At 59.5% G+C, this 56464-nt stretch carries 58 protein-coding genes and 1 tRNA gene (1 of these 59 cut by a window edge); 28 read left to right on the forward strand and 31 right to left on the reverse strand.

Annotated features, from left to right (window positions below):
- Positions 1-439 precede the first annotated feature (439 nt).
- The gene (locus tag GGE33_RS22165) at positions 440-2377 is read left to right on the forward strand and encodes a M23 family metallopeptidase (RefSeq protein WP_183828140.1); all 1938 of its coding nucleotides are present in this window, start codon (positions 440-442) and stop codon (positions 2375-2377) included.
- Positions 2378-2454: 77 nt separating this feature from the next.
- Here GGE33_RS22165 and clpB read toward each other — a convergent pair whose 3' ends face one another.
- Complete coding sequence (gene clpB / locus GGE33_RS22170) at positions 2455-5055, reverse strand: ATP-dependent chaperone ClpB (protein ID WP_183828143.1); 2601 nt, start codon at positions 5053-5055, stop codon at positions 2455-2457.
- A 342-nt stretch (positions 5056-5397) separates the two neighbouring features.
- On the opposite strand from clpB, the gene GGE33_RS22175 reads away from it, so the two are divergent.
- Positions 5398-5577, forward strand: coding sequence for a hypothetical protein (locus tag GGE33_RS22175; protein ID WP_183828146.1), 180 nt, complete (start codon positions 5398-5400; stop codon positions 5575-5577).
- A gap of 118 nt (positions 5578-5695) precedes the next feature.
- Here GGE33_RS22175 and GGE33_RS22180 read toward each other — a convergent pair whose 3' ends face one another.
- The 9 genes from GGE33_RS22180 to GGE33_RS22220 form a co-directional block, all read right to left on the reverse strand.
- Positions 5696-5911, reverse strand: a complete 216-nt coding sequence (locus tag GGE33_RS22180; protein WP_183828149.1) for a hypothetical protein — start codon at positions 5909-5911, stop codon at positions 5696-5698.
- A gap of 318 nt (positions 5912-6229) precedes the next feature.
- On the reverse strand, positions 6230-6559 hold the full coding sequence (locus GGE33_RS22185) for a FlxA-like family protein (protein WP_183828152.1): 330 nt from the start codon (positions 6557-6559) through the stop codon (positions 6230-6232).
- Positions 6560-6780: 221 nt separating this feature from the next.
- On the reverse strand, positions 6781-7746 hold the full coding sequence (locus tag GGE33_RS22190) for a class 1 fructose-bisphosphatase (protein ID WP_183828155.1): 966 nt from the start codon (positions 7744-7746) through the stop codon (positions 6781-6783).
- Between the two features lie 295 nt (positions 7747-8041).
- Positions 8042-8899 (reverse strand): DUF4167 domain-containing protein, encoded by an 858-nt coding sequence (locus GGE33_RS22195; protein WP_183828158.1) that lies wholly within the window; start codon positions 8897-8899, stop codon positions 8042-8044.
- A gap of 251 nt (positions 8900-9150) precedes the next feature.
- Complete coding sequence (gene prmC, locus GGE33_RS22200; protein ID WP_183828161.1) at positions 9151-10059, reverse strand: peptide chain release factor N(5)-glutamine methyltransferase; 909 nt, start codon at positions 10057-10059, stop codon at positions 9151-9153.
- Between the two features lie 19 nt (positions 10060-10078).
- Positions 10079-11161, reverse strand: coding sequence for a peptide chain release factor 1 (gene prfA, locus GGE33_RS22205; protein ID WP_183828164.1), 1083 nt, complete (start codon positions 11159-11161; stop codon positions 10079-10081).
- Positions 11162-11318: 157 nt separating this feature from the next.
- Entirely contained in the window at positions 11319-13583 is a 2265-nt protein-coding gene (gene ptsP, locus GGE33_RS22210; RefSeq protein ID WP_183828604.1) for a phosphoenolpyruvate--protein phosphotransferase, read from the reverse strand.
- Between the two features lie 81 nt (positions 13584-13664).
- Positions 13665-14942 carry an aspartate kinase gene (locus GGE33_RS22215; RefSeq protein WP_148148264.1) on the reverse strand — a complete coding sequence of 426 codons (1278 nt, stop codon included), beginning with the start codon at positions 14940-14942 and terminating at the stop codon, positions 13665-13667.
- A 258-nt stretch (positions 14943-15200) separates the two neighbouring features.
- A complete protein-coding gene (locus GGE33_RS22220; protein WP_343062612.1) occupies positions 15201-16076 on the reverse strand; it encodes an SH3 domain-containing protein in 876 nt (291 codons plus the stop codon).
- A gap of 392 nt (positions 16077-16468) precedes the next feature.
- On the opposite strand from GGE33_RS22220, the gene ubiG reads away from it, so the two are divergent.
- On the forward strand, positions 16469-17215 hold the full coding sequence (ubiG, locus tag GGE33_RS22225; RefSeq protein ID WP_183828167.1) for a bifunctional 2-polyprenyl-6-hydroxyphenol methylase/3-demethylubiquinol 3-O-methyltransferase UbiG: 747 nt from the start codon (positions 16469-16471) through the stop codon (positions 17213-17215).
- Here ubiG and GGE33_RS22230 read toward each other — a convergent pair whose 3' ends face one another.
- From GGE33_RS22230 to GGE33_RS22250, 5 genes are all read right to left on the reverse strand, one after another.
- Positions 17216-17722, reverse strand: a complete 507-nt coding sequence (locus GGE33_RS22230) for a DUF3291 domain-containing protein (protein WP_343062629.1) — start codon at positions 17720-17722, stop codon at positions 17216-17218.
- A gap of 83 nt (positions 17723-17805) precedes the next feature.
- Positions 17806-18234, reverse strand: a complete 429-nt coding sequence (locus GGE33_RS22235; RefSeq protein ID WP_183828170.1) for a DUF1178 family protein — start codon at positions 18232-18234, stop codon at positions 17806-17808.
- Positions 18231-19097 carry a carbon-nitrogen hydrolase family protein gene (locus tag GGE33_RS22240; RefSeq protein ID WP_183828173.1) on the reverse strand — a complete coding sequence of 289 codons (867 nt, stop codon included), beginning with the start codon at positions 19095-19097 and terminating at the stop codon, positions 18231-18233. The genes GGE33_RS22235 and GGE33_RS22240 overlap by 4 nt, the downstream gene beginning before the upstream one ends.
- A 15-nt stretch (positions 19098-19112) precedes the next feature.
- On the reverse strand, positions 19113-19367 hold the full coding sequence (gene grxC, locus GGE33_RS22245; protein WP_183828176.1) for a glutaredoxin 3: 255 nt from the start codon (positions 19365-19367) through the stop codon (positions 19113-19115).
- A gap of 47 nt (positions 19368-19414) precedes the next feature.
- Positions 19415-20158 carry a ComF family protein gene (locus GGE33_RS22250; protein WP_246436414.1) on the reverse strand — a complete coding sequence of 248 codons (744 nt, stop codon included), beginning with the start codon at positions 20156-20158 and terminating at the stop codon, positions 19415-19417.
- Positions 20159-20247: 89 nt separating this feature from the next.
- Between GGE33_RS22250 and GGE33_RS22255 the strand changes: the two genes are divergently transcribed.
- Entirely contained in the window at positions 20248-21120 is an 873-nt protein-coding gene (locus tag GGE33_RS22255) for a methyltransferase domain-containing protein (protein WP_183828183.1), read from the forward strand.
- A 35-nt stretch (positions 21121-21155) separates the two neighbouring features.
- Here GGE33_RS22255 and GGE33_RS22260 read toward each other — a convergent pair whose 3' ends face one another.
- The 6 genes from GGE33_RS22260 to GGE33_RS22285 all read right to left on the reverse strand — a co-directional run bounded on the left by GGE33_RS22260 (position 21156) and on the right by GGE33_RS22285 (position 25266).
- Positions 21156-21329, reverse strand: a complete 174-nt coding sequence (locus tag GGE33_RS22260) for a Flp family type IVb pilin (RefSeq protein ID WP_148148257.1) — start codon at positions 21327-21329, stop codon at positions 21156-21158.
- 46 nt (positions 21330-21375) lie between these two features.
- Positions 21376-21696, reverse strand: a complete 321-nt coding sequence (locus GGE33_RS22265; protein WP_183828186.1) for a hypothetical protein — start codon at positions 21694-21696, stop codon at positions 21376-21378.
- A gap of 168 nt (positions 21697-21864) precedes the next feature.
- Positions 21865-22275, reverse strand: coding sequence for an 8-oxo-dGTP diphosphatase MutT (gene mutT / locus GGE33_RS22270; protein ID WP_183828187.1), 411 nt, complete (start codon positions 22273-22275; stop codon positions 21865-21867).
- Positions 22272-23042: a GNAT family N-acetyltransferase gene (locus GGE33_RS22275; protein WP_183828190.1), complete on the reverse strand. Its 771-nt coding sequence runs from the start codon at positions 23040-23042 to the stop codon at positions 22272-22274. Before GGE33_RS22275 ends, mutT begins: the two co-directional genes overlap by 4 nt.
- Positions 23043-23050: 8 nt before the next feature.
- Entirely contained in the window at positions 23051-24292 is a 1242-nt protein-coding gene (argJ, locus tag GGE33_RS22280) for a bifunctional glutamate N-acetyltransferase/amino-acid acetyltransferase ArgJ (RefSeq protein WP_183828193.1), read from the reverse strand.
- A gap of 77 nt (positions 24293-24369) precedes the next feature.
- On the reverse strand, positions 24370-25266 hold the full coding sequence (locus GGE33_RS22285; protein ID WP_183828196.1) for a peptidylprolyl isomerase: 897 nt from the start codon (positions 25264-25266) through the stop codon (positions 24370-24372).
- A gap of 243 nt (positions 25267-25509) precedes the next feature.
- Here GGE33_RS22285 and secA point away from each other — a divergent pair, with 243 nt between their 5' ends.
- From secA to GGE33_RS22300, 3 genes are all read left to right on the forward strand, one after another.
- Complete coding sequence (secA, locus tag GGE33_RS22290) at positions 25510-28221, forward strand: preprotein translocase subunit SecA (protein WP_148148251.1); 2712 nt, start codon at positions 25510-25512, stop codon at positions 28219-28221.
- A gap of 155 nt (positions 28222-28376) precedes the next feature.
- Positions 28377-29795 carry a lipopolysaccharide biosynthesis protein gene (locus tag GGE33_RS22295; RefSeq protein WP_210303856.1) on the forward strand — a complete coding sequence of 473 codons (1419 nt, stop codon included), beginning with the start codon at positions 28377-28379 and terminating at the stop codon, positions 29793-29795.
- Positions 29796-29797: 2 nt separating this feature from the next.
- Positions 29798-31063 (forward strand): GNAT family N-acetyltransferase, encoded by a 1266-nt coding sequence (locus GGE33_RS22300; RefSeq protein WP_183828199.1) that lies wholly within the window; start codon positions 29798-29800, stop codon positions 31061-31063.
- A gap of 73 nt (positions 31064-31136) precedes the next feature.
- Here GGE33_RS22300 and GGE33_RS22305 read toward each other — a convergent pair whose 3' ends face one another.
- Complete coding sequence (locus tag GGE33_RS22305) at positions 31137-31907, reverse strand: hypothetical protein (RefSeq protein ID WP_425486665.1); 771 nt, start codon at positions 31905-31907, stop codon at positions 31137-31139.
- Positions 31908-32135: 228 nt separating this feature from the next.
- On the opposite strand from GGE33_RS22305, the gene GGE33_RS22310 reads away from it, so the two are divergent.
- The 4 genes from GGE33_RS22310 to GGE33_RS22325 all read left to right on the forward strand — a co-directional run bounded on the left by GGE33_RS22310 (position 32136) and on the right by GGE33_RS22325 (position 33920).
- A tRNA-Leu gene (locus GGE33_RS22310) sits at positions 32136-32220 on the forward strand.
- A gap of 186 nt (positions 32221-32406) precedes the next feature.
- On the forward strand, positions 32407-32688 hold the full coding sequence (locus GGE33_RS22315) for a hypothetical protein (RefSeq protein WP_148148248.1): 282 nt from the start codon (positions 32407-32409) through the stop codon (positions 32686-32688).
- Between the two features lie 123 nt (positions 32689-32811).
- A complete protein-coding gene (locus GGE33_RS22320) occupies positions 32812-33153 on the forward strand; it encodes a hypothetical protein (protein ID WP_246436399.1) in 342 nt (113 codons plus the stop codon).
- Between the two features lie 251 nt (positions 33154-33404).
- Positions 33405-33920, forward strand: a complete 516-nt coding sequence (locus GGE33_RS22325) for a disulfide bond formation protein B (RefSeq protein WP_148148275.1) — start codon at positions 33405-33407, stop codon at positions 33918-33920.
- Positions 33921-33953: 33 nt separating this feature from the next.
- Here the strand turns inward: GGE33_RS22325 and GGE33_RS22330 are convergent, their stop codons facing one another.
- Both GGE33_RS22330 and GGE33_RS22335 read right to left on the reverse strand, forming a co-directional pair.
- Entirely contained in the window at positions 33954-34511 is a 558-nt protein-coding gene (locus tag GGE33_RS22330) for an HNH endonuclease (RefSeq protein WP_148148246.1), read from the reverse strand.
- A 99-nt stretch (positions 34512-34610) separates the two neighbouring features.
- Positions 34611-35267 (reverse strand): DNA-3-methyladenine glycosylase family protein, encoded by a 657-nt coding sequence (locus GGE33_RS22335; protein ID WP_183828207.1) that lies wholly within the window; start codon positions 35265-35267, stop codon positions 34611-34613.
- A gap of 195 nt (positions 35268-35462) precedes the next feature.
- On the opposite strand from GGE33_RS22335, the gene gluQRS reads away from it, so the two are divergent.
- Entirely contained in the window at positions 35463-36344 is an 882-nt protein-coding gene (gluQRS, locus tag GGE33_RS22340) for a tRNA glutamyl-Q(34) synthetase GluQRS (protein ID WP_183828210.1), read from the forward strand.
- Here gluQRS and GGE33_RS22345 read toward each other — a convergent pair.
- On the reverse strand, positions 36273-37235 hold the full coding sequence (locus tag GGE33_RS22345) for a YihY/virulence factor BrkB family protein (protein WP_246436416.1): 963 nt from the start codon (positions 37233-37235) through the stop codon (positions 36273-36275). The genes gluQRS and GGE33_RS22345 overlap by 72 nt on opposite strands.
- 94 nt (positions 37236-37329) lie before the next feature.
- On the opposite strand from GGE33_RS22345, the gene GGE33_RS22350 reads away from it, so the two are divergent.
- The 7 genes from GGE33_RS22350 to GGE33_RS22380 all read left to right on the forward strand — a co-directional run bounded on the left by GGE33_RS22350 (position 37330) and on the right by GGE33_RS22380 (position 42625).
- On the forward strand, positions 37330-38163 hold the full coding sequence (locus tag GGE33_RS22350; protein ID WP_183828213.1) for an SDR family oxidoreductase: 834 nt from the start codon (positions 37330-37332) through the stop codon (positions 38161-38163).
- 20 nt (positions 38164-38183) lie between these two features.
- Positions 38184-38387 (forward strand): twin transmembrane helix small protein, encoded by a 204-nt coding sequence (locus GGE33_RS22355; RefSeq protein ID WP_183828216.1) that lies wholly within the window; start codon positions 38184-38186, stop codon positions 38385-38387.
- 12 nt (positions 38388-38399) lie between these two features.
- A complete protein-coding gene (locus tag GGE33_RS22360; protein WP_148148240.1) occupies positions 38400-38972 on the forward strand; it encodes a cob(I)yrinic acid a,c-diamide adenosyltransferase in 573 nt (190 codons plus the stop codon).
- Between the two features lie 22 nt (positions 38973-38994).
- Positions 38995-39741 (forward strand): rhomboid family intramembrane serine protease, encoded by a 747-nt coding sequence (locus tag GGE33_RS22365; protein WP_183828219.1) that lies wholly within the window; start codon positions 38995-38997, stop codon positions 39739-39741.
- A gap of 139 nt (positions 39742-39880) precedes the next feature.
- The gene (locus GGE33_RS22370) at positions 39881-40627 is read left to right on the forward strand and encodes an electron transfer flavoprotein subunit beta/FixA family protein (RefSeq protein ID WP_183828222.1); all 747 of its coding nucleotides are present in this window, start codon (positions 39881-39883) and stop codon (positions 40625-40627) included.
- A 26-nt stretch (positions 40628-40653) separates the two neighbouring features.
- Entirely contained in the window at positions 40654-41583 is a 930-nt protein-coding gene (locus GGE33_RS22375) for an electron transfer flavoprotein subunit alpha/FixB family protein (protein ID WP_183828225.1), read from the forward strand.
- Positions 41584-41749: 166 nt separating this feature from the next.
- The gene (locus GGE33_RS22380; RefSeq protein ID WP_183828228.1) at positions 41750-42625 is read left to right on the forward strand and encodes a 3-hydroxybutyryl-CoA dehydrogenase; all 876 of its coding nucleotides are present in this window, start codon (positions 41750-41752) and stop codon (positions 42623-42625) included.
- Positions 42626-42655: 30 nt separating this feature from the next.
- Here GGE33_RS22380 and tlpA read toward each other — a convergent pair whose 3' ends face one another.
- On the reverse strand, positions 42656-43324 hold the full coding sequence (tlpA, locus tag GGE33_RS22385) for a thiol:disulfide interchange protein TlpA (RefSeq protein WP_183828231.1): 669 nt from the start codon (positions 43322-43324) through the stop codon (positions 42656-42658).
- A 26-nt stretch (positions 43325-43350) separates the two neighbouring features.
- Between tlpA and argH the strand changes: the two genes are divergently transcribed.
- The 4 genes from argH to GGE33_RS22405 all read left to right on the forward strand — a co-directional run bounded on the left by argH (position 43351) and on the right by GGE33_RS22405 (position 49187).
- Positions 43351-44751 (forward strand): argininosuccinate lyase, encoded by a 1401-nt coding sequence (gene argH / locus GGE33_RS22390; protein ID WP_183828234.1) that lies wholly within the window; start codon positions 43351-43353, stop codon positions 44749-44751.
- A 101-nt stretch (positions 44752-44852) separates the two neighbouring features.
- Positions 44853-45050: a hypothetical protein gene (locus tag GGE33_RS22395; protein WP_148148233.1), complete on the forward strand. Its 198-nt coding sequence runs from the start codon at positions 44853-44855 to the stop codon at positions 45048-45050.
- Between the two features lie 15 nt (positions 45051-45065).
- The gene (gene lysA / locus GGE33_RS22400; protein WP_183828237.1) at positions 45066-46334 is read left to right on the forward strand and encodes a diaminopimelate decarboxylase; all 1269 of its coding nucleotides are present in this window, start codon (positions 45066-45068) and stop codon (positions 46332-46334) included.
- Between the two features lie 156 nt (positions 46335-46490).
- The gene (locus GGE33_RS22405; protein WP_183828240.1) at positions 46491-49187 is read left to right on the forward strand and encodes a TIGR02302 family protein; all 2697 of its coding nucleotides are present in this window, start codon (positions 46491-46493) and stop codon (positions 49185-49187) included.
- Between the two features lie 207 nt (positions 49188-49394).
- On the opposite strand, the gene GGE33_RS22410 is transcribed toward GGE33_RS22405, so the two are convergent.
- The 3 genes from GGE33_RS22410 to GGE33_RS22420 all read right to left on the reverse strand — a co-directional run bounded on the left by GGE33_RS22410 (position 49395) and on the right by GGE33_RS22420 (position 51205).
- Complete coding sequence (locus GGE33_RS22410) at positions 49395-49772, reverse strand: response regulator (protein ID WP_148148230.1); 378 nt, start codon at positions 49770-49772, stop codon at positions 49395-49397.
- Between the two features lie 150 nt (positions 49773-49922).
- Complete coding sequence (gene hpt / locus GGE33_RS22415; protein WP_148148229.1) at positions 49923-50465, reverse strand: hypoxanthine phosphoribosyltransferase; 543 nt, start codon at positions 50463-50465, stop codon at positions 49923-49925.
- A gap of 65 nt (positions 50466-50530) precedes the next feature.
- On the reverse strand, positions 50531-51205 hold the full coding sequence (locus GGE33_RS22420) for a hypothetical protein (protein WP_183686320.1): 675 nt from the start codon (positions 51203-51205) through the stop codon (positions 50531-50533).
- Positions 51206-51427: 222 nt separating this feature from the next.
- On the opposite strand from GGE33_RS22420, the gene ftsE reads away from it, so the two are divergent.
- From ftsE to GGE33_RS22440, 4 genes are all read left to right on the forward strand, one after another.
- Positions 51428-52087 (forward strand): cell division ATP-binding protein FtsE, encoded by a 660-nt coding sequence (gene ftsE, locus GGE33_RS22425; RefSeq protein ID WP_183686322.1) that lies wholly within the window; start codon positions 51428-51430, stop codon positions 52085-52087.
- 85 nt (positions 52088-52172) lie between these two features.
- Positions 52173-53123 (forward strand): cell division protein FtsX, encoded by a 951-nt coding sequence (locus tag GGE33_RS22430; RefSeq protein ID WP_244654445.1) that lies wholly within the window; start codon positions 52173-52175, stop codon positions 53121-53123.
- 70 nt (positions 53124-53193) lie between these two features.
- Positions 53194-53925: a YdcF family protein gene (locus GGE33_RS22435; protein ID WP_148148225.1), complete on the forward strand. Its 732-nt coding sequence runs from the start codon at positions 53194-53196 to the stop codon at positions 53923-53925.
- 72 nt (positions 53926-53997) lie between these two features.
- The gene (locus GGE33_RS22440; RefSeq protein WP_183828243.1) at positions 53998-54789 is read left to right on the forward strand and encodes a lysophospholipid acyltransferase family protein; all 792 of its coding nucleotides are present in this window, start codon (positions 53998-54000) and stop codon (positions 54787-54789) included.
- Here GGE33_RS22440 and GGE33_RS22445 read toward each other — a convergent pair.
- The gene (locus GGE33_RS22445; RefSeq protein ID WP_148148223.1) at positions 54774-55313 is read right to left on the reverse strand and encodes a gamma-glutamylcyclotransferase; all 540 of its coding nucleotides are present in this window, start codon (positions 55311-55313) and stop codon (positions 54774-54776) included. The two genes, GGE33_RS22440 and GGE33_RS22445, sit on opposite strands and share 16 nt — an antisense overlap.
- A gap of 52 nt (positions 55314-55365) precedes the next feature.
- On the opposite strand from GGE33_RS22445, the gene GGE33_RS22450 reads away from it, so the two are divergent.
- Positions 55366-56370 carry a DUF2125 domain-containing protein gene (locus GGE33_RS22450; RefSeq protein ID WP_148148222.1) on the forward strand — a complete coding sequence of 335 codons (1005 nt, stop codon included), beginning with the start codon at positions 55366-55368 and terminating at the stop codon, positions 56368-56370.
- 68 nt (positions 56371-56438) lie between these two features.
- Here the strand turns inward: GGE33_RS22450 and GGE33_RS22455 are convergent, their stop codons facing one another.
- On the reverse strand, positions 56439-56464 hold the 3' end of the coding sequence (locus GGE33_RS22455) for a prephenate/arogenate dehydrogenase family protein (RefSeq protein ID WP_246436404.1). Its footprint extends 904 nt past the window's final position; 26 of the gene's 930 nt are visible here — the last part of the coding sequence; its start codon lies beyond the right edge, outside the window — the gene reads right to left on this strand; its stop codon occupies positions 56439-56441.

Consider the following 56464-nt stretch of genomic DNA (forward strand, 5'->3'; position numbering starts at 1 on the left):
TTTTCTTTAGAACGAGAAGCTTCGTCGCTAGCAGCGCCGCCGCCCTCGTCAGTGAGCGGGTTATAGTCCCACACCCAGGAAAACGTCAACAGGCTCAATTCGAAATTTTACAAAAAAATGACAAACAAATGAATTCATTAAGAAATTTCGATTTTTTCTGAATTCGGCTGATTTTCACCAACCAGTCCTCTTATATAGGCCAGCCAAATTAGCGGGATGGTGACGCCCCGCCTCAAAACCGCCCCGACAAATTCACAATCCCATGGAAAGAGCGTTACAGGGCATTCGCAATCGTCCTGGGACTTCTCGCCATAAGACAGCAGTTCGCGGCGGATTTGACTCATTTCGAGGAAAAGGGCACATGTTTGGCCCAAGGTCCTGCAGGCAGCATCAAGCTGCCTATGGCAATAACGCGTATATAGGGACTGGCTAAGTCGGCATGAACACGGCCCGCAACACGATCCGATCGCTTGGCAACGAACCGCCCATCCTTGCTGATGGTCGCCGCGCGCCGGACAAGCGGGAGATTTCGTTCCGCTGGCTCTCCGGCACGTTCCTGACAGGCATAACCTCTTCTGTATTGATGGGTGTCGCACTTTTTGCCGCACTTGATGGACGCCAGCAGCTCGCCATCCCGGCAGAGGCATCTGCCTCGGTTCCCAGCGACCACGACAATGATTCAGTCCAGCGCGGCAAACGCCTGCTCGGCGGCAAGATCGTCGCGATGCCGACGGATCGCAAGATCATGGAAGTGTCGACGGTGGTCCACGAGGGCAATCGCGAGCTCGTGCGCCGCCGCCCCTTCGCCCATGTGAAGATGAATCTTGCCGCAGACCATATCGCTCCAGAAGCATATCCGAAATTCGATCCTCTTGCGATCTTCGCCTCGAGCGAAGCACCGCCTCAGCCGGGCAATAGAACCGGCCTGATCTACGGGTCAAACGTCGAATCCGAAGTCAGTCTTCAGACGCTTGCTTTCCCGACATCGGGCAGCACCTACGCTTACGCCGCGCCGATGACGCTTGAGGAAGTAGAGGAAAACGTGCGCTCGAACGGCTCGGTTCTGACCGCCGGCGACGCACAGCTTTCCGCACTCTATTATGTCGATCCGCAACGCTTCTCCACATCCGAAGATGTCGATCTGACATCAGGCCTCAGCGCCCGTGTTGTTGAAGAAAATATGTCGGTGACCGCGCCCGAGCCGATAACACCGCATACGCGAGAATATGCAGACGATATCATTCCCGTGCGCCGGCCCATGTCGATCGCAGAAGCGATGACCCAGGTCGGCTATCCGGAAGGCAAGGCGAAGGAACTCTCCGGATATCTTCAGGCGCGCTTGGGCAGTGACAAGGTTTCCCCTGGCGATGTGATCCGCATTGGCGTGATCCAGGAAGGCCAAATGGTCATGGTGGTCAGGGCCAGCCTCTATCAGCGCGGCCAGCACCGCGTCACCATCGGCCTCGATGACCATAGCCGCTTTGTCGATGCCGAAGAGCCGGCAATGCTCGATGCGGTTGCATCGGCCTTCAGCGACCAGCCGCCCCAGATCATGGCGGGCCGCGACCTGCCAAGCGTCTATGACGGCATTTATCGTGCGGCTCTTTCCTATGGCATGAGCACCGACATGACTGCTCTGCTTGTCAAATTGCTTGCCAGCAATGTCGACCTTCAGGCGCAGTTGCGCTCGACCGACAAGATCGAGGCGTTTTTCTCGGTTGCAGACAAAAAGGGACAGGCCTCCAAGGATAGCGAGCTCCTCTATGTCAACGCACATTTCGGCGATACCGACACGCGCTTCTACCGGTTCCAGAATGCCGACGACGACAATTCGGTCGACTATTTCGATCAGGACGGTCGCAGCATCCGGCAGTTCCTGTTGCGCAGCCCTGTTCCGAACGCGCGCATGACATCCGGTTTCGGCATGCGCAGTCACCCGATCCTCGGTCGCGCGCTCATGCATACCGGCACCGACTGGGCAGCGCCCCGCGGAACCCCGATCATCGCCACCGGCAACGGTGTCGTGGAAAAGGCGGGATGGGATAGTGGCGGTTACGGCAACCAGACGCTGATCCGCCACGCCAATGGTTATGTCTCCTCCTATAACCACCAGAGCGCCATCGCCAAGGGCGTTGCCCCCGGCGCCAAGGTGACCCAGGGCCAGGTCATCGGTTATGTCGGCTCGACCGGCCAGTCGACCGGCGCCCATCTGCACTACGAACTGATCGTCAATGGCACCAAGGTCGATGCCATGAAGGTACGTCTTCCCGGCGGCAAATCACTCGAAGGCAAGGCGCTTGCCCGTTTCGAGGACGAACGCAAGCGCATCGACACGCTTCTGAACGCGCAGACATCCAACGAAGTCGCGAGCAAGTAAGCCGCCGAACCGTTTCCGGATAGAAAAATGGCGGCTCCAGGCCGCCATTTCGATTTTACCTGATAAGCAAAGCAGCCTTAAGCTGCTTCGCTCATGCTGCCCTTGATGCGGAACAGCAGCCGATCGGAACCGGATGTCACCTTGACGGTTGAGCCATCCGGGATGTGACCACCGAGAATCTGTTCGGCGAGCGGATCCTGAACGAACTTCTGGATCACCCTCTTCAACGGACGCGCGCCATAGACCGGATCATACCCCTTGTCGGCCAGCCATTCGCGGGCGTCGCCGTCGAGTTCCAGCTCGATCTTGCGATCGGCAAGCAATTTCAGCAGACGCTGCAGCTGGATATCGACGATCGCACCCATCTCGTTCCGCTTCAGGCGGTGGAAGAGAATGATCTCGTCGACGCGATTGAGGAATTCCGGCCGGAACGACGCACGCACGACGCTCATCACCTGCTCGCGCACGCTTTCGGAATCCTCGTCTTCGCGCAGCGCAGTCAGATATTCGGCGCCGAGGTTCGAAGTCATGATGATCATCGTATTCTTGAAGTCGACCGTACGTCCCTGCCCGTCCGTCAGACGCCCGTCATCGAGCACCTGCAGAAGAACGTTGAACACATCCGGATGCGCCTTCTCGATCTCGTCGAACAGCACGATCTGGTAGGGTTTGCGCCGAACAGCTTCGGTCAACGCACCACCTTCCTCATAACCGACATAGCCCGGAGGCGCACCGATCAGACGTGCGACCGAATGCTTCTCCATGTATTCCGACATGTCGAGGCGCACCATCGCTGTCTCGTCGTCGAACATGAAGCGTGCGAGCGACTTGGTCAGTTCCGTCTTGCCGACACCGGTCGGGCCTAAAAAGATGAACGAGCCGATCGGTCGGTTCGGATCCTGCAGACCTGCCCGCGAACGGCGAACGGCACGCGATACGGCCTGAACCGCATCGCCCTGGCCGACAACCGATTTCGCCAACTCGTCTTCCATCCGCAAAAGCTTGTCACGCTCGCCTTCCAGCATCTTGTCGACCGGGATGCCGGTCCAGCGAGAAACCACATGCGCGATCGCATCCGGATTGACGACTTCCTGCACCATTGCATTGGTGGTCGTATCCTGGGCTTCGGCCTCGATCAGCCGCTTTTCGAGATCCGGAATGACGCCATAGGTCAATTCGCCGGCGCGCTGGAACTCGCCCTTTCGCTGAGCGGTCGCCAGCTCGTTGCGGGCCTCGTCAAGCTGCCGCTTCAGATCGGCGGCAAGGCCGAGCTTCTGCTTTTCCGCCTGCCAGCGGGCCGTCAGCGCATCCGCCTCTTCTTCCAGAGACGTCACTTCAGTTTCCAGACGCTGCAACCGGTCGGCGGAAGCCGTATCGGTTTCCTTCTTCAACGCTTCGCGCTCGATCTTCAGCTGCATGATGCGGCGGTCGAGTTCGTCCAGCTCCTCGGGCTTCGAATCCACCTGCATGCGAAGGCGCGAAGCGGCCTCGTCCATCAGGTCGATCGCCTTGTCCGGCAGGAACCGATCGGTAATGTAGCGGTTGGAGAGCGTAGCGGCGGCGACAAGCGCCGAATCCGAGATCCGCACTTTGTGGTGCTGCTCGTATTTTTCCTTCAGACCGCGCAGGATCGAGATCGTGTCCTCGACCGTCGGCTCTTCCACCATGACGGGCTGGAAACGACGGGCAAGTGCGGGATCCTTTTCCACATGCTTGCGATATTCGTCGAGCGTCGTCGCGCCGACGCAGTGAAGCTCGCCGCGCGCAAGCGCCGGCTTCAACAGGTTCGACGCATCCATGGCGCCATCCGACTTGCCCGCGCCGACCAGCGTATGCATCTCGTCGATGAACAGGATGATATTGCCGTTTTCGGCCTGCACTTCGTTGAGCACGCTCTTCAGCCGCTCTTCGAACTCGCCGCGATATTTCGCACCGGCAATCAGCGCGCCCATGTCGAGCGCCATCAACTGCTTGTCCTTCAGGCTTTCCGGCACGTCGCCATTGACGATACGAAGCGCCAGACCTTCCGCGATCGCCGTCTTGCCGACGCCCGGTTCACCGATCAGCACGGGGTTGTTCTTGGTGCGGCGTGATAGAACCTGGATCGTGCGACGGATTTCATCGTCGCGACCGATCACCGGGTCGAGCTTGCCGTCACGCGCATCGGCCGTCAGGTCGCGGGCATATTTCTTCAGCGCGTCAAAACCCTGTTCGGCATTGGCGCTGTCGGCGGTGCGGCCCTTGCGCAGATCATTGATCACCTGGTTCAGCCCCTGCGCCGTCAGCCCCGCCTTCTTCAGGCTGGCCGAGGTCGAAGCAGAGCTTTCGATCAGAAGCGCAAGCAACAGCCGTTCGACGGTGACAAAGCTGTCACCCGCCTTCTTGGCGGCATCTTCGGCAGTGGAAAACACTTTGGCCAGCGGCTGCGAAAGATAGATCTCGCCATTGCCGCCCGAAACCTTGGGCAGCTTGCCGAGAGCAGCGTCGTTGGCTATCCGCGCTTCCTTGGCGTTGCCGCCGGCGCGTTCGATCAGCGAAGAAGCCATGCCCTGGTCGTCGTCGAGCAGCACTTTCAAGACATGTTCGGGCGCGAACTGCTGATGTCCGTCGGATAGAGCCTGGGTCTGGGCCGATTGCAGAAAACCGCGCACCCGCTCGGAATATTTCTCGATATTCATTTCATACCTCCAGAAATCGCCCTGCCCTTTATAAAGGCACAGGCCGATGATTGAGATTGAGCTCCCTCCATGAGGCAAGCCCTGCCGCAGGATGCGCTCTCGCAGCCGTTGGCTTCTGCCAAGATATGGGAGCCTTTTTTCCGGTTTTAAAGGAGCATGTTGAAGCTTTTAGCGCTTGTCGAAACAGACCGGATCGCCGCCGGCCGGCCCGTCTCCGATCACCCCGCCGTGATCTATGGATCAGAAACTCGTGACTGGCCATTTTGTCGCAGGTGGCGCACACCTATCTCGTTATCGAGGCTTTCGGGGGTGAGCTTCGTATTATCATCAGAGGTAAATCCCATGTCGGAAGACAAGAACACCCAGCTTATCGGAATATTCAAAACGCTGATCATGGATCACGGCATGCCGCAGGCCATAGCGGACATTACCGATCCCGATTTCCAGGCACTGGCCGCAGCTCATGTCGATGAATTCGATGAAGCCCGCGACGAATGCGAAAGCGCTCTCACCCTGTTTTGATTTTCACCCGGGCCGGCAGCCAAGTCGGCCTGGGCTTAGGCTCCGAGGCAGAAGCATCGCGATTTTCCATCGCAATCATCCCATCATCGCCTGCAGAACTCGATCATGAGACCGGAGTTCAGATGGATGTGTCTTCTCTGAAGTCCTGCTCTTCTTCTGCAGTCATTGCACGATAGATAGGCTTGCCGCTGACAAAGCGCATCATCAGGCAACCGGCGGCATATTCACCGCTGATCAGGCGCCTTCTGCGCAAGAATACAGCCGGCGCCCAATCTGTTGTTTTGTTGGTTATCGATATTGGCCAAACGATGAGATACTTGATCGCGCAAAACATTTATTCGATCTCGAAGATGATCTTGAGACAATAATCATCAAAGTATCGATTCGTGTAGACGTAATCGAAGAAAAACTGTCGAACAGTCTCTAAAGCATCGCTCCCGAAAGCTGTCGGCTGCTTCCCGATAGAAGTATGTGCAAAAACAAAAATCTACGGCACGGCAAGCGAAATTGGAGGATTGCTCCAGAAGAGGCGGATTTTTCTCCGCCACCCCGCATACCGAAAGTCGCAGAGATCCCGTCGACCTCGAAATTCAACAAAATCTGATTGTGCAACGAGGTCGGCTCGATCCTGCAGTACAAAAGCAATTAGATCTCAGACGTAGAGAACCCGCTCTCCGAACTCTGTTGTCTCGTCGAAATTTCCGGTCCCGAGCCTGCTGCTCTCGCCCGAAAACTTGTCGGCTGGCCGGCTACTTTCGGCATAAGGCTTTTCTGATGAACTGCTGGATTGTTGCGCGGCCTGCAACTGTTGTTCAAGCGCATCGATCTCCGCCTGAATTTCAGCCTTCTCCTCCGCGTCCTTCGCTTCTTCGAGTTCAGCTTCCTTCGCGGTTATCTGTTTTTCGATTGCAGCCGTACTGCTGCTCGTCGATGATGAAGACAGGAGCGTAGAGGTTGTCGAACTTGTTACGGAATTGATCATGATGAATCTCCGAGTTGAACCGGAATGATTATCGCAGCCATCCGTTAATTTTGGGTACTAAAAAGTACCAATAATTTGCCGCGTAGAGCAAGCCTCATTCTCACTCGCTTTTTTTGAATTTTCTTAGCGATATGTGGACCGCTCAATCCCCAGCTTGCAGATAAAAAGCCGGGACATCAGTGGATGTCCCGGCTTTTAAGGTTGAAACGTTCAAGGCACGGTCATTCTGCCGCAGCGGCTTCTACAATACGCTCCCTGTAGGCGGCGCTGATCTTGTCGACCTCGTTCTTTGATCCGAAAATCACCGGCACACGCTGATGCAGTGAAGTGGGTTCGATATCGAGGATCGTGCTTGTTCCGATGATTGCGGCACCGCCGGCAGCTTCGACCAGAAGACCGATCGGGTTGGCTTCATAAAGCAGCCGCAGACGACCGCCGGAGGCCGGCTTGTTACGATCGGCCGGATAGAGAAATACCCCGCCGCGATTGAAGATGCGGTGCGTGTCCGCAACCATGGAACCGACCCAGCGCATGTTGTGGCCAGTATCGATCGCCTCTTCGATATAGGATGCGACAGCGTCATCCCAGGATGACCGGCGTGCCGCATTGATGGCGAATTCCTTCGCTTCCGGCACGATCTTCGCATCGGCGCTAGTCATCAAATATACGCCGTCGGCGTTCAGCGTGAAGATCTGCACACCCTTGCCCACCGTCAGCACCAGTGTCGTCTGCGGTCCATAGGCGGCGTAACCCGCGATCAGCTGGCCACGGCCGTTTTTCAGAATCTCGCCGGAAGTGGAAGCTCTGATCACTGAAAAGATCGTGCCGACGGTGACGTTCACGTCGAGATTGGAGGAACCGTCAAGCGGATCGAAGATCACCGCATATTTGCCATCGCCATGAATGGCGACTTCGCTATCCAGTTCTTCCGATACTGCGAAGGAAACCGAAGGTGACCTGCGGCAGGCCTCCAGCATGATCTCGTTGGACAGGATGTCGAGCGGCTTTTGCGCCTCGCCCTGCACATTGGTGATTTCCGTAGCACCCGTCAGGCCGTCCAGGGACGATGTTCTGAGCTTGTCCGAAATCTCCCGTGTCGCCTCGGCGATGTTGCGGAGAACAACGACGAGATCGTCGTCCAGCACCGTGCCGTTGCGGGTTTCAAGGTAGGTTTCGAATGTCGTCATGAAATCGCTCCCTGCGGATTTTTTGGAAAAATCGCGGCTCTATGCCGTCTAAAAATCTATCTAGAGCGGAATTTTGCGACAACGCAACGAATTTCCGCAGTGCGGTAAGACATTATAATCGTTTGAAAAATCAGGATATGTATAAAAGGTCGGGAACGATCGCACCCTATCGGCGCAAAACTTGCCATTCAATCGTTTCGATGCGGGCCTTATCCATCAAAGAGCGGATTTTTACCTAAAACGAAAAAATCCGGCCAAAGGCCGGATTTTTCCATCTTGTTTCATGGGACCAGGCTTATTCGCCGGCCACATCCGCCATTTCAGGCGCGGTATCATCGCCCTCTGCAGCTTCAGCACTCTTGCGAGGCTGGCGGCGGGGACGCGTGCTGGCAGCACGACGGCGGCGCGGAGCAGCCTCTGCCTGTGCTTCCTCTTCGACGGCGACCTCTGCCGGCGTGCCTTCGATCACCGGCTGCGGGCCCGAACCGTCCTCGACAACCGGTGCTGAAATTTCGGCGGCTTCCGCTACCTGCGATGCAACCGCGGCTTTGGCTTCAACAGCCTTCGGCTCGGCAGAACGTTCGCCGCGCTCTGCGCGCTCGCCACGTTCCTGGCGATCGGGGCGACGCTCACGGCGCTCATTGCGGTCACGGCGGTTTTCGCGCGGCTGCTGGTCCTGGCCACCACTGCCCTGCTGGACATTCTGCTCACGACGTTGCTGCGGTTGCTGATCTTCGATCATCGGCTGCGGAGCATAACCCAGATCGTCGCCGTCACCGCCGTCGAGATCGTCCTGGTCGACAGCATTGCCGTCGCGATCCTGGAATTCGCCGCGATCCTGATGCTGGAAGCGATCCTGCATCTGGGCCTGCGCAGCTGCGATTATGCGATTGTAATGCTCTGCGTGCTGCAAATAGTTTTCTGCAATAACACGGTCGCCGGAGCTTTGCGCGTCACGGGCAAGAGTCGCATATTTTTCTGCGATATGCTGGGCAGTACCGCGGATTTTTACATCCGGCCCGGAACTGTCATAAGTCCGGCTGAGCGGGTTTCCGCCCTTGCGCTGGAAGTTGTTGTTACCACCTCCGCCACCGCCGCCGTTATTGTTGCTACCACGCCCTCGACCACGCTTGTTCTGCTGTCCTGGCCTCATTTATCGTTCACCAACTCTCTGTCTTCGCTGATAAGGGGCCACGCGGCTCGCCGGTCAAAGCCGGTACAAGACTTCGCGTGTTACGTACAGGTCGACCAACGCGGCCTGCCGCTTTCAAAGTCAAATTACCTGATTCACGCATCGAGAGTGCTCAACCTCGTCGGCTCTTCGAAAAGAGCGCAATTAAGGATTGACCCGTAACCCGAACGAATCGCTGTTCATTCCCAGCTGCCCCGATGCGTAGCCGCAAACTATCCCGCTTCCTTTGGAATTCCAAGCTTTTTCTTTTGCTTCGCAGCATCAACCACAGACTTGGCAAATATCAATACGCGATCATTCTCGCTGTAGTCTTTACGTGCCAGCAACAGATTGAAACCCTCTGCTTCGAATAGCTCGATCACCGCATGTTTCTGATCAAAACCGATCTCTAGAGCGACGCAACCATCAGCCGCGAGAAACTCCCCGGCACGGTCTGCAATCTCGCGGTAGGCGGTTAATCCGTCAGCCCCGCCGTCCAATGCTGCCATTGGATCGAAGTCGCGGACCTCAGGATCCAGGTCGGGAATGACATCACTACATATATAGGGCGGATTTGACACGATTATGTCGAAACACCCGTCAATCTTGTCAAACCAGTGGCTTTCCACCGCCTGGAACCGACGATCCAGACCAAGACGTCGCGCATTCTCCGCCGCCGTCTTCAAAGCATCGACGGAAATATCGCTACCGATCCCGGTGGCTGATGGTAGACCATCCAGCAATGCCAGAATGATAGCGCCCGTGCCTGTTCCTACATCGAGAATGCGGATGTCTCTGTCGCCCGCAAACTGCCGGGCCTCATCGAGAACACTGTCCACCAGAACTTCCGTATCCGGTCTTGGTTCCAGAGTTTCTTTCGAAAGAAGGAAATCCAGCCCGTGAAATTCTCGTTTACCTAAGATGCGATGCACCGGCTCCCGTTTCAAGCGGCGGGCGACGGCATCTTCTATTTTGGCAACCGAAGCGGCATCGATCTCGCGATCGCCACCAACGAAGACCTGCGTCGAGGAAAGCTCCAGTAGTCCGCCGATCAGAATCCGCGCCTCGATCGCCGCATCGGCAAAACCGGCTGCCGAAAACCGGGCTCTCGCATCGGCGACGGCTTCGCCCAGTGTGGTCATCGGCCCGACATCCCCTTGGTCACCCCTGCTGCTCGCCAAGCGACGCCAGCTGCCCCGCCTGATAATCGGCGATCAGCGCATCAACCACTTCGTCGATTTCACCCATCATCATCCGGTCGAGCTTGTAGAGCGTCAGGTTGATGCGGTGGTCGGTAACACGACCCTGCGGGAAATTATAGGTGCGGATGCGTTCCGAACGGTCGCCGGAACCGACCTGGCTCTTGCGGTCTGCAGAGCGTTCGCTGTCCACTCTCTGCCGTTCCATATCATAGAGACGCGAGCGCAGGACCTGCATCGCCTTGGCGCGGTTCTGATGCTGCGATTTTTCCGCGCTCACAACGATGATCCCGGTCGGCAGGTGGGTGATACGCACAGCACTATCCGTCGTGTTGACGTGCTGCCCGCCGGCGCCCGATGCACGCATCGTATCGATGCGGATGTCCTCCGGACGGATTTCCACGTCGACCTCTTCTGCCTCGGGAAGGACCGCAACCGTTGCCGCAGACGTGTGGATGCGCCCCTGCGTTTCGGTATCCGGCACACGCTGCACCCGGTGCACGCCGCTTTCGAATTTCAACTTGGAAAACACGCCGCGTCCGGTCACGGTCGCGATGATTTCGCGATAACCGCCCGCCTCGCCTTCGCTGGCCGATAGCACTTCCACCTTCCAGCCATGCGCACTGGCATAACGCTCGTACATGCGAAACAGGTCGCCGGCAAAAAGTGCCGCCTCGTTGCCCCCGGTACCGGCACGAATTTCAAGAATAGCGCTCTTCTCGTCGGCCGCGTCCTTCGGCAGGAGCAGGATTTGCATATCCTTTTCCAGCGCCTCGATCCGCTCCTCCGCGTCCGGAAGCTCCATCTCGGCCAGCTCCCGCATCTCGCGGTCCGTGCCCTTGTCGTAAAGCATCGCCCTCAGATCGGCGATCTCAGCGATGGTCTTCTCATAGTCACGGATCTTGGCAACAACGGGCTGCAGCTCGGAATATTCCGAAGCCAGCTTCACATAGACATCGGCGGCCGGGCCTTCCGACATACGCGCCTCGATCTCGCCAAAACGGCGTTCCAGCTCGCGCATCTTTTCGACAGGAAGCTTAGCCAATTAAAGAACTCCAGATATGCCGCTCGTTATCTTCGCCCTCGGGTTTAACCCGAGGGTGTCCCGAGAATCTATCCACGTCGAGAGGTCAGCAGATCCTCGGGACAAGCCCGAGGATGACGGTGAGCACATAGCTCGACCAATAGGCCCCATTCAAGGCCTACAGTGGAATGTTATTCGCTTCCGCGAACTTCAACAGCAGCTCCCGGATCGGTTCGTGCGAGCGAATGTCGTCCAGCGCCGCATTCATTTCCGCTTCGAGCTGGCCCGCATCGAGACCAAGCAGCATCGCCTTGACCGGACCGATCGAGGTCGCCGCCATCGAGACCGAGCGGAAACCGACGCCGATCAGCGCCATGGCGGAAAGCGGCTTGCCGGCCATTTCGCCGCAAAGCGTCACCAGCGTCCGGTTACGCTCGCCGGCCCGTGCAATATCGCGCAGCATCCTGAGAAACGGTTTGCCGAGAATGTCGAAGCGTTCAGAAACTCGCGCATTGCCGCGGTCGGCCGCCATCGAGAACTGGAAGAGATCGTTCGACCCGACGGAAACGAAATCAACTTCCGCCATAAGCTCGTCGAGCTGCCACATCAGCGCCGGCACTTCCAGCATCGCACCGAACTGCAGCTTGCGCGGCAGCGTGTGGCCAAACTTGGAGAGATACTGCACTTCCTTTTGCAACAGGTCGCGCACCGCACGGATTTCCGAAACCTCGGTCACCATCGGGATCATCATCCGCAGTTCGGCACCGGCAGAAGCCTTCAGAAGCGCGCGGAGTTGGGTGCGCAATAGACCGGGCCGGTCGAGCGCAAGCCGGATCGCCCGCCATCCCAGCGCCGGGTTTTCCTCTTCCTGGGCGCGGAAATAGGAAACGACCTTGTCGCCGCCGATATCAAGCGTTCGGAAAGTCACCGGTCGCCCAGCCGCCTGCTTGATCACACTGCGATAAAAGGCTTCCTGCTCTTCCAGCTTGGGCATGGTCGAGGCGATCATGAACTGGAGCTCGGTGCGGAAAAGCCCGATACCCTGCGCGCCGGATTCGGCCAGCTGCGGCAGATCCACCAGCAGCCCGGCATTCATGTTGAGGCTGATGTGCCGCCCGTCCCGGGTCAGCGACTCGACGGATCTGAGCGCCCGGAACTGCTCCTGCCGCTTGGCGCGCAGGCGAACCTTTTCCTCATAAGCGTTCTGCAGGTCCGGCATCGGCCGCACATGCACCTGCCCGTCGTCTCCATCGATGATGATCGCGTCGCCGTTTTCGGCAAGCGCCACCAAACCCACAGCCTGTCCGACGACAGGAATGCCCATGGCACGCGCGACGATCACCACATGGCTGGTCACCGCACCGTCTTCCAGCACCAGACCGCGAAGATTGGCGCGCGGATAATCCAGTAGCTCAGCCGCACCCATGGCGCGCGCAAGCACGATGGAATCAGACGGCAGCTCGTCCATGCTGCGCCCGGAATAGCCGGTGAGCTGGCGCAGCAGCCGGTTGGCCAGATCGTCAAAATCATGCATCCGCTCGCGCAGATACGAATCCGTCATGCGCATCATCCGCGCCTTGGTGTCGCTCTGCACCTTCTCGACGGCGGCTTCGGCCGTCAGACCGTTATGGATCGCCTCTTCCATGCGGCGAACCCAGCCCTGGTCATGGGCAAACATCCGGTAGGTTTCCAGCACCTCGCGGTGCTCGCCTTCCTGCGCCACGTCACGCCGCGACAGCATGTCGTCGATCGAGATCCTGAGCGAACCGAGCGCTTCCGCAAGCCGGATGATTTCCTTTTCCGAATCTTCGTTCAAAAGATTGGTCACGACGATGCGATGCTCGTGCAGCACCACATGTCCGAGCCCGATACCTTCGTTGTAACCATTGCCCTGGATCGTCACCGCACGGGTGAGATCGAGTTCCAGCCCAGGAGCTGTGATCTTCTTGAGGTCGCCGGTAGCGATCATCTCGGCGATCACCATCGCGGTGGTCTCGAGCGCCTCGACCTCATCCTCGCGGTAGTTGCGACTCGCCTTGTTCTGCACGACCAGCACGCCGAGCGTGCGTCCCGCCCTCAGGATCGGCACGCCGAGGAAGGAATGGTAGATCTCTTCGCCGGTTTCCGGCAGGTAGCGGAACGCCGGATGCGCCTGGGCATCGGAAAGGTTTAACGGCTGGGCGGATGCGGCAATCGTACCGACGAGACCCTGTCCCATCTGCAGCTGAGAAAGGTGGACAGCTTCTTTGTTCAGGCCTTCGGTCGCGTAAAGCTCCAGAACGCCATCGGAGCGCAGGACATAGGCCGAGCAGACTTCGGCCACCATGTTGCTGGCAATCTGGCTGACGATCCGATCAAGGCGTTCCTGCGGATCCAGCGGTTCGGCCATCAGTTCGCGCAGGCGCTTCAACAAAACGCGCGGACCGGCCGACAGGTCTCTAATCGGCATAATGCTCCCCTTGCAGCCCAACCATCGCCGACCCGGCGACGACGCACCGAAAGGAGCATCATGCCGGATTAGACATCATTCGCTTTTATCGAGACCGTAGGAGGAATGCAAAGTCCGAACCGCAAGTTCCGAATATGCACCGTCGATAAGAATGGAAATCTTGATTTCCGAGGTCGTGATCGCCTTGATGTTGATCGATTTTTCGGCAAGTGCCCGGAAAGCCTGCGCCGCGACGCCGGCGTGGCTGCGCATGCCGATACCGATGACCGATACCTTTGCGAGACCTGATTCGGTCTGCACGACATCGAAGCCGATCTTTTCCTTGTTGGCTTCCAGAACGCTCATCGCCTTCTGCACGTCGCCAGAAGGCACGGTGAAGGTCATGTCAGTCTTGGAACCGTCCTCGGAAATGTTCTGGACGATCATGTCGACATTGATATGGGCCTCCGCGAGCGGCCCGAAGATCGCAGCCGATACGCCCGGACGGTCGGACAGACGACGCAACGAAATCTGCGCTTCATCCTTGGCATAAGCGATGCCGGTGACGACTTCCTGTTCCACGATTTCTTCCTCGTCGCAAATCAAAGTACCGGGCGGGTTCAAGAAGTCTCCCATGCCCGGTGCATCGGGATCTTCAAAGCTGGAGCGCACAAAGGTGCGGACCTTGTGGACCATGGCAAGCTCGACCGAGCGCACCTGCAGCACCTTGGAGCCGAGAGACGCCATTTCGAGCATTTCCTCGAACGACACCTTCTTCATCCGGCGAGCCTTGGGCACGATGCGCGGATCGGTCGTGTAGACGCCATCGACGTCCGTATAGATATCGCAGCGATCAGCCTTGACGGCAGCGGCAATCGCCACGGCGGACGTGTCGGAGCCGCCACGGCCGAGCGTCGCGATCCGGTTGTCCGGACCTATCCCCTGGAAACCGGCAACAACAGCCACCTGGCCCTCGCCCATCCGCTTGATGATGTCGGAACCGTCAATCTCCATGATGCGTGCAGCACCGTGTGCGTTGTCGGTGCGGATCGGGATCTGCCAGCCCTGCCAGGAACGTGCATTGACGCCCATCGACTGCAGCGCGATCGCCAGGATACCGGATGTCACCTGCTCGCCGGAAGCAACGACCGCATCATATTCGCGCGCGTCGTAGAATGGTGAATTGGCACCTGCTACTTTCGGCATGTCCTGAACCCAGCCCACCAGTTCGTTGGTCTTGCCGGACATGGCGGAGACGACGACGGCCACTTCGTGCCCTGCATCGACTTCACGTTTCACATGGCGTGCGACATTGTGAATGCGTTCGAGATTGGCGACGGACGTGCCGCCGAACTTCATGACGATGCGAGCCATACGACGAAAACCACCAACTCGCCCTCGGCCAAGCCGGGGCGTCTATTTGCTAACGCTGGATATCCCGGCGGCTGCCTGAATATCGAGTTGGGGTCTCTTAGCGAAAAGGGGGGACGCACGCAATGGCCGGATTATGGGCAAACAGTACGCCTGTCATAAAACTGAAGAAGCGGTCATCATACGCAAATGGCAGTCGATAAGAACAAGGGGCCGCTTGCGCGACCCCCTGCCGATCTGTCGTCGATCTGTTCGAAATCGTCAGTTGCAATTTGGCCCGACGACGCAGTTCTGGTTACGCTGTGGACGCTGCTGTTCCTCGCGCTGCGGGCGTTCACGGTCTCGCTCGCGGGCTCTTTCGCGATCACGATCGCGATCTCTGTCCCGCTCGCGCGCCTGATCCCGATCCCGGGCCTGATCCCGTTCTCTTTCACGGGCACGATCCCTATCCCTGTCACGATCACGCTCTCTCTCGCGGTCGCGATCCCAACCGGGAGGCGGGCGCCGATCGTTGCCGTCAAAGCGCGGCCGGTCACGGTCCCTGTCACGGGCCTGATCTCTGTCACGATTTCGGTCACGTTCCCACCGGTCGCGATCACGGGACTGATCCCAGCGATCCCGATCACGGGATTGGTCCCAGCGATCGCGATCACGGTCGCGATCCCAGCCCGGAGGCGGACGGCGACCATCATCCCAGCGCGGCGGGGGCGGAAGTGGACGCTGTGCACGCCAGTTGTAATCCCGCCAGCGATCACGCTCCCGATAGAAATTGCGGTCGCGGTAATAGGTGCCCCAATAATTGTCCACGTCGAACGTGACGGATGGGATGCCGAGACCGCCGTAGTAATCCGGCGCCACATAAACGCGGTTCGAGCGATAGGATGCCTGCACGTAATTGCCGGACACCCAGCCACGTCCGCCGGCAAAGGAGACATCGCACCAATTGACCGAGCTCATACAGCCGTTGATCGTCACGGGCGCGCCGTAAGGAATAACGGTAACCGCCGGATAACCGGTACTGGGGCCGGACCGCATATTGACGTTTGCGGTGGCGTAACCGCGCACCGCCGCCTCGGCGATCGCGGGCGCCACCAGGAGCGTGCAGAAAGCCGCAGCACTCATCAGGAACTTTTTCACGGGCTTCCTCCTGAGGAAATTATCGAAACGGACATTGTTCCGTATCGAGTTTTTATCGCCATAAAATGTCGACTGGCCCCAATTGTTCCAGCATCCGCCTGAATAGGTCATGAATGACCTATTGGGTATTCATTAAGCGTCATGGACGCTTGCAGCACTTAGGAATAGTAGCCTGCCGCAATGGAGTGAAATCAGTGATCTGGACAGAAGTATACGATATCATGCTCGCCGCGTTGGAAGCGAGCCTCGGCTGTCGACTACACCAACTGGCATAGGTGGCGAGGTCTGCTTCGCAGGGCATTGGCGGTCAACATCGGGAAAGCCCATCAACCTCTTGACTTCATCGTCTCAACGTCCGACTTCAACACGCAAACGCGAAGGATGATGAGACGATGACGGAAGCAGCCAGAACGACGGTCGACAAGGATCAGGTCGAGATGTTCTCGAAAATGGCTGCCGAATGGTGGAGCCCCACCGGAAAATTCCGCCCGCTGCACAAGTTCAATCCGGTTCGCCTTGCCTATATCCGCGAACGCATCTGCCAGAATTTCGGCCGTGATCCTAAGGCGCATCGCCCCCTTGAGGGCCTTCGCATCCTAGATATCGGCTGCGGCGGCGGCCTTCTGTCCGAACCGGTTGCCCGCATGGGCGCAACCGTCATCGGGGCCGACCCATCGGAGAAGAATATCGGCATCGCCTCGACCCACGCGCAGGAAACGGGCACGCAGATCGATTACCGTGCTGTCACCGCCGAGGATCTTGCCCAGGCGGGCGAAACATTCGACGTCATCCTCAACATGGAAGTCGTCGAACATGTTGCCGATGTGAACCTGTTCCTCACCACCTGCGCCTCCATGGTGCGACCCGGCGGCCTGATGTTCATGGCGACGATCAACCGCACGCTGAAGGCCCGCGCACTCGCGATCTTCGCCGCCGAAAACGTCCTGCGCTGGCTGCCCCGCGGCACGCATCAGTATGAAAAGCTGGTCCGCCCGGAAGAGATCGAACGCCCGCTCCAGACCTCCGGTCTGCATATCGTTCACCGCACAGGCGTCTTCTTCAATCCACTTCAGGATCGCTGGAACCTCTCGCCCGACATGGACGTAAACTACATGCTACTGGCAAAGCGCGAGAGCTGATCAGGATTTCTGCACAAGCACGTGTGCCATCAGATCCTTGTGTCTTTCCGCATTGAGCGCAGCCAGTTCGCGCACCCGTGCACGGTCGATGGATATCCGCTTACCATCCGGTCCATAGGGATCTTTGAAGTTGAAACTGTCCGGTCCAGTCCCATGGTCGTGCAGACGCTCGAAACGCTCTACGCCGTCAGACCAATTTGGCCGGCTATCCGTCCACCACAGGACAAGTGCAGGCCAGCGCCGCTCCACCTGCCATTTTCGGCCATGTTTCAACGCGTCGGCATGGACGCCGGAATAGGAAAACGCCGTCAGCGATTCCAGATCCGCCCACATCGACAGAGAGGAGGGCGCGGTCTCAAAACCGCTCCCCTTTATGAAACGCGGAAAAACCTGCTGCCCCCAGCTCTCCGGACCAATCTCGCCATCATAGCCGGAACGCCCGATAAATCCTTCCGCAGTTTCGGCGGCAAGAAAATTGGCAGGCTCCCGCAAGCGAAAACCCTCAATTTCGGGGCTGTCCTAAGGAGCGACGAAAAGGCCGAAATTGTAGATCGCCAGTTTCGCCACGCTGGTCACCTCAGTTGGCCATATCAGTTCGTATCGTCCGTAAAATCGGGTAGCGGCGCGACTTCTATCCCCTCGTCGATCAGGTCACGCACTTCGTCGGCACTCGCTTGTCCGATGATGCCGCGAGCATCCGCCTCGCCATAATGAATCTTGCGCGCCTCTTCGGGAAACTTCTCCCCCACATCCTCGGAATTGGCGCGAATATTGGCAACAGCTTCGCGAAGCTTGACCATCGCCTCCTGCCGGGCGAGATCCATCGCCATCTGCTTCTTGGCTTCCTTTTTCCGTGCAGTGGAAACGGAAGGCGCCATCAGCGACTTGGAAATCGAACCCGAATTGCAGATCGGACAGGTCAGAAAGCGGCTCTCCACCTGCCGGTCGAAATCGGCACTTTCGGAAAACCAGCCCTCAAACGTATGTGCGTTGTCGCAGCACAGCGAATATTTGATCACACTGCCACTCCACCGGCACCCCGGTCGGCATCTGAGACGGTAACATCCTCCAGCACGAACTCGCGTGCATTCTTCAGATTAGGCACCTTTTTGCGAGTAATCACAACGCTGTCCAGGTCGAGATCGGCAACGAGAACCTCCTCACCCGCATCGCCACCTCGTGCGAGGATTTTGCCCCAGGGGTCGATGATGAGAGAATTGCCATAGGTCTCCCGGCCGTCCTCGTGCACCCCGGCCTGCGCTGCCGCAATCAGGAAAGCGCCGTTCTCGATTGCCCGAGCCCGCAGCAGGATCTCCCAATGCGCCTCGCCCGTCTGTCGCGTGAAGGAAGCCGGCACCGTCAGGATCGTCGCTCCGGCGACAGCCTGGGCGCGGAACAGCTGAGGGAACCGCAAATCATAGCAGATCGACATGCCGAGCTTTGCGAAAGGCAGCTCCACCACCTTGGAGACACCGCCCGGCTCATAGGCGGAGCTCTCCCGCCAGCTCTCGCCATTGTCGAGATCCACGTCGAACATGTGGATCTTGTCGTAGGTCGAGATCAGGCGGCCATCCGGCGCAAAGAGAAAACTGCGGTTGGCGATCTTGCCGTCATCACGAGCAATTGCCGTCGAACCGACGTGCAGGAAAATGCCGAGCTCCGCAGCAAGCCCATGCGCCGTCGCCACGATTATGTCATCCGCCTCGCCACGCAAAACCTCGCGGGCAGCCTTGCGGTCCCGCTGCAGCATACCGGTCATCTCCGGCGTCTGGACGTAAGTCGCCCCGCGCGCCGCCGCATCCCGAACCAGCCGGGACATGTCGGCGGCATTTTTCGCCGGATCGACACCGGAACACATCTGGACTGCAGCGACCTTTATCATCGTCTAAACGCCTTGTTACGCAAGCATCGATTCCAGCTTGCCTTGACGATCAAGCGCATGCAGATCATCGCAGCCGCCGACATGTTCGCCATTGATGAAGACCTGCGGAAAGGTCGACCGACCATTCGACTTGGCGATCATTTCGGCGCGAAGCTCCTGGCTATAGGTCGCATCATGCTCGACGAAATCGACGCCCTTGGACTGAAGCAGAGCTTTCGCACGTGAGCAATAACCGCAGTATTCGCGGGTGTAGATGGTAACATCCGTCATGATAATCTCCGGGCGCGCTGGGAGGAATACGCACCGACTGTTGTCTCTCATATAGTTTCGGCCAGTGCCATTGCAAAGGTCAAAACGCTGACTTCGGTGGCACCCGCCTTCTTCAACGCCCGTGTCGCAGCGCTAACTGTGGCCCCGGTCGTGTAGACATCGTCGACAAGCACGATGTGTTTGCCGAACACCTCGGCCTCCCGTCCCTCGGCGACGGCGAAAGCTGCCCGGACATTGTCTTCGCGAGCCCGTGCAGTCAGCCCTACCTGTCGCTTCGTCCTCTTCGTCCGCACAAGCGCCGCCGACAGATAGGGCTTCCCCGTCGATATTGCGAGATGCCGCGCAAGCTCGGCTGACTGGTTGAACTTCCGGAGCGCAAAACGCGTCCGGTGCAAAGGCACCGGCAGGATTGCATCGCAGCAACGGAGGCAATCGCCCCCCGCGCGCTCCATCCATCCCGCCATGATTGGCGCAAGATCGCCTCGGTCCCTATATTTGAGCCCATGAACCATGTTGCGCGCGGTACGATCGAAGACAGTGGCTGCGCGCAGGCGATCGAAAACCGGAGGATGTGCGATGGCTTGTGCCGAGAGCATGCCTGGCCCTGGATCATAGGAGAACGGCAGGCCGAGTATGTCGCAATAGGGCCTCTCGATGAAGCGGACCTCACGCCAACAGGAGGCGCAGACTGCCCCATGACGCCCCGTTAGAACGCCGCAACCGAGGCATACCGGAGGGTACACGACGTCGGCGATCCGCTGCAGACAGGCCGAAGCGGATTGCGAAAGCATTTTCACGAGACTATTGGCCAAATTGCCGGGCATGGACTTGACAATAAGCGACGAAATGCGCCTTAGCGAAGCATAATCGGGTGGTCATGATGGAATTTCTCTTCGACGAAGACCTGCTTGCACGCAGACGCGAACGAGCATTGGCAAATCACACCGGCAATGCGGATTTCCTGCTGGATCTGGCGGCAGGCGAATTGGCCGAGCGTCTTTCCGTTGTGGAGCGGCAGTTTCCTCTTGCCATCGAACTGCACGGAGGAACGGGAATCGCCGCGCGAAAGGCAATCGAAACCGGCAAGATCGAAACAATTCAGCGCGCAGAAACCAGCGAACGCTTCGCCAAGGCAGGAGAGCATATCCTGTCCGCCGGTCTTGATGACGTGCCGATCGAGACGGCATCGGTTAACCTCGTCCTGTCCCCGATGGCGCTGCATGCCGTCAATGACCTGCCAGGCACGCTGGTGCGCATTCGCCGCGGTCTGAAGCCTGATGGCCTGTTCCTCGCAGCCATTCCCGGTGCGGGGACGCTGTCGGAGTTGCGCGATGTCCTGCTTGCGGCCGAGGCCGAGCTGACAGGCGGCGCAAGCCCACGCGTTATCCCATTCGCCGATGTGCGCGATATAGGCGGCCTTCTCCAGCGGGCGGGTTTCGCCCTTCCGGTGGTGGACGCAGAAAACTATACGGTTCGATATGACAGCCTGTTTCCGCTGATGCGCGACTTGCGCGCCATGGGCATGGCCAATCCCTTGAGGGGTCGCAGCCGAAAACCCCTTGGGCGCGCATTTTTCCTGAGGGCAGCGGAAATCTATGCAGAGCGTTATTCCGATCCCGATGGCCGGATCAGGGCCACGTTCTCGATCATCTACACCTCCGGATGGGCGCATCATGAGAGCCAGCAGCAACCGCTGAAACCAGGTTCTGCCAAAGTGCGTCTTGCAGATGCCCTTAAGGGCCTGGACGGCTAAGCTTCAGGCAAAAGAGGAAACGGCTTTAAACCGTCTTATTTGGACGCATTGGTGTAGGTGTTGGTGATGGTGTTGAACATATTGCCCATCGCCTCGTAATAATTGCCGAGCGCAGCGGCAAGCGTGATGCCGAGGACCGCGGCAAGCAAGCCGTACTCCACTGCAGTTGCACCACTGATATCCCTGATAAAGCTGCGGAACAGGCGCATAGGTCGTCCTTGGAATGTAAGCGGTTCGATCATGCGCCGGAGTGGTTCAGCAATCGCCGTCCGCTCCGTAACCCTGAACGATGCAAACCGAACCGGGAGTCTCCTGCAGAACGCTCCTGCGGATCGTGTAGTGCTTCGAACCACCTTCGGCGGGTTTGATCGATCCCGTGGTCAGCATGTCGAAGTCTTCCTGCACATGCGCAAGGCGCTTCTGGTCCGACCGCTCCGCCAGCATCGGCGTTACGATCAGCGACAGGGCAATTACGGCTGTTCCGAAAAGCAGCGCAATATTCAGCGCTCCGGTCTTGCCGGACCTGTACGTCGCCCGCTGGCGATTGCGCACAGTTTTCCAGAACTCGTCGTCCATTGCCCCGAAGCCTCGTCAGATCATTACGTGCCTAGCCACAAAGATGCCAGAATCCGTTGAACGAACTGTTAACGCGAGATAAATCCGACAGCTCTAATTTTAATTAGAGCCTTTTCCCGGTTAAATTGAAGCGTTCTGCCGGAGCAGGTTTTCGCCGGGTCAAATGCTCTAAAGCAGATCCTGAAGCATCGGGATCAGCGGCTCGTCTGCCGGCGGCATCGGGTAATCGCGAAGCGCGTTGGGCCTGACCCACTTGATCTGCTGCCCCTCGCGACCGGTCGGAACGCCCTCGAAGCGACGGCAGACATAGAGCGGCATCAGAAGATGAAAGGTCTCGTAGGTGTGGCTCGCGAAAGTGAGCGGCGCAAGGCAGGCCACTTTCGTCGTGATCCCAAGCTCTTCATGAAGCTCCCGCACCAGCGACTCTTCCGGCGTTTCACCGGCTTCGACCTTGCCGCCCGGAAACTCCCACAGCCCCGCCAGCGATTTTCCCTCCGGCCGCTGCGCAAGCAGGATGCGTCCGTCGGCATCGATCAGCGCGCAGGCGGAAACGAGAAGCAGCTTTTTCGGTTCGCTCATGATTTCCGCCAGTAACGATAGGAATAGGCTTTGGTGAAGCCGAACCTCTGATAGAGCGCGATGGCAGCTTCGTTGGTTGACTCGACCTGCAGCCAGGCGGTGCGCGCACCGCTGATCCGCGCCCAGCGAAGCGCCGAGGACAACATGTCTGTGCCAAGCCGTTCGCGGCGATGGGATGGTGCAACGGCGAGCGAGAGAATGCCGGCCAGATCGTTGTCCTGCACGCACAGCACCGTCGCCACGGCTCCATTGCCGGGATCCTGTTTCATGAAGAAGCCGGATGTGGGCTTGATAGCACTGAGGATCTCGGCAAGCGCCGGCTTCAAAGCCGGATCGTCACCGGCAACCGAAAGGCATGCATCGGCAAAACGGCCGATATCGTGGCTTGGCAGATAATCGAGCGTGTCGGGAAGCTCCAGCCTGGAAAGGTCGACTGTCATGACATCCGCCGTCTCGAAGACCTCCCATCCGCTACGCGCCAAATGCTCAAGCATGACCGGCGGCGCAAGCGGTGTTTCCCTCAGCACAAGCGTCCTGCCGTAATCCGCAAAACGCTTGGCAGCCTTTGTGAGCCTGAGATCAAGATCCCGGTGATCGGAAGGATCAAGCGGAACGACGCAGTTGACCCGTTTCGACGGATGCCCGCCTGTCAGCCGCACCTGCCAGCTTCCGTCATAGACGACGGACGCGGCAGGCCATGCGCGAAACCCGACGGCTTCGAGCCTACGGACCAGCGGCAGATCGGGCTCTACGGATGCTGCTGCCATCACCCGCATCAGCTCCGGTAATCGCCGTTGATGGCGACATATTCCTTGGTCAGGTCGCAGGTCCAGACCGTCGCCTTGCCCGATCCGAGACCGAGTTCGACCTTTACCGGAATGTCCTGGCCCTTCATCACGGCAGAGGCCGCCTCTTCAGAATAACCCGGATCGCGCTCGCCGTTGACGGCAACGCGGATGTCGCCGAACCAGATCGCCAGCTTGTCGCGATCGGCAGCTTCGCCTGCCTTGCCGACGGCCATGACGATACGGCCCCAGTTGGCGTCTTCGCCGGCGGCCGCGGTCTTGACCAGCGGCGAATTGGCGATCGACAGCGCGATCGTCTTGGCGGCCGCATCGCTCTCCGCACCGGTCACGGTGATTTCGAGCATCTTGGTGGCACCCTCGCCATCGCGAGCGACCTGGATCGCTAGGTCCTTCAGGAGCGCGTTCAGCGCCTCGCGAAAGGAGGCGAGCGCCGGATCATTGGCATCGGCAATCTGCTTCTGGCCGTCGGCGGAAGCCGCGCCCGTGGCAAACAGCATCAGTGTGTCGGAGGTCGACGTGTCGCTATCGACCGTCATCGAATTGAAGCTCGGCTCCACACCGGCCGATAGCATCGACTGCAAAACCGAGGAAGAAATGTCCGCATCGGTCACGACGAAGGACAGCATCGTCGCCATGTCGGGCGCGATCATGCCGGCGCCCTTGGCAATCCCGTTGATCGTCACCTTCACACCGCCGATCTTGGCGGTACGGGTCGCAACCTTTGGATAGGTATCCGTCGTCATGATCGCCTTGGCGGCTTCCTGCCAGAAATCGCCGGTAGCGGTCTTGTTCATGTCGCCCAGAACACCAGCAAACTTGGTGGCATCGAGCGGTTCGCCGATGACGCCGGTAGACGCGAGATAAACCTCGTTCTCGCCGCAGCCGACAGCTTCGGATGCAGATTTCGCCGTCAGAGCGGTCGCAGCCTTGCCCTTGATACCCGTGAAAGCGTTCGCATTGCCGGAGTTGACCACCACTGCGCGAGCCACGCCATGGGAGAGGTTCGAGCGGCAGAAATCGACCGGGGCCGAAGGGCATTTGGACTTGGTGAACACGCCGGCAACCGCCGCAGGCTTGTCGAAAACCATCAGCAGCACATCCGTGCGGCCCTTGTACTTGATGCCTGCAGCTGCCGTCGCCATCCGCACACCGCGGACCAGAGGCATTTCAGGATAGGATTTCGGGGCGAGCGGGGAGACGGAAGCGGACATGGTCAATACCTGCGCGAAAAGTTTTCAGTAAGCGATAGAAAAACGGGGGCACGAACGCCCCCGTTGTAATCGATGGATCAGGGCTTCGCAGCCGGGGCAGCTTCCGGGGCAGCCGCATCGCCGGCGCCGTCCTGCATCTTGCCAACTTCTTCATAGCCCTTCTTCAGAGCTTCGTCGGTAATCTCGACCTTCTGCTCGGCCTTGGCCTTTTCAAGGATGGCGACATACTTGTCGCGCATGACGAGCTGCTTCACCTGGTCCTTGACCTGGTCGAAAGCTGGCGGCGGCGCATCGCGCTTGTCTTCGACCTTGATGATGTGGAAGCCGAACTGGGTCTTGACCGGAGCCTTGGTATAGGCGCCCTTTTCGAGACCGAAAGCGGCTTCTTCGAATTCCGGCACCATGCGGCCCGGACCAAACCAGCCGAGATCGCCGCCATCATCCTTGTTGGAATCCTGCGAGTTTTCCTTGGCCAGCGTGGCGAAGTCTTCACCCTTGTCGAGCTTGGCGATGATCGCCTTGGCCTCATCCTCAGTCTTGACCAGGATATGGGCAGCCTTGACTTCTTCCTGCTTCGGAAGGGCTGCGATTTCCTTGTCGTAGCGAGCCTTGACTTCGGCATCGGTCGTTGCTTCGACGACATGCTTGCGGAAGAAAGAGTTATGCAGCTCGCGATCGCCGATATAGGCCATGCGCTTCTTGAAATCTTCCGTCTTGTCTACGCCTTCGGCAAGCGCGCCGCTGGCGAGAAGCTTGACGTCGATCGCACCGGAAAGGGCTGCGACCTTCTTCTGCTCGTCCGGCAGCTGGGCCAGCTGCGGGTCGAGGTTCTGCATCGCAAGATCGAGTTCAGACTGGGTGATCGTGAGCGTGCCGACCTTGGCAACAACCGGATCTTCCTGCGCGAATGCGGGAGCCTGGAACGAGATCGCGGCGACGATGGCCGCCGTGACGAGAAGTTTGTGACGCAACATAAGTTACCTTTCGCATGGATGCCGGTCTCAGGGTTTGGATCCGGCCTGAATCCTTCACAAACACCGGAATGTGGCCATAGTGTATCGGCCGCAACCGTTGACATAATTCGGACCCCCTCTTATCTGTCACGCAACTTGGCGTCCAGAAGAGTTTCCGGGCGTTACGGGACAATTTGCCGGCATTGGAACCAACCTCTTCCGACCTGCAATCCCATGGCACTGAGATCAGAAAGGACCATTCGCATGGTCAGCTTCGGCGGCATCGCCCGCAAACTGTTCGGTTCGGCCAACGAGCGCCGCGTTCGCGGCTACAAGCCGACCCTTGCCAAGATCAATGCCATCGAGGAAGCGACCAAGGCGCTGACCGACGAACAACTGGCCCACAAGACGGTCGAGTTTCGCCAGATGCTGGCCGACGGCAAGACGCTCGAAGACATCATGATCCCGGCCTTTGCCGTGGCGCGCGAGGCTTCCCGCCGCGTGCTCGGAATGCGTCCCTTCGACGTTCAGCTGACCGGCGGCATGATCCTGCATGACGGCGCGATCGCCGAAATGAAGACCGGTGAAGGCAAGACGCTGGTCGGCACCCTGCCGGTCTACCTCAATGCGCTGTCCGGCAAGGGCGTTCATGTCGTTACCGTCAACGACTACCTCGCCCAGCGCGACGCCGGCATCATGAGCCGCCTCTACAGCTTCCTCGGCCTTTCGACCGGCGTCATTGTCCACGGCCTCGACGACGAGCAGCGCCGTGCGGCTTACGCCTGCGACATCACCTACGCGACGAACAACGAACTCGGCTTCGATTATCTGCGCGACAACATGAAATACGAGCGCGGCCAGATGGTTCAGCGCGGCCACAATTACGCGATCGTCGACGAAGTGGACTCGATCCTCGTCGATGAGGCGCGCACGCCGCTGATCATTTCCGGCCCGCTGGACGACCGTTCCGATCTCTACACGACGATCGACACCTACATCCCGCTTCTCTCCGAAGAAGACTACGAGATCGACGAGAAGCAGCGTTCCGCCAACTTCTCCGAAGTCGGCACCGAGAAGCTGGAAAACCTGCTGCGGCAGGCCGGCCTCCTGAAGGGTGAATCGCTCTATGACGTCGAAAACGTCGCGATCGTCCACCACATCAACAACGCGCTGAAGGCCCACAAGCTCTTCACCCGCGACAAGGATTACATCGTCCGTAACGGCGAGATCGTTATCATCGACGAATTCACCGGCCGCATGATGCCGGGTCGCCGTTATTCGGAAGGCCAGCACCAGGCGCTGGAAGCCAAGGAAAAGGTACAGATCCAGCCGGAGAACCAGACGCTCTCCTCGATCACCTTCCAGAATTACTTCCGCATGTATTCCAAGCTCGCCGGCATGACCGGTACGGCGCAGACCGAAGCGGAAGAATTCGGCAACATCTACAAGCTCGAAGTCATCGAAGTTCCAACCAACCTGCCGATCGCCCGTATTGACGAGGACGACGAGGTCTACCGGACCTTCGAGGAAAAGTTCAAGGCGATCATCGTCGAGATCAAGGCTGCCCACGAGCGCAACCAACCGGTTCTCGTCGGTACGACCTCGATCGAAAAATCCGAGCTTCTGGCCACCATGCTGCGCCAGTCCGGCTTCGAAAACTTCAACGTGCTGAACGCCCGTTACCACGAGCAGGAAGCCTATATCGTTTCCCAGGCCGGTGTGCCGGGGGCCGTCACGATCGCCACCAACATGGCCGGTCGCGGTACCGACATCCAGCTCGGCGGCAATGTCGACATGCGTCTTGAGCGCGAGCTTGAAGGCGTGGAGGACGAAGCCGAGCGCAATGCCAGGGAAGCAGCGATCCGCGCTGAAATCAAGGAACTCAAGGCCAAGGCGCTGGAGGCCGGCGGTCTCTACGTCATCGCCACCGAACGCCACGAAAGCCGCCGTATCGACAACCAGCTGCGCGGCCGTTCCGGCCGTCAGGGTGACCCCGGCCGCTCCAAGTTCTTCCTGTCGCTTCAGGACGACCTGATGCGCATCTTCGGCTCCGACCGCATGGACGGCATGCTGCAGAAGCTGGGCCTCAAGGAAGGCGAGGCGATCGTCCATCCATGGATCAACAAGGCCGTGGAACGCGCCCAGAAGAAGGTCGAAGCCCGTAACTTCGACATCCGTAAGAACCTTTTGAAATACGACGACGTCACAAACGACCAGCGCAAGGTGATCTTCGAACAGCGTATTGAAATGATGGATTCGGAAGATGTTTCCGAGACCATCGAGGACATGCGCAACGAAGTCATCGAGGTCATCGTCGCCAAGCATATCCCGGAACGCGCCTACGCCGAACAGTGGGACGCACCCGGCCTGCATCAGGATGTCCAGCGCCTGCTCAACCTCGAACTTCCGATCGAGGACTGGGTCAAGGAAGAAGGCATCGGCGAAGACGATATCCGCGAGCGCATTACCGAGGCAGCCGACGCCGCTGCCAAGGATCGCCGCGAACGCTTCGGCAACGAGGTGATGAATTATGTCGAACGCTCGATCGTGCTGCAGACGCTCGATCACCTGTGGCGCGAGCATATCGTCAATCTCGACCACCTGCGCTCCGTCATCGGCTTCCGCGGTTATGCTCAGCGTGACCCGCTGCAGGAATACAAGGCAGAAGCTTTCGAACTATTCCAGGCGCTGCTGGCTAACCTTCGCGAAGCCGTCACCGCCCAGATGATGCGCGTCGAGCTGATGCAGAATCCGGAGCCGCCGGTTCCGCCACAGACCTATGAGGAACATCATCTCGACCCGATGACCGGCGAAAACCAGATTACCGGCCGCGACGATGAAGACTTCATTGCCGCCCCCGAGGATCGTCACCCGGAAGATCAGTCGACCTGGGGCAAGATCGGCCGCAACGAGGCCTGCCCATGCGGTTCCGGCAAGAAATACAAGCATTGCCACGGCGCCTTCGAACAGGCCTGAGGCATCTGGAAATAGCTGATACAAACGCCGCCCAATGGGCGGCGTTTTGCTTTTGAGGCCAACGGCATCCATCAGTCTATCGTCGCTGCCAACCGTTTCTTAACCGCGACCTGCCATGCTTTTCATCAGTATTTGTGCGGCATAACGAGTATCCCTTGCCCTTCATAGCGGTTATCGAAACAGCGGAAAAACTGCTTCCGCCGGGCTTGCGCGCCCGGATCGTACCGCTGATCGCAAAAATCGGCACCGCACTGACGGACAACAGCGAAACGGCGAAGGCCCAGCGGCAGGCCCTGACGGCTTTCGCTATTCGCATCGCCTCGGCCGCAATCGCTTTTCTCTCCCAAATCGCTCTCGCACGGCTGATGGGGGAGTTCGAATACGGTCTCTACGCCTTCGTCTGGGTGATCGTGATCCTGACCGGCAATCTCTCCTGCCTCGGCTTCCACACCTCGATCATCCGCTTCTACCATCAGCATCTTGCAAGCGGCGAAACCGCGATATTGCGCGGGCTGAACGTGGCATCCTGCCTTGTTGCATTTCTGACGGCAACGCTGGTCGGCACACTGGGCTTTGCCTTCCTGGCCGTGTTCGGCAACGATATCGCCTCCTATTATCTCGTTCCGATCGGCATTGCGCTTTTCATCATCCCGATGATCGCGCTCGGCGATATTCTCGACGGCATGGCAAGGGCGCGCGGCTGGACCGTTTCGGCACTGGCGCCGACCTTCATTCTGAGACCGATCCTCATCCTCGTCTTCATGGCGACTGCGGAATTCATCGACGCACCGCATGATGCGACGACTGCAATGGGAGCGGCACTCGCCGCGACCTATGTCACCACGCTTGCCCATCTCGTGCAGCTCGCCGCGCTGATCCGCAAGGAGAAAAGCGAGGCGCCGCGCCAATATCAGTTGGGCACCTGGATGAGATATTCGCTACCGCTCTTTCTCGTTGACGGGATCAGTTTTCTGCTGACCAATGCCGATGTGGTCGTGGTCGGCCTTTACCTCCCGCCCGATCAGGTCGGCATCTATTTCGCCGCAGCAAAAACGATCGTGCTGGTGCAATTCGTCTATTTCTCGGTCAAGGCTGCAGCCGCACCGCGTTTCTCAGCCATCATTGCCGCCGCAGACCATGATGCGCTTGCCGACTTCGCAGCCCGGTCGACACGCTGGACCTTCTGGCCGTCGCTCATCATCGGCCTTTGCGCCCTCGCCGCCGGCGAGATGCTTCTGTCCCTCTTCGGCCCGAACTTTACCGACGGCTATGGGCTGATGGCCATCCTTTTTGCCGGCATCCTGGCCAAGGCATCCATCGGTCCTGCAGAAGTCCTACTTACTATGGCCGGACACCAGAAACTCTGTGTTGGAGTTTATGCTGCAACCCTGATTGCTGCGGTAATCCTGTATTCTGTGATGATCCCGCTATTCGGCTTGACTGGAGCAGCCGTTGCGGCTGCTACTGCAATCATGATCGAATCCCTGCTGCTTCATCTGACAGTCCGCCGTACGCTCGGCATCACGCTATTTGCCTTCGCACGTAGGCCTCTTGCCGGTTTGGGAGCGAATTGACCATGCAATTCCCACCACCGGGCATCGAAAATGCGAAGGGGCAAGCTGCTCTGGGACAGGATAGACAGGAATTGCCCGAAGCCGATCTCAAACTGCCTGTCGGCCGGGCCGGACGCGAATTCTTGCTCTATCCCGCAACCCTTGGTTATGAGCTGCAGGAAGAGCTGGAGTTTCTGTCGCATCGGGCGATGGAACCCAACATCTTTTTCTCCGCCCGCCTTCTGGCTCCTGCCATGCCGCGTGTGGAAGACAAGCAGGTGCGTTTCGCGCTGATCCGCGATGACAACGGCATGCGCTCGCGCCTGCGCCTGCTGATGCCCTTTACCGTCGAGCGGCCAGGCTTTTCGGTCGGCGCTCCGATCATCCGTACCTGGGCCAATCCCTTTGGGCCGCTTGGAACTCCACTGCTGGACACAGAGGATGCCGCCGAGACGATCGACAACCTGTTCGAAGTTCTGACCCAGCCTCAGACCAAACTGCCATCGGTTCTGGTTCTGCCGGATATTCGCCTTAACGGTCGCTTCGCTCAATTGGCGAAGGCCGTCGCGATCGCCCGCGATCTTTCAGTCGCCACGACCGACACGTTCCGGCGCCCGATGCTGGAAAGCTATCTCGATGGTGAAAGCTACCTGAAGCAATCTGTATCGGCACATCATTATCGCGAGATGCGCCGCCAATGGCGCAACCTGGAAAAGCTTGGCACCCTGACCTACAACGTTGCCCGACAGCCGGAAGAGGTGCGCCTGCGGATGGAGGAATTCCTCGCCCTGGAAGCGAAAGGCTGGAAGGGCAAAAAGCGGTCAGCGCTGATCAACGACCGTTATCGTGCCGCCTTCGCCCGCGAAGCGATAACCAACCTCGCCGAAATCGACGCGGTGCGCATTCACACGGTCGATCTCGATGGCCGCGCGATCGCCTCGATCATCGTTTTCATCATGGCCGGTGAGGCCTATACGTGGAAAACCGCCTATGACGAGAGTTTGGGCCGCCATTCGCCCGGCAAGCTGCTGATCATGAAGCTGACGGACTGGCATCTGGACGATGCCAACATCCTGCGCACCGACAGCTGCGCCGTGCCCGATCATCCGATCATGAGCCGCATGTGGGAACAACGCGATGAGATGGGAAGCCTCGTCATCGGCCTGACACGCAATAGCGACCGTGATGTCCGGCAGGTCGCAACCCAGCTCCATCTCTATAGAAATACCCGCAATATAGCTCGTATCCTGCGCGAAAAGATCTTGCATCTGGCCGGCCGTGATACGTGACAGGAAATCTGTCGTGGATGCAGCACACTCAAGGGGCTGGCGTGTCAGCCGACCCCTTGAGTAACCCGAGCCGCTAACGCGACGCGGTCATGCGCAACATGCGGCAGAGCTGGACGAGCGCCGGATCATAAGCGCCGACCGAGACATCCACGCACCGCTTCAACAGCTTCTGCCTTTCGCTCGGCGACATGGCGTTGAAGGCAGCCCGCTGAGGACCGGTCAATCCGCCTCCGGCTCCACCACCACCCGTTCCCGGACCTGTACCCGGCCCTGTTCCGGGCGTGCCGCCGCCGACCCCGACTCCGACATCCACGCCGACACCAGTCGTGCCTCCGACACCGAGCCCGACAGTCGCGCCGATTCCGCCGGTACCGCCGATCGATGCGGTCGTTCTCGCATTGATGCCGTTCGACGTGCTGGCGCCGACCCGCGCATTCACCCCGTCGCTGCCTCCCACGGATGCGGCAACCCCGGCATTCAGCCCACGTGAACCGTTGACGTTTGCACCGGCATTGACACCACGGCTTCCTCCGACCGAGGCATTGGCGCTCGCCACGCTGGAATTTCGTCCGATGCCCGCACCGGCATTCGCACCATTGCGACCACCGACGGATGCCCCAACACCAACACCGCCGGATCTGCCGCCGACGCTGGCTCCGGCATTCACGCCGTCACGCCCTCCCACCGACGCGCCCACACCGAGCCCGCCATTGCTGCTTCTGCCAACGCTGGCGCTGACGCCCCGATCACCCCCGATGGATAATCCCTGAGCATAGACCGGCGTCAGCCCGGCCGCCGTGATGCATGTGGACATCAATGCCGAAACAAATAGTTTTTTCATGATACTCTCCTCCTTGAGGGTCTGCCTGCAGAACCCACGGATTCGAATTCCAATCGCCGGCATTAGTTTCAGATTATTCTAATATAAGGCCTGTAAATATTAACGGTTTATGATGACGCCGCTTCGCGCCTCGCGTTCTTCCGGGAAGCGGATCGTTGCGGATCATATTTGAAGAACTTGCGCCTTGCATCTTCGTGGCCGCGCATGGTAAGCGCGTTCCACATCTACTGTGCCCCGTTGGCGGAATTGGTAGACGCGCCTGACTCAAAATCAGGTTCCGAGAGGAGTGCTGGTTCGATTCCGGCACGGGGCACCATATTATCCGAAATAGACAGATCAATTGTCAGTTTGCACGATTAAAGCCGTGCAGATATCTCCCCGCATTTGCCTTAGGATGACCTGCCGTGAGACAATATCCGGCATGCATCTTCAAGCTCCCCGTTGCGATGCACGTAAATCTTCCTAAATGACTGGGCATCGAGGAAAAATGGAGAAGAACTAGATGAGCGCCGAATTCGGCCCCTACGTCCAGATGTGCACCCTTGCTCAGCAAATGGCTGTCCAATATCAGAAAGACACCAACCTCGCCTTGGCGCCCTTTCTGAAACATTTCATGGATGAGGTCGAAGTGAACGTGGCTGCCGATAGTTTCAATCATCTCGGATTCATGCAGAAGATCCGCGAGCCGGTCGAATTGGGAGCGGAAAAGGCCTCCGACGCACGACGCAAGGAGTTTCTTCAGGCTCTTGCAACTGCTCTGCATGAGCGCATCCAAAGACACTGAGCAAATGCCAGCCACGACTGAACCGTTCGGGCTGAACAATCAGGCTTACGAGATTTGAACCTGCCCCCCGCCCTGGCACCTCTCGCCAGCCGTTCATGCGATGGTTGCACGCTTTGTTGCCGATTGCCCGATATCGATGACCTCGACAAGCCTGCAGATCAATGGTGCAGGCACTGCATTGCCGGGCGAGGCTGTTCCATCTATGTGGATCGCCCGAAACTCTGTCGTGATTTCCTTTGCCACTGGATGCTCGACAACGGTCTGGGCGATGAGTGGGATCCGTTGAAATCCCACATGATGGTCTACGGGCAGGGGCAGCAGATCACAATCCTGGCCGATCCTGACAGACCCGACCTATGGCGTCGTGAGCCGTATATGTCACAGCTCAAGAACTGGGCGGCAAGCACGGCGCCGACAGGCGGATATGTGATCGTGTTCTGGCGAGACGAAGTGGTGAAGATCTGAAGACACGTCGTCCGGGCCGCTGACACGATGACGCGCGGCCATAGCGAGCCTTTGCAGTTCTCGCGTCTCCCGTTAGCATTCCGAAAGACGAGAAGGCCGATCACGACAATTTGCCGAAGGCAGAGTGTTACGCTGACATGTCCACCGGTTTACAGACTGGCGGATTGTGCTCTACAGCTTCGGCCCAATTTGACCCAATCGGCACAATATCGAACGGCAGCGTTCGATGGCGATTATGAAGGAGATGCGCAATGGCGCTGGCAGGTTCCACCACAAGGTTCAGCACGGGAGTAGCTTATGCCGGCTTCCTGACGCTTGCCATGGCCGCAACAGTCGGCAGCGCTCTGGGCTTCGAACATATCGGCGGCTACATTCCCTGCGCTCTCTGCCTGCTTGAGCGAGACCCTTACTATTTCGGCATTCCGATCGGGATTCTTGCGGTTGGTTCAGCAGCTTTCGGCCTGCCCTCCTGGATTACCCGTTCGCTTCTGATCGTCATCGGCATCATGATGCTGGTCGGTGCCGGCATGGGCGTCTATCACTCGGGCGTCGAATGGGGCTTCTGGCCCGGCCCCACCGCCTGCGGCGGCAGCACGGCCGTGACCACCAATGCCGGCAATCTGCTCGGCGACCTGAACACGGTTCACGGCCCGTCCTGCGCCGACGCTGCCCTTCGCGTGCTCGGCCTGTCCTTTGCCGGCTGGAACGTCGTCGCCAGCATTTTCCTCGCAGCCGTTGCCTTCATCGGCGCAAAAAAGGCCGCTTAAGCGGCCTTCGTGCGATCAGATCGACTGGTGTAATCAGGGCTGTAGCTCAGTATCCCAGTAGAGATAGTCCATCCAGCTTTCATGAAGATAGTTCGGCGGAAACAGCCGGCCGTTGTTATGAAGATCCTGCACGCTCGGTGCATAGGGTTTCTGGTGCGGGATCATGCCGGCCTGTTTCGGCAATTTGCTGCCCTTGCGCAGATTGCAAGGGGAACAGGCCGCTACGACATTCTCCCAGGTCGTCTCGCCGCCATGGGCGCGGGGAATGACGTGATCGAAGGTCAGTTCGTCATCCGCGCCGCAATACTGGCATTCGAACTTGTCGCGCAGGAACACGTTGAACCGCGTAAAGGCCGGGTTACGGGTCGGCTGCACATAGGTCTTGAGGCTGACGACGCTAGGCAGCTTCATCGAGAAGCTGGGCGAGCAGACCGAATGGTCGTATTCGGCGATGATGTTGACACGGTCAAGGAAGACCGCCTTGATCGCGTCCTGCCAGGACCACAACGACAAGGGATAGTAACTCAGCGGCCGGTAGTCAGCGTTCAACACGAGCGCCGGCAAGGCCTGCGGGGAGACTGCAATCGTCAAGTGACGCTCCTACCCGATTCGGCATCTATCTCCTCTATATTAGGTCCGTTGTTACAGGATTGTGAAGCCCTATAAATGCAGCGGGATACTTCCCCGCATTTATACGATGGGCAAAGCCTCGCGACGCATCGTCGCAGCGTAATAGGCCCAGAAAAGTCTGGCTGCGATCGACCGGTAAGGCGCCCATGACCGGGCGATTTCGGCGAGTTCTTTTGCCACCGGCCGCTGCTCCATTGCGAAGGCACGAGCCACGGATGTCTGCAGCGCCACGTCGCCGCCGGGAAAGACATCCGCATGGCCGGCGCAGAATATCAGATAGACTTCCGCCGTCCACGGCCCGATGCCGGGGAGAAGCACAAGCTGCCGAAGCGCCGCCTCGCCCTCAATCACGCAGATCGCATCCAGATCGATCGCACCGGTGAGCACAGCTTCGGAAAGTTTCCGCAGGGTCGAGGCTTTGGCACGCGAAAGGCCGAATGTGGCAATAATCTCGGGATCAAGCGCGGCATAGGCTTGCGCCGTGACCGGCCCCACCGCCTCGATCCGCCGCCAGATCGCATCCGCACTTGCCCGCGACACCATCTGCGAGACGATGATCGAGGCGAGACCGGCAAAGCCGGGCGCAGCAAGCCTGAGCGGCAGCGGGCCGGCGATCTCGGCAATCGGGACAAGGCGAGGGTCGAGTTGCAGGAGCTGGTTGAGCCCGGCTTCGATATCGGCGTCGTTGCGGATGATATTGATCTGGTCTTCGCGCATGACGCTTTCATGCTTGTGTCTGGATCCCCGGGTCAAGCCCGAGGATGACGAACGAAAGGTTTGCATGATAGGTGCCAGGAGACACCTTTCAGCAAGCTCTCAGGGTGCTATGTGGTAAAAACGTCTCCACAGGCTCGTCATCCTCGGGCTTGAACCGAGGATCCAGACGCAAGCAAGCCCGAACGCAAGCAATCAATGCCGAACTCACCGCCAGAAAAACCCGTCTATCGTTTCGCCCCCAGCCCGAATGGCTTTCTCCATCTCGGCCATGCGCTTTCGGCGTTTCTGAACCACGACATGGCGAAGGCGAGTGGTGGGCGGTTTCTGCTGCGCATCGAAGACATAGACCTCACGCGCTGTACAGCCGAATTCGAGGAGATGATCTATCGCGATCTCACCTGGCTCGGTCTCGACTGGGAAATGCCGGTGCGCCGCCAGTCAGAGCATTTCGATGCCTATCGGGACGCGCTCGACAGATTGCGGAGCATGGGCCTCGTCTATCCCACATTCCTCACCCGCGGCGAGGTGAAGGCGCACGTTACGGCATATGAAACAAATGGAAAAAACTGGCCGCGCGATCCCGATGGCTCGCCGCTTTATCCTGATGACGACAGACTGCGCAACGAGGCGGAACGGGCGCATCTTATCGCCAAGGGGATCAAACACGCGTGGCGAATGGATGTGATGAAGGCGATGGCCCTGGTCGGCAAGCAGCTTTCATGGCAGGAAACCGGCACCGGCCACCCCGAGACAATCCCGGCTGATCCGACGATCTGGGGTGATGTGATCCTGTCACGCTCGGATGCGCCGTCGAGCTATCATCTGTCGGTCGTGATCGACGATGCGTTGCAGGGAATTACCCATGTGGTGCGGGGCGAAGATCTCTATACGGCTACCGCCATCCACAGGTTGCTGCAGGAACTGCTCGGCTTGCCTGAGCCGGTCTATCATCACCATCAGTTGATTGTCGGAAGCGACGGGCGAAAACTGTCGAAAAGCGAAGGCTCAACCGGAATTGCGGCTCTTCGTGACGAGGGCCTCCTGCCCGGCGACATTCGCCGCATCGTCGGGCTCTGAGCGGCCGGCGCGCTTTGCCTTGCGCTTCTTGTTCACCTGATTGACCACCGAATAGACCTTGTATTTCAGGATAGCCGCATTGAGTTCGGCCCCGAGCATGAAGATCACGCCGACCATATAGAGGAAGACGAGCACGATCATAATCGAAGCCAGACCCGCATAGGTGGCCGCGTAATTGGCGAAACTCGAGAGATAATAGGCGAAACCGAAACCGAAGATCGTCCATATGACGATGGTCAAAACGACGCCCGGAAGCACATCGATGATCCGACGGTCCCCAGCCGGCAACCATTTGTGCGAAAAGAGCAGGCCAAGCATCAGAAGCAGGCCGGTGCCGACGAGGCCCCAATTGGCAAGCGCGTTGAGATCGCTCATCAGCCAAGGGAATTTCGTCTCGGCAAACCGCTGCGCCACCGGCACTGCCAGAAGCACGATGCTGATCACCGCAAAGATGATCACCGCGACGATGACGTAACCTAGGCTGGCAAGGCGCGTCACATACCATGCCCGCGTTTCGGTCACCCGATAGGCACGGTTGAGCGAGATGCGCAGGGCCTCCACCCCGTTGGAGGCGAAATAGGCGGCTGCAAGCACCGAGACCGTGAGGAGCCCGCCACGCGGCATGTCGATTACCCGCTGGATTTCCGATGCGATCGGATTGGCGATATCGGCCGGCCAGGCATCGAACATCAGATGGATCGCCGTTTCCGAAAATCCGCCCGCACCGAGAAAACCGGCAAGTGCAGTGCCGAAGATCAGGAACGGGAACAGCGCCAGCAGGCCGGAAAGTGCCACATGGCTCGCCATCGCCCAGCCGTCATCCTCCGTGAAATGCCAATAGGCATCCCACAAGACCTTGAAGGCCAATCGGTGCCATCGCGGCCGGCGCATCTCTTCCTGCAAGGTCAACTCCGTTGTGACTTCTCGCGAAATATGGGAGGAACACTCCCGCTTGTACAGGTGAGTATCGAGGATAAGCCCCCAAATGACTGCAGGAAGAACGATCATCGTCACCGGCTGTTCCTCCGGCATAGGCGCTTATGCGGCACGGGCATTGAAGGCGGAAGGCTGGCGCGTCTTCGCCACGGTGCGAAAGACGGAGGATCTGGCCGCGCTCGAGAGAGACGGCATCGAGGCTCTTATCCTCGACTACACGAAGCAGGACACGATCGATCAGCTTGTAAAAACAGTGACGACCCGCACCGGCGGAAGGATCGACGCGCTGTTCAACAACGGTGCCTATGGCCAGCCGGGAGCGGTGGAGGACCTGACGACGGACGTGTTGCGCGTCCAGTTCGAGACCAATCTCTTCGGCTGGCATGAATTGACCCGGCAGGTCATTCCCTTCATGCGCACCCAAGGCCGAGGCCGCATCGTCAACTGCTCCTCGATCCTCGGGCTGCTGCCCTATCATTATCGCGGTGCCTATACGGCCTCCAAATATGCGCTCGAAGGACTGACGCTGACTTTGCGCATGGAACTGGCCGGCAGCGGCATCGAGGTGAGCCTGATCGAACCCGGCCCGATCGCCACCCGTTTCACCGCCAATGCACTCGCCAAGATCAGCGAGAATATCGACCTCACCGGCTCCGTACATGCCGCCGATTATGCACGACAGCTGCAACGCCTTGATGGCAGCGGCCCCGTCAACCGCCACAAGCTTGGTCCCGAAGCTGTTTACAAGGTGCTCGATCATGCCTTGAACGCGCCTCGTCCAAAGCCGCATTATCTGGTAACCAGACCTGCAAAGCAGGGTGCGTTGCTGAAGAAATTGCTCCCGGCTCAGCTTTTCTACACGCTAATGCGCCGTATCGACTGACAACTGACGGGAGGCAGGACATGTCGAGTTTCACCACCTTTCTGACCCTGATCGTGATGGGCCTCGTCGTGCTCGTCCTGATCCGCGGGCTGATCAACATGCTGAAGGGTACAGACGCCAACCGCTCCAACAAGCTGATGCAGTTGCGCGTCATCCTGCAGGCAGTGGCGATTGCGCTGATCATGCTGACGCTGTGGATCACCGGCGGGGGAAGGCCGAGCTAAGGAAAAGGAAACATGGTCAAGCTGAACAAGATCTACACCCGCACCGGCGACAAAGGTACGACCGGGCTCGTCTCCGGTCCGCGCCGCGAAAAATTCGACCTGCGGGTGGAAGCTTACGGCACGGTTGACGAAACCAATTCGGCGGTCGGCCTCGCCCGGCTTCATACCATCGGCCTCGACGAACTGGACGTCATGCTTGTCCGCATTCAGAACGATCTCTTCGATCTCGGCTCGGACCTTGCGACACCCGACACCGGCGAGGAGTTGAGCTATGAGCCACTGCGCATCATCGAAGCGCAGGCGGAGCGGCTGGAGCGGGAGATCGACGCCCTGAACGGCGAGCTCGATCCCCTGAAATCCTTCGTGCTGCCTGGCGGCACGGCAGCGGCCGCACACCTGCATATGGCACGCACGATCGCAAGGCGCGCCGAACGGCTGATGGTCGAGCTGTCGCGGCAGGAAAAGGTCGGCGCCGCGGCGCTTAAATACATCAACCGCCTCTCCGATTTCCTCTTCGTCGCCGCCCGCTTCGCCAATGATCGCGGACAGGCTGACATTTTGTGGGTACCCGGCAAACACCGCTAAACGCCGCTCCCGGAGGTCGCGTATGTTCGTCCCGCTGCATGACACGAACGAACTGAAATATATCCGCGTCCAATGGGTCACGATCAGCCTGATCGTGTTGAATGTGCTGGCATGGCTGTTCACCACATTCGCTCCGGTGGAACAGGCAGAGCGTGCGTCACTGGGCTTGGGCTTCATCCCTGCCCTGATCTTCGACCACGCGGTTCTCGATCCATCACTGGTTCTGGTACCGGAAGACATGACCTTTCTGACCTACGCCTTTCTGCATATCGACTTCTGGCATCTCGCCCCCAACATGCTTTTCCTATGGGTCTTCGGCGATAATGTCGAAGATGCACTCGGCCATTTCCGCTTCTTGATCTTCTATCTTCTCTGCGCAGCAGCGGGCGCGGCACTCCATGGTTTCGTTACCCCTCAATCGGAAGGCCCGCTGATCGGCGCCTCGGGTGCGATTTCCGGCGTGGTTGCCGCCTATTTCCTGCTGCACCCGCGGGTGCGCGTCTGGGTTCTGGTGCTCTTCCGTATCCCGCTGCCGCTTCCCGCCTTCATTCCGCTGGCGCTCTGGATCGCCCAGCAATTCGTCATGCTGGCGCTGAACATGGATGACGCCGTCTCTTGGGGAGCGCATGTGGGTGGCATCATCGCTGGCGCTCTTCTGGTTCTAGTCATGCGTCGCCCCGGGGTTCCGCTCTTCGACCGACAGATCGTCACCCCGCGCGCCGTACATCACAAAACAAGCGTTCCGCAGGTACCGGCACGCGTCGAATAGGGATATGAGAAATGCGCAAGTGTCGGCATGGAAACGGCGTTGTAATCGGGTGAAAAATGCGTATCCATGTCGCCCACTGACACACGAGGAGATGGCAAATGTCGCATTTTGCCGTCGGAGATAGTCAAGGAAGGACCCCATGAAGATCCTGGTGCCTGTTAAGCGAGTCGTCGATTACAACGTGAAAATCCGCGTCAAACCGGATGGCACGGGCGTTGAACTCGCCAATGTGAAAATGTCGATGAACCCGTTCGACGAAATCTCCGTCGAAGAGGCTCTGCGGCTGAAGGAAGCAGGCAAGGCGGAAGAAGTGGTGGTCGTGTCAATCGGACCGGCCAAGGCGGAAGAAACGCTGCGCACGGCGCTCGCCATGGGTGCCGATCGCGCCATCCTGATCGAGACCGACGATGCCGTCGAGCCGCTCGCCGTTGCCAAGATCCTGAAGGGCGTCGTCGACGCTGAAGCGCCTGGCCTGATCATCGTCGGCAAGCAGGCGATCGACGACGACAGCAATCAGACCGGCCAGATGTTGGCGGCTCTGCTCGGCTCTGCACAGGCAACCTTTGCCTCCAAGATCGAGATCGCCGGCGACAAGGCGACCGTGACCCGCGAGGTCGATGGCGGCTCGCAGACGATCGAGGTCAAGCTTCCAGCCGTCGTCACCACCGATCTGCGCCTCAACGAGCCGCGCTACGCTTCGCTGCCCAACATCATGAAGGCAAAGAAGAAGCCGCTCGACAAGAAGACGCCTGCCGATTTCGGCGTCGATACCGCGCCGCGCCTCAAGGTGCTGAAGACCGAAGAGCCGGGCGGCCGCAAGGCTGGCATCAAGGTCGGGTCGGTTGAAGAGCTGGTTTCCAGCCTCAAGACCGCCGGCGTGATCTGAGAACGGAAGACGAGGAGACAACAATCATGACCATTCTTCTTCTGGCAGAAAACGACGCATCTGGCCTTTCGGAACAAACCGCCAAGGCGCTCACCGCCGCATCGAAAATTGGTGGCGACGTGCATGTTCTGGTCGCCGGCGCAGGTGCAAAGGCTGCTGCCGACGCCGCCGCCAAGCTTTCCGGCGTCTCCAAGGTTCTCGTGGCCGAGGATGCAAGCCTCACCAACAATCTCGCGGAACCGCTGGCCGACCTGATCGTCTCGCTTAGCGCTTCCTATGACGTGATCGTCGGCCCGGCCACGACGTCTGCCAAGAACGTCCTGCCGCGCGTTGCAGCCCTGCTCGACGTGATGCAGATCTCAGAAATCGTCGAGGTCGTCTCGGCTGACACGTTCAAGCGCCCGATCTATGCCGGCAACGCCATCCAGACCGTCCAGTCCACCGATGCCAAGAAGGTCATCACCGTGCGCACGGCATCGTTTGCCGCAGCAGGCGAAGGCGGTTCGGCAGCGGTTGAAACCGTTTCGGCTGCCGGAAATCCGGGTGTATCGAGCTTCGTCTCCGACGCACTCGCCTCGTCCGAACGCCCTGAACTGACCTCGGCCAAGGTGATCATCTCGGGCGGTCGCGCGCTTGGATCTTCGGAAAAGTTCCAGGAGGTCATCCTTCCGGTAGCCGATAAGCTGGGTGCCGCCGTTGGCGCATCACGCGCCGCGGTCGATGCCGGTTACGCCCCGAACGACTGGCAGGTCGGCCAGACCGGCAAGGTAGTCGCTCCCGATCTCTATATCGCGGTCGGCATTTCCGGTGCGATCCAGCACCTCGCCGGCATGAAGGATTCGAAGGTCATCGTCGCCATCAACAAGGACGAGGAAGCCCCGATCTTCCAGGTCGCAGACTACGGCCTCGTCGGCGATCTGTTCGACATCCTGCCGAAGCTCGAAAAGGCGCTCTGACAGACGAGCCGCCTTCGCGGCAGCGAAAAAAGCTGGCAAAATGATGGCCAGGCGAATAGAAAAATGCCGGACCGCTACACGTGGCCCGGCATTTTTTAAATAAGAATTTTCAAATAAAAAGCGTGCACCACAAGTGCGCCCAAGCCCAAGGGATGGAGTAAGCGTTATGGCCTTCCAGAATATCGGCATCATCGGCGCAGGTCAGATGGGCTGCGGCATCGCGCATGTTTCCTCCCTCGCAGGCTATAGGGTGCAGATCTACGATCTGGACCCGGACCGGATCCAGGCAGCACTTGCAACGATCAACGGCACGCTCGCCCGCCTCGTCGCCGGCGAGAAGATCACCGATGAGGAACGCAACGCGGCGCTCTCCAAAATCTCCGGCTCCGCCGACGTAAATGATCTGGCGCCGATGGACATCGTCATCGAGGCGGCAACCGAAGACGAAAGCGTCAAGCGCAAGATCTACGCGCATGTATGCCCGGTCCTGAAGCCCGAGGCGCTGCTCGCCACCAATACCTCGTCGCTCTCGATCACCCGACTTGCTTCCGCGACCGACCGTCCCGAGCGGTTCATGGGCATTCACTTCATGAACCCAGTGCCGGTGATGAAGCTTGTCGAACTGGTGCGCGGCATCGCCACCGACGAGCCGACCTTCAGGGCGGCCAAGGAATATGTCGCTTCGCTCGACAAGAGCGTTACCGTCTCCGAGGATTTCCCGGCCTTCATCGTCAATCGTATCCTGCTGCCGATGATCAACGAGGCGATCTACACCCTTTACGAAGGCGTGGGTTCGGTGGACGCGATCGACACCGCCATGAAACTCGGCGCCAACCATCCGATGGGCCCGCTTCAGCTCGCCGATTTCATCGGTCTCGATACCTGCCTGTCGATCATGCAGGTTCTTTATGATGGCCTGGCTGACAGCAAATACCGCCCCTGCCCGCTTCTGGTGAAATATGTCGAAGCCGGCTGGCTCGGCCGCAAATCCGGCCGTGGATTTTATGACTACCGCGGCGAGGTTCCGGTTCCGACGCGGTAAAGCCGTCCACAGACAACAATGTGGCGAGGGTTAGCTCCCCTTCGCCGCCGTGATCAGCGCCTTGGCATCCTCGCTGTCCCAGGCCGCGGGGCCGTTCATGGCGCCGATCAGGCAGCCTTTTTTATCGAGGATAAGGGTTGCCGGAAGGCCGAAGGCGAGGCCTTCCTTTTTCACGGAATTGAACACGCCCATGGAGCTGTCGCTGTAGAAGGCGAGCTTGTCGATCTTGTAATCCTGATAGAAATTCTTCGGTTTCTGGTCGCTGCCGGTATCGATATTAACGGCCACAACCTCGAAATCACTCCCGCCCATCGTGCTCTGCAAGGCGTTGAGCGCCGGCATCTCTTCCCGGCAGGGCACGCACCATGTCGCCCAGAGGTTGACCAGCACCGTCTTGCCGGCGAGATCGGCTACCGTCATCTCCTTGCCTTCCGGCCCCTTGAACGCCAGTTGCAACGGCCGCGGCGGTTGCGCCGCCGCCATGGCTGCCACTTCGCCCTTGGAGAAAGCGGAAACCGACTTCGCTAGTTCGGCAGAACCTTCGCACTGGCCGGCAGAAGCCGTAGTCGGGCCGTCCATGCCATTGCCAGACCCCATGCTCCTCACGTATACCGCCACGGCGCCGGCGGTAATCCCCGCAATGGCGGCAATCATGATCAATCGGGCGGATGGGAGACCAAGCGGTCTTTTGGATGCCATTTCTTAACTCCAGGACTTGAGCTGCCATGGCCGATACGAAGGACGCGACCTCTTCCAATCAGATGTGGGGCGGACGCTTCGCTTCCGGGCCGGACGCGATCATGGAGGAGATAAATGCCTCGATCGGTTTCGACAAGAAGCTCTACGCCCAGGACATCCGCGGCTCAATCGCCCACGCAACCATGCTGGCCGAAAAAGCCATTATTTCTCGCGAAGATAAAGACAAGATCGTCGAAGGACTGAACACGATCCTGTCAGAAATCGAGAGCGGCAAGTTCGAGTTCTCGCGCAAGCTTGAAGACATCCATATGAACATCGAGGCGCGGCTGGCGACGCTGATCGGCCCCGCTGCCGGCCGCCTGCACACGGCCCGTTCGCGCAACGACCAGGTCGCGCTCGATTTCCGCCTTTGGGTCAAGGAAGAGCTCAGCAAGACCGAAAAGATGCTGACCGCGCTGATCGCAGCCTTCCTCGATCGCGCGGAAGAACATGCAGACACCGTCATGCCGGGCTTCACCCACTTACAGACAGCCCAGCCGGTCACCTTCGGCCATCACTGCATGGCCTATGTCGAAATGTTCGGCCGTGACCGCGCCCGCGTGCGCCACGCAATCGACCACCTGGACGAAAGCCCGATCGGCGCTGCCGCTCTGGCCGGCACCGGCTTCCCGATCGACCGCCACATGACGGCGAAGGCGCTCGGCTTCCGCGAGCCGACCCGCAACTCGATCGATACCGTGTCCGACCGCGATTTCGCGCTGGAATTTCTTTCCGTCGCCTCGATCTGCGCCGTGCACCTGTCGCGTCTTGCCGAAGAGATCGTCATCTGGTCGACGCCACAATTCGGCTTCGTACGCCTGTCGGACGCGTTTTCCACCGGCTCGTCGATCATGCCGCAGAAGAAGAACCCGGATGCCGCCGAACTGGTGCGCGCCAAGACCGGTCGCATCAACGGTTCGCTGGTGGCGCTTCTGACCATCATGAAAGGCCTGCCGCTTGCCTATTCCAAGGACATGCAGGAAGACAAGGAACAGGTTTTCGACGCTGCCGAGAACCTGGAACTGGCAATTGCCGCCATGACCGGCATGATGCGCGATATGACGATCCGCGTCGACCGTATGCGCGTCGCCGCCGGTTCGGGTTACTCCACCGCCACCGATCTGGCCGACTGGCTGGTGCGCGAAGCGGGCCTTCCCTTCCGTGACGCCCATCACGCCACCGGCCATGCCGTGGCACTGGCGGAAAAGAAGGGCTGCGACCTCTCGGAACTTTCGCTGGAAGAGCTGCAGGCTATCAACCCGGCGATCACCCAAAAGGTCTTCGATGTCCTGACCGTCGATGCCTCCGTCGCCAGCCGCCAGAGTTTTGGCGGTACCGCGCCATCCGAGGTGCGGAAACAGATCGCTTACTGGCGCGGGCGCAATTGAACCCATATCAATTGATCGCCGATTGATACGGAAATGAACTGCACAAAAGGCTGGAACTTCGTTATGAAAGTTCCGCCTGTCCGTGCCGGAGAAAGAAGAGAATGTCCAAGTCGCTGATGAATACCGCCCGCGTCGCCCTGGTGCTCGGCCTTGCCGGCATCATTACCGTTGGCTGCGGCCGCAAAGGCGAGCTGGACCGCCCGAGCACGCCCGTGGAACAGCAGAATGTTCGCAAATCGGACGCCGCAAAAAAAGACCCGGTCGCTGAGCGTCCCTTCATCCTCGACAAGCTTCTGTAATTTCCGAGACCTGACGTGAACCATTTCCAGTATATCGACGGCGTTCTGCACGCCGAAAACGTCGACATTCGCGACATCGCCAAGGTTGTCGGAACACCGTTCTACGTCTATTCGACGGCAACACTCGAGCGGCATTACAAGGTCTTCGCCGCGGCATTTTCCGATGTCGACACCATGGTCTGTTACGCCATGAAGGCCAATTCCAACCAGGCCGTCCTGAAGACGCTCGGCCGCCTTGGAGCCGGCGTCGATGTCGTTTCGGGCGGTGAACTGCGCCGTGCGCTGGCAGCAGGCATCCCGGCTAGCCGCATCATGTTCTCCGGCGTTGGCAAGACGGTCGCCGAACTGGATCTGGCGCTCGAAGCCGGCATCTATTGTTTCAACGTAGAATCCGAACCGGAACTGGAAGTCCTCAACCTTCGCGCCATCAAGGCCGGCAAAAAGGCGCATGTCTCCTTCCGCATCAATCCGGATGTCGATGCAGGCACGCATGCCAAGATCTCCACCGGCAAGAAGGAAAACAAGTTCGGCATCGCCTATGAGCGCGCCCGCGCGGTCTATGCCCATGCAGCAACGCTTACCGGCATCGAAGTGACCGGCATCGACATGCATATCGGCAGCCAGATCACCGAGCTGGAACCGTTCGAACACGCTTTCCGCCTGCTACGCGAACTGGTCGACACGCTGCGCACCGATGGCCACCGTATCGACCATGTCGATATCGGCGGCGGCCTCGGCATCCCCTACAAGGACGACAACACGCCTCCCCCGCTGCCGGATGCCTATGCGGATACGGTGAAGCGCCAGTTGCGCTCGCTCAATTGCAAGATAGTCACCGAGCCCGGCCGCCTGATCGTCGGCAATGCCGGTATTCTGGTGACCGAGGTCATCTATGTGAAGGATGGCGGCGAAAAGACCTTCGTCATCGTCGACGGCGCGATGAACGACCTGATCCGTCCGACGCTCTATGAAGCCTATCACATGATCCGTCCGGTCGTCGTACCGGCCGCAGATACCGCGCGCATCCGCGGCGATATCGTCGGCCCGGTCTGCGAGACCGGTGATTATCTGGCGCTCGATCGCGAGATGGCGGAACCGAAGCCGGGTGATCTGATTGCCGTCGCATCGGCCGGTGCTTATGGCGCCGTACAGGCCGGAACCTACAATTCCCGACTGCTCGTGCCGGAAGTTCTGGTCAAGGGTTCGGAGTTCCACGTCATCCGTCCGCGCGGCACCTATGACGAGCTTATCAGGCTCGATTCCGTTCCCGCCTGGCTCAGCTGAGACCGGATAAACGCCCGGATGCGCGTTTGACGCGACATTCACAATTGCGGGAAATTGCCTAAAATATGGGGGCCGGCCCAAGCCTGCCCTCGTCTTCGCCACAAAGACTGTTATCTTAGAGGCTTGTTTGCGCCGCCACGATCGGAGACGGACCGCATGAGCTTTACCCGCAAAGGTGCTTTCGAGACCCATCCCGCGCTTGCCCGCAGGGTGGCCCTGAAGCGTTCCTTCGCGCGTATCGTCCTGTTTTTCGAGCGGCTTTTGCCGCGGGCGCTTGCGCCTGTCGGCGTCGTTGCCCTGTTTTTCTCCGCATCCTGGTTCGGCATTTTCCGCCTGTCGCCGGATTGGCTGCGCTGGGTCCTGCTCACTGCATTTCTTTTCGCGCTGATCGCAACCCTTCTGCCCTTGGCGCGGATTCGCTGGCCGAGCGCCAATGAAGCGGACCGCCTGCTGGAGGATCGCAACAATCTTCCGCACCAACCGGTCGGCGTGCAGGAAGACGAGCCAGCCTTCGAGACACCCCTCTCCCGCGCTCTATGGAAGGAACACCAGATCCGCATGGCAAAGCGGATCGCAGCGCTCGATGCAGGCCTGCCGCAGCCGGATATCGCCAAGCACGACCGTTTCGGCCTGCGCGCCATCCCGGCGCTCGTCTTTACCGTTGCGCTTGCCTTCTCCTATTCCAACCGCGGTGGCAGCCTGGGTGATGCCTTTATCCCCGCGCCGCCGGCACCGAGCATCAATCCCGATCTGCGCATAGACGCATGGCTGACCCCGCCTTCCTATACCGGGCGCGCACCGGTGTTCCTGACCGGCCAGCAGGCGCAGAACAATAACGGCAACGTGTCGATACCGCAGAACTCCGCCCTGACGGTCCGCGTGACCGGCGGCGAGGGCGAAGAGGCGGTGGTCTTCACCACGACCGCCAACAAGCAGGATGTGACGCTCCAGACGGAAGAGACGAAGGCCGCGGCGAAAAAGGCTGCCGAGCAGGCGCAGAACGGCGCCCAGACCCCGCCTCAGCCGCCCGCAGCCCCGGCAAACGGCACCCAGCCGCTCGCGCCGCGCACCTATGCCATGGCAATTAATGAAAGCGGCAATCTTACCGTCAACGGCCAGAACTGGACATTCAATGTCATCCCCGACCGCCCGCCGGAAATCGCTTTCGAAGGCCAGCCGAAACGCTCGGTCAATGGCGCACTGGAAATCGGCTTCAAGGCCAAGGACGATTACGGCATTCGCGAAGCCCATGCGCTGATCGAGCCTGCAGGTCCGCAGGATCCGGCAACCACGCCTCTCTATCCGTTGCCGGAATACCGGCTCGATTTACCCCGCCAGACAAAAGGCCAGGAGATCAAGGGCCTCACCAGCCGCAGCCTCATCGAACATCCGCTGGCCGGAAAGCGCGTTCGCGTGACGCTGGTCGCAACCGACGGCGCCGGCCAGACGGGGCGCAGCCCGGTGCATGAAATGATCCTTCCCGGCCGCGGTTTCTCCGAGCCGCTCGCCGCAGCCGTTGCCGAGCAACGGCAGGTCTTTGCGCTCGACACGCGCCAGATGCCGAAAGCAATCGCGCTCAACGAAGCGCTGACGATCCGCCCCGACGAGACCATTCCCAACCTCGGTCATTTCCTTCTGATCGAATCCGCCCGCGGCCGCATGAAGCTTGCCCGGGGCGATGAACAGTTGAAGGAAACGGCTGATTATTTGTGGGAGATCGCGCTCGGCATCGAGGATGGCGATCTATCGCTGGCCGAACGCCGCCTGCGCGACGCCCAGCGCAACCTCTCCGAAGCCCTGCAGAACGGCGCAAACGATCAGGAAATCGCCCGCCTGATGCAGGAAATGCGCGAGGCGATGCAGCAATACATGAACGAACTGGCCCAGCGGATGCAGAACGCCCCGCGGGCGCAGCAGAACATGCAGGCGCAGAACGTCATCCGCCAGCGCGACCTGCAGAACATGATGGACCAGATCGAAAACCTGGCCCGTTCCGGCAATCGCGATGCCGCCCAGCAGATGCTGAACGAATTGCAGCGGATGATGAACAACCTGCAGGCCGGACGCCCGCAGCGCGGCCAGCAGGGCCAGCAGCAGCAGAACAGCCAGATGCGCCAGCAGATCGACAAGCTCGGCGAGATCATGCAGGAACAGCAGCGGCTGATGGACCAGACCTTCAAGCTGGATCAGGCACTGCGCGACCGCATGCAGCGCGGCGACCCTGACGATCAGGGTGAAGGCGAACAGCAGCAGTCGCAGCAGGGCCAACAGCAACAGGGGCAGCAGGGTCAACAAGGCCAAGGGCAGCAGAACACCGACCAGATGACTGCCGAACAGTTGCGCGAGGCGCTGAAGAACCTGCGCGCGCAGCAGGAAGGCCTCGGCAAGAAGCTTGGCGAATTGCAGCAGGGCCTTAAGGGTCTAGGCATGCAGCCCGGCGAAGGCTTCGGCCAGGCTGAGCGTGAAATGGGCAATGCAGGCAAGGCTCTGGGTCAGGGTCAGGGCGAACAGGCTGTGCAGGGACAGGGCAATGCGCTCAATGCCCTACGCCAGGGGGCCCAAAACATGATGCAGCAGATGATGCAGGCCATGCAGGGCCAGCAAGGGCAGCAGGGCGAGCAGAATGGCGAGGGCGAAGGCATGGCCAACCAGGGCGGCCAGAACGGCCGCGATCCCCTCGGCCGCCCACGCGCCACTTCAGGCCCGGATTTCGGCGATCAGGTGAAGGTCCCCGACGAGATCGACGTGCAGCGAGCGCGAGAAATTCTCGACGCCATTCGTGAGAAGCTCGGCGGCGCGTTGTCGGGCGATGCGGAGCGGCAATATCTGGAGCGTTTGCTGGAGATCAGGTGAGGGTAAAAAAGCAAAGGCGGCGCAAGCATTGCCCCTCATCCGCCTGCCGGCTCCTTCTCCCTGTCTTGGCGGGGAGAAGCAGTAGCGACCTCTCCATCGTCAAACGGCACGTCACTCTCCCCGCTTGCGAGGGGGCGAAGGACGGGTGAGACCCGTGGCTGGCGCTGGTATGGGCTAGGGTCAGTGGCAGCTTCTCTCAGATAGATTTCAGGCAGCCTGCGATGACACACCCGCAAGCGCTCTTGCCACCGCTTTGCGGATATCTGGCAGCGCAAACGGCTTCGGCACGACGTCAACGATCTTGCTGGCGAGGTCGTCGGCGCGTTCCCGCTGCTCGGCATAACCGGTCATCAGCAGGATTTTCATCTCCGGAAAGCGGGCGGAAGCCTGGTGGGCGAGTTCGATCCCGTCCATGACCGGCATGCGGATATCGGAAAGAAGCAGGTCGTATGAGCCCTCGTCGAGCTTCTCGAGCCCTTCGGCCCCATCACCGGCTTCAAAGGTCTCGTGACCGTCAAGCCGCAGCGCGCGTGCGACGAAGCGGCGGAGAGATTCCTCGTCTTCGGTAATAAGGATTCTGGCCATAGCGATCATCGCTCCCTGTGTTTCAATTCGGGAGCAAATGACCAGACTTTCCTTTTCGAGGAGTAAACGGAGCCCCTGCGGAGGCTCCGGATGGTTAACGCCTTGCGACCGCCGGGATGCGATTTCTTACCTCCCGACGCTCGTCCAGTATCAGGCGTCGCCGGTAACGACGCCGACGAACGGCAGTTCGCGGAAGGCATAGGCTGCATCCATGCCGTAGCCGACAACGAAATAGTCGGGGCATTCGAAACCGACATAATCGGCTTCCAGCTCTTCCTTGCGCTTGACGCTCTTGTCCAAAAGTACGGCGATCGTCACGTTGCGCGCGCCGCGCTCATAGAGCAGTTCCTTGGCGAATTTCAGCGTGCGACCGGATTCGAGAATATCGTCGATCAGAAGCACATCGCGGCCATGCACGTCGCTGTCGATATCCTTGACGATGCGGACACCCTGCGACACCGTGCCCGTGCCGTAGCTCGACAATGTGATGAATTCAACTTCCGGGGCAAGGCCCGTCTCATGCAGCGAGCGCAGAAGATCGGCTGCGAAAATGAACGATCCCTTGAGGATGGCGATAACCAGCAGGTCCTTGGTCGGACCCTTGGCGATCTCGGCCGCGATGGCATGATTGCGCTCAGCAATCTGCTCGGCGGTGAATAGCGGTTCGATCTGCTTGCCGCGCACGACTGGCATGAGGCTCTCCTGCGTGTCTCTCAAAGACGCCGCGATAGCACAATCGGCCCTGCTAAAGAAAGCTTTCAGGCTCCGCGCCCGGCCAATGAGAGCCTCAGATCGGGAAGTTTTCCACCGGGATGGGGTACGCGCACGGAAAAACCATAGCTTTCGCGGCCACCGATCTGCGAGGCAGAGGTCGAGATCAGCGTGCTTGCAACCACCGTTTCGCCCGAGAGAAGATCGGCACGGATCGACGGCATGTCGAGGCGTCCTTCAGTGCGGTTCTCGACGATCCCGTTGATCAGGAGCACACGCATGCCATTGGCATCCTGCGGCGTCATCGTCACATGGGTGATATCGAGCGCCGGTCCCGGCTCGGCCGATGGGCCCGAAAGCAGCGAGAAACCACCGAAGATCGTAAACACCGTCACCACGACGCTTGCGACCACGGCAACGAAGGCATCCGGCGACAGACGCAGCAGTTTTCCTTCGATCGCGCCGATCATGCCGCCGGCAATGGTTTGGCGAGGCATGGCTTCGGCTTTGCGCGGTCGGCGATCGTTCGAAGAGGTAGCAGCGTGGCGGCGAGCACGATCGTTGACCGGCACGAAATGCGCGTCCTCGACCTCGTACGTCTTTACGAATGGCTTGGGAAACCGGATGACCTTCCCTTTGCCGTCCTTCTCGTCCCCCTCGGGCGGAAGAATATCGATCGGCATCTTGGCACGGGCTTGGCGACGGTCCTGGAAGGTGCTCATGGTGCCCTCTCCGCCTACCTCCTCTTTACCCCCTGATCAGTCTCGATCAGGCTTCAGAGGTCGGGCATTGAAACAAACTCTCCCCAGTCGTAAACTGATATGGTTAACGTTTTCCAAATTTGGCCTGAAAATCGCCCTTTTGACTGCTTGATTTACCCTTCGTTTACCCGCGGCGTTAAGAGATAGCCGCTGAAGCTTCACACAGCCAAGACAAGGTCGCCGGTGATCCATTTCGAAAATGTCGGTCTGCGTTATGGCATGGGCCCGGAAATCCTTCGGGACATGACGTTCGACATTCCCAAACGATCCTTCCAGTTCCTGACCGGCCCCTCGGGCGCGGGCAAGACGACGTTGCTTCGTCTCCTGTTCATGTCGCTCAATCCGACCCGCGGCATCATCCGCATGTTTGGGCGCGATCTGTCGCAGATCCCGCGCGACGAGTTTCCCATGCTACGCCGCCGTGTTGGCATCGTCTTTCAGGACTTTCGTCTTCTCGATCACCTGACGACCTACGAGAACGTCGCTCTGCCCTTGCGGGTCAGGGGCAAGGACGAAGCCTCCTATCGCAATGACGTGATCGACCTTTTGAAATGGGTGGGCCTCGGCGAACGGATCAACGTCCTTCCGGCAATCCTGTCGGGCGGTGAAAAGCAGCGTGCTGCAATCGCCCGCGCCCTGATGGACCGCCCTGAGATATTGCTTGCCGACGAACCGACGGGCAATGTCGACCCGCCGATGGCGCGCCGCCTGCTCAGCCTGTTTCTGGAATTGAACCGACTGGGCACCGCCGTCGTTATCGCAACGCACGACCTGGCATTGATGGATCAGGTCGACGCGCGACGTATGATCCTGACAGATGGACGGCTCGACATCTATGAGTGACGCAGGCCGAATGGGAAGGTCGCAATTTCCTGAAGAGGAAACCAGCAAGAGCGGACGCCAGGACACCGCACGGCGCCGCACGGAAATGCACGTCCGCTCGACAGCCGCAATCCTGCCGCCCGCCAACATCCAGGGCAATGCGCTGATGGTCGTCATCGCCATCATGGCCTTTCTTGCCTGTCTCACGCTCGGCGCCGTCAGCATGGTGCGCGCCACGGCAGCCGGCTGGCAAAGCCAGATCTCCCGCGAGATCACCATCCAGATCAAGCCGGCTGAAGGGCTGGACATGGATGCTGCGCTGAAAAAGGCGCGGGATCTGGCGCTGACATTCGTCGGGACCAAGTCCGGCACGATCATGGATGACGCCGCAACCGCGAGACTTCTCGAACCCTGGCTTGGCTCCGACCTGCAGCTGGACGATCTGCCTGTACCCCGCCTCGTCATCATCACCATCGACGAGAGCAATCCGCCGGATTTCGAGGGGATGCGTGCATTATTGAAGACGGAAGTGCCGCAGGCGTTTCTCGACGATCACCGCACTTGGGTCGACCGGCTCGTTTCCATGGCCCGCACCACCGTCTGGATCGGCACGGGCGTTCTGATCCTGGTTTTCACCGCGATGATCCTGACGGTGATCTTCGCCACCCGCGGCGCGCTTTCCGGCAACCGCCATATCGTCGAAGTGCTGCATTTCGTCGGCGCCGAACGCACCTTCGTTGCGAACGAATTTCAGAAACACTTCCTCAAGATCAGCCTGAAGGGCTCCGCGGTCGGCGGCGTGGTGGCAGCGCTCCTCTTCGCCACGGCCAGCCTCTGGCAGTCAAATTCCCGTGCGACACCGGAAAGTGAGCAGGCAATGGCGCTGTTCGGATCTTTCACGATCGGCTGGAACGGCTATCTCGGCATCTTTGCCACAATGCTGATCATCGCGCTTCTGACCACGTTGACGGCGCGTTTCACCGTGATGCGGACGATCGACGAAATCGACCTCGTAAGATCCGATCCATCTCGCTCAGATGGACTGCCACCATCATGACATTCAATCATATTACCTGGTAACGTTTCGAGGACTATTCACCGCCTCAATCTGCGACTAATGACAGGTCATGAAATTCGGCTGGAGCAATCGCTGGACGCCCGAAAGCCGCCCTCCGGGCAGGCCGGAAATCGGGCTATTGTCGCGCCAGAGCGCCTTGCGGCGGTTCGCAAGGCGACTGATCATGCTGGTCTTTATCTGTGCGGCTATCCTCGGCGGCGGTTTTTTATGGTTCGCTGATTCGGTCACGTCGCTGCGCGCGCCCGACGGTGTAAAAGCAGACGCCATTGTGGTTCTTACCGGCGGTTATCTTCGCATCGAGCAGGCAGTCGGCCTGTTGCGAGACGGCGCGGGTAAGCGTCTGCTTATCTCCGGCGCTCATCCCTCCACCACGCCGACCCAGATCCGCAAGGCGACCCAGGCATCTGCTGACCTGTTCAAATGCTGTGTCGATATCGGTTACGATGCGATCGACACGATCGGCAATGCCAACGAGATCACTCGCTGGATCCATGACCATGGTTACAAATCCGTTCTGGTCGTGACCAACAACTATCACATGCTGCGCAGCCTGCATGAATTGCGACGCGCCGATCCCGCAACCGAATTCATTGCTTATCCGGTGGTCAATGCCGATCTTGCCCGTCGCGCCTGGTTCGCGGAGCCCGACACGCTGCGCACGATGCTGTCGGAATACGGAAAGGTCGTGCTCGCCTCACTTCGGGACTGGCTTGGCATGGCGCGCTGGACCGGGCTTCGGACAGAAGAAGATCCTGACAAAACCAAGAACCCTTCTCCCTGATCTCGCACCGAGAACTCTTTTTTCCGTGCCCGATCTCGTGTAGGCAACGCGCAATCCTCAAAGGAACCCATCATGCTGTTGCTGCGCTCGATCCTGTTCAATACCGCGTTCTATACCAACACCATCCTGCGCATGATCCTGCTCTCGCCGGTCTATTTTCTCTCCCCGCGCAAGGCAGCCTTTCGGGTTCCGAAGGCCTGGGCAGCATCCAACAACTGGCTGATGGAAAAGATCGTCGGTGCGACATTCGAGATCGAGGGTATCGAGAACATCCCCGAAGGCGGCTGCATATTCGCGCCGAAACACCAGTCGGCCTGGGACACGTTTGCTCTGCTGCCCTACCAGCGCGATCCAGTCTATATTCTGAAGCGCGAACTGATGTGGATCCCGCTTTTCGGCTGGTATGTCGCCAAACAACGGATGATCCCGGTCAACCGTGGCGCTCGCGGCAAGGTCATGGTCGAGGTGATGAAGCGCACCCGGCAGGAAATGGACAACGGCCGTCAGTTGATCATCTATCCGGAAGGCACGCGCAAACCGCCCGGCGCCCCGCCGGAATACCGTTACGGCATCGCCCGCATCTATCGCGACGTCAAGGTTCCGGTCGTGCCGATCGTTGCCCATTGGGGCTTGTTCTGGGGCCGCCGCAAACTGGTGAAGTATCCCGGCCGCTTCAAGGTCCGCATCCTGCCTCCGATCGAGCCGGGCATGGACCCGGATACCTTTTATGCGCACCTGATCGAGACGCTGGAAAAGGCGAGCGACGAACTGCTGATCGAAACCGTAGAGGCCAACCCGCACCTGCCGCTGCCACCGACTGCGGTAAAGCGCTTGGCGGAATTGCGGGCTCAGTCGGCGGCCTGAGCCGTTTGCAGGCTGACAGCATCCCCGACTGCCTCCAGCCAGAGATCGCGAATACCCATCTGCTTCAGTTGCGCCACCGTGTTGAGCACATAGGCATCGTTCGGCCCGGACTGACCATGCGATCGCAAGACCACTTCCGCCGCCTCCTCCACGCTGAGGCTCCCGGCATATTGCTCGTGGTGGCGGTCGACCACATAGGTCACGGCCTGCACGCGACGCCCGCCCGGCAGGCCAATGGGCAGGATGCGTTCCTTGTAGACATTGGTTATGAGTTCACGTTTGCGCAGATAATCCAGCGCATCGTCACGATCCTTGTCGCCAACCCTGAATGCCATGCCCCGGCAGGACCCACCCCGGTCCAGTCCCATGACGAGACCTGGGTTTTCTGCGGTTCCGCGATGCGCGGTTGACCAGATGCAAAGCGAGCGGCGAAACCCGTGAACGCGTGCAGCCTCTCGCTCCACATAGGGAAATCCCGGGTTCCACATCAGTGATCCGTAGCCAAAGACCCAAAATTCGTCCATATCGCACGCCATGCCATCATTTTAGTTTGCGTCGCACCATTGGGAGAACAACATGGCAGCGTCAAGCCGATCCGGCACCAGCAGAAAACTCTGGTTTCTTGCGAGTGCCGTCGTGCTCGTCATCGCACTCTACACCGCGGGCTGGTTTTATGCCGCCTCGGCCCTGCGCGAAAGGACGCTGCTTCTGCTCGGTAGCCAGGCGGATGCCGGTATTTCGGCCAACTGCGAGAATGCCGAATATCGCGGTTATCCCTTCCGCATCGGCCTGTTCTGCTCGAAGGTGGATGTCGACGATACCGTCAACGGAATATCCGCAAGCTTCGGCCCTCTGCGTTCGGCAGCTCAGGTCTACAATCCGGGCCATATCGTATGGGAGCTCGATGCGCCGTCGGAAGTGCGCACCGGCCATGGCCTTTCCATCGCCAGTACATGGGAAAGCCTGCAATCCAGCCTCGTGACCAAGCTAAAGGGCGTCGAGCGCGCCTCCATGGTCATCCAGAAGCCGAAGACGACCATTCAGTCTTCCGCCAGCGGGCAGGCTTTCGATATCGCGGCTGACCAGTCAGAAATTCATCTGCGCCAGAATGGTGCGGATCTCGACGCCGCCATCCAGCTGCAGAACGCCACAACGACAGCCAAGGGCCTGCCGCAGCTTCTACCCGCCACCAATACCAGCATCGACGTGACGCTCAAGGACCGCGCCGGTGTTCTTGACGGAAGCGACCGCAACGGACTTGCGCTGCATGGTTCGGAAGGAGACTTGCGCGAATTCAAGGCCGATCTTGGCCAAGGCCAGGTGCTGACCCTTTCCGGTCCATTCTCCTTCGACGACAGGGGTCGCATGTCCGGCAAGATGAAGCTGAGGATTGAGGATATCCCGGCCTGGCAGGACAGCCTGAGCCGCGCATTTCCGGGCCTGGAATCGACGATCGGGACTGCGGCGAACATGCTGCAGGCACTAGGCGGCGGAGAGAAGGCTTCCCTCGATATCACAATCCGCCGCGGCAAGGTGTTTGCCGGTGGGCTGATCCCGATCGGCGAAATCCCGCCGATCTAAGCGATTTCAGCAAAAGTGTGCAGCGGTTTTGCGTCCGCAATCGCGCACAACAAAATGGCGTTTCCGCCCTACTTCTTCGTATCCAGCGAGTGGC

The organism is Aliirhizobium cellulosilyticum (assembly GCF_014198105.1).
Classification (GTDB): domain Bacteria; phylum Pseudomonadota; class Alphaproteobacteria; order Rhizobiales; family Rhizobiaceae; genus Neorhizobium; species Neorhizobium cellulosilyticum.

Bases quoted from the DNA above. Each gene is read 5' to 3' on its own strand.
- GGE33_RS22165 (WP_183828140.1), top strand. From the start codon at position 440: ATGAACACGGCCCGCAACACGATCCGATCGCTTGGCAACGAACCGCCC.
- clpB (WP_183828143.1), bottom strand. From the start codon at position 5,055: ATGAATATCGAGAAATATTCCGAGCGGGTGCGCGGTTTTCTGCAATCG.
- GGE33_RS22175 (WP_183828146.1), top strand. From the start codon at position 5,398: ATGTCGGAAGACAAGAACACCCAGCTTATCGGAATATTCAAAACGCTG.
- GGE33_RS22180 (WP_183828149.1), bottom strand. From the start codon at position 5,911: ATGTTTTGCGCGATCAAGTATCTCATCGTTTGGCCAATATCGATAACC.
- GGE33_RS22185 (WP_183828152.1), bottom strand. From the start codon at position 6,559: ATGATCAATTCCGTAACAAGTTCGACAACCTCTACGCTCCTGTCTTCA.
- GGE33_RS22190 (WP_183828155.1), bottom strand. From the start codon at position 7,746: ATGACGACATTCGAAACCTACCTTGAAACCCGCAACGGCACGGTGCTG.
- GGE33_RS22195 (WP_183828158.1), bottom strand. From the start codon at position 8,899: ATGAGGCCAGGACAGCAGAACAAGCGTGGTCGAGGGCGTGGTAGCAAC.
- prmC (WP_183828161.1), bottom strand. From the start codon at position 10,059: ATGACCACACTGGGCGAAGCCGTCGCCGATGCGAGAGCCCGGTTTTCG.
- GGE33_RS22215 (WP_148148264.1), bottom strand. From the start codon at position 14,942: ATGGCTCGCATCGTCATGAAGTTCGGCGGCACGTCCGTCGCCAATCTC.
- ubiG (WP_183828167.1), top strand. From the start codon at position 16,469: ATGACGGAAGCAGCCAGAACGACGGTCGACAAGGATCAGGTCGAGATG.
- GGE33_RS22240 (WP_183828173.1), bottom strand. From the start codon at position 19,097: ATGATAAAGGTCGCTGCAGTCCAGATGTGTTCCGGTGTCGATCCGGCG.
- grxC (WP_183828176.1), bottom strand. From the start codon at position 19,367: ATGACGGATGTTACCATCTACACCCGCGAATACTGCGGTTATTGCTCA.
- GGE33_RS22250 (WP_246436414.1), bottom strand. From the start codon at position 20,158: ATGCTTTCGCAATCCGCTTCGGCCTGTCTGCAGCGGATCGCCGACGTC.
- GGE33_RS22255 (WP_183828183.1), top strand. From the start codon at position 20,248: ATGGAATTTCTCTTCGACGAAGACCTGCTTGCACGCAGACGCGAACGA.
- GGE33_RS22260 (WP_148148257.1), bottom strand. From the start codon at position 21,329: ATGCGCCTGTTCCGCAGCTTTATCAGGGATATCAGTGGTGCAACTGCA.
- GGE33_RS22265 (WP_183828186.1), bottom strand. From the start codon at position 21,696: ATGGACGACGAGTTCTGGAAAACTGTGCGCAATCGCCAGCGGGCGACG.
- mutT (WP_183828187.1), bottom strand. From the start codon at position 22,275: ATGAGCGAACCGAAAAAGCTGCTTCTCGTTTCCGCCTGCGCGCTGATC.
- GGE33_RS22275 (WP_183828190.1), bottom strand. From the start codon at position 23,042: ATGGCAGCAGCATCCGTAGAGCCCGATCTGCCGCTGGTCCGTAGGCTC.
- argJ (WP_183828193.1), bottom strand. From the start codon at position 24,292: ATGTCCGCTTCCGTCTCCCCGCTCGCCCCGAAATCCTATCCTGAAATG.
- GGE33_RS22285 (WP_183828196.1), bottom strand. From the start codon at position 25,266: ATGTTGCGTCACAAACTTCTCGTCACGGCGGCCATCGTCGCCGCGATC.
- secA (WP_148148251.1), top strand. From the start codon at position 25,510: ATGGTCAGCTTCGGCGGCATCGCCCGCAAACTGTTCGGTTCGGCCAAC.
- GGE33_RS22300 (WP_183828199.1), top strand. From the start codon at position 29,798: ATGCAATTCCCACCACCGGGCATCGAAAATGCGAAGGGGCAAGCTGCT.
- GGE33_RS22315 (WP_148148248.1), top strand. From the start codon at position 32,407: ATGAGCGCCGAATTCGGCCCCTACGTCCAGATGTGCACCCTTGCTCAG.
- GGE33_RS22325 (WP_148148275.1), top strand. From the start codon at position 33,405: ATGGCGCTGGCAGGTTCCACCACAAGGTTCAGCACGGGAGTAGCTTAT.
- GGE33_RS22335 (WP_183828207.1), bottom strand. From the start codon at position 35,267: ATGCGCGAAGACCAGATCAATATCATCCGCAACGACGCCGATATCGAA.
- gluQRS (WP_183828210.1), top strand. From the start codon at position 35,463: ATGCCGAACTCACCGCCAGAAAAACCCGTCTATCGTTTCGCCCCCAGC.
- GGE33_RS22345 (WP_246436416.1), bottom strand. From the start codon at position 37,235: ATGCGCCGGCCGCGATGGCACCGATTGGCCTTCAAGGTCTTGTGGGAT.
- GGE33_RS22350 (WP_183828213.1), top strand. From the start codon at position 37,330: ATGACTGCAGGAAGAACGATCATCGTCACCGGCTGTTCCTCCGGCATA.
- GGE33_RS22355 (WP_183828216.1), top strand. From the start codon at position 38,184: ATGTCGAGTTTCACCACCTTTCTGACCCTGATCGTGATGGGCCTCGTC.
- GGE33_RS22360 (WP_148148240.1), top strand. From the start codon at position 38,400: ATGGTCAAGCTGAACAAGATCTACACCCGCACCGGCGACAAAGGTACG.
- GGE33_RS22365 (WP_183828219.1), top strand. From the start codon at position 38,995: ATGTTCGTCCCGCTGCATGACACGAACGAACTGAAATATATCCGCGTC.
- GGE33_RS22370 (WP_183828222.1), top strand. From the start codon at position 39,881: ATGAAGATCCTGGTGCCTGTTAAGCGAGTCGTCGATTACAACGTGAAA.
- GGE33_RS22375 (WP_183828225.1), top strand. From the start codon at position 40,654: ATGACCATTCTTCTTCTGGCAGAAAACGACGCATCTGGCCTTTCGGAA.
- GGE33_RS22380 (WP_183828228.1), top strand. From the start codon at position 41,750: ATGGCCTTCCAGAATATCGGCATCATCGGCGCAGGTCAGATGGGCTGC.
- tlpA (WP_183828231.1), bottom strand. From the start codon at position 43,324: ATGGCATCCAAAAGACCGCTTGGTCTCCCATCCGCCCGATTGATCATG.
- argH (WP_183828234.1), top strand. From the start codon at position 43,351: ATGGCCGATACGAAGGACGCGACCTCTTCCAATCAGATGTGGGGCGGA.
- GGE33_RS22395 (WP_148148233.1), top strand. From the start codon at position 44,853: ATGTCCAAGTCGCTGATGAATACCGCCCGCGTCGCCCTGGTGCTCGGC.
- GGE33_RS22405 (WP_183828240.1), top strand. From the start codon at position 46,491: ATGAGCTTTACCCGCAAAGGTGCTTTCGAGACCCATCCCGCGCTTGCC.
- GGE33_RS22410 (WP_148148230.1), bottom strand. From the start codon at position 49,772: ATGGCCAGAATCCTTATTACCGAAGACGAGGAATCTCTCCGCCGCTTC.
- hpt (WP_148148229.1), bottom strand. From the start codon at position 50,465: ATGCCAGTCGTGCGCGGCAAGCAGATCGAACCGCTATTCACCGCCGAG.
- GGE33_RS22420 (WP_183686320.1), bottom strand. From the start codon at position 51,205: ATGAGCACCTTCCAGGACCGTCGCCAAGCCCGTGCCAAGATGCCGATC.
- GGE33_RS22430 (WP_244654445.1), top strand. From the start codon at position 52,173: ATGCACGTCCGCTCGACAGCCGCAATCCTGCCGCCCGCCAACATCCAG.
- GGE33_RS22435 (WP_148148225.1), top strand. From the start codon at position 53,194: ATGAAATTCGGCTGGAGCAATCGCTGGACGCCCGAAAGCCGCCCTCCG.
- GGE33_RS22440 (WP_183828243.1), top strand. From the start codon at position 53,998: ATGCTGTTGCTGCGCTCGATCCTGTTCAATACCGCGTTCTATACCAAC.
- GGE33_RS22445 (WP_148148223.1), bottom strand. From the start codon at position 55,313: ATGGACGAATTTTGGGTCTTTGGCTACGGATCACTGATGTGGAACCCG.
- GGE33_RS22450 (WP_148148222.1), top strand. From the start codon at position 55,366: ATGGCAGCGTCAAGCCGATCCGGCACCAGCAGAAAACTCTGGTTTCTT.